This window comes from Myxococcus llanfairpwllgwyngyllgogerychwyrndrobwllllantysiliogogogochensis (assembly GCF_006636215.1).
Classification (GTDB): domain Bacteria; phylum Myxococcota; class Myxococcia; order Myxococcales; family Myxococcaceae; genus Myxococcus; species Myxococcus llanfairpwllgwyngyllgogerychwyrndrobwllllantysiliogogogochensis.
The window spans coordinates 1-52819 of sequence record NZ_VIFM01000052.1; the positions used below are offsets into that span (position 1 = coordinate 1).

The following is a 52819-nucleotide window of genomic DNA, read 5'->3' on the forward strand; positions in this document are numbered from 1 at the left end:
AGCCCTCCAGAGCCGATGGTACTCCGCGGGAAACCGCGTGGGAGAGTAGGTCGCTGCCGGATTCTTTTTGAGAGAAGCCCTCGTCGCCTCGTGCGACGGGGGCTTTTCGCTTTTGTGCGTCTGGAGTTTCCGACGCCGCGAGGAGGCCCCGTGCCCGCTTCGGCCGCCAGGGCGTCCGCGGGCTTGGGCTTGAAGCCACCCTCGAGCGCTGACGGCCTTGCGGGGCCTCAGGGCACTCGCAGCACCACCTTGCCCACCGTCGCGCGCGACTCCAGTCGCTGGTGGGCTTGCGCGGCTTCCTCCAACCCCACCACCAGCCCCAGCTTCACGCGCAGCTGCCCTCCCGCCAGTGCGCTTCCCAGCGCCTCGCGTGCCCGCCGCTGCAGCGCGGCCGGGTGTGGCGTGCGCAGCCAGTACGCGCTGACTTTCAACGACTTCGCGTACAGCGTCTCCACTTCCACCGCCGCCGGGGGCCCGCTCGCGCTTCCGTACGCCACCAGGTGCCCGAAGGCCGCCAGCGACTCCAGGCTGCTTGCCCACGTGCTGGCACCCACGGAGTCCAGCACCGCCTCCACTCCAGCTCTACCGGAGCTGGGGGCGGCTGGGATTGCGGTACGCGGCTATATCCACTGGCGTTGGGGCTTGGCGGCGCTTCCGTACGCAACGCCAGGTGCCTGGGAGGGCGCCAGTGGCTGGCTCGATGATGCCTGCCGCACGCGTGCGCGGGCTCGACTCTCACTGGCGCGGTCTCAAATCCGGCGCGTGGCTTCAAACCGCTGCCCACATGCTGGCTCCGCACGGGCCGGTACGAACTCTCCTGTTCCAACTGCGCCGGAGTGCGTCGCTGGGTTCTACCCACGGATCCCAGGTGGCCTCGCGGGATGGTGGTCTGCTTCAGCGGCGCCGCAGGCGCTCCGGTTGTCGCTGAACACCGTGAACGACAGGGGGCGATGTAGGGCTTCACCTCGCGGCTTGGGGCATGGGTCGTCCGACATGTGACGCGCCGCCTCCTTCCCGCTCCTGCTTCCATGGGGCTCAGAAGCGTTCAAGCTCCCGAATTCCTTGAGGTTTCAGGGGTGTATGCGTGTTTGACTCGCTATGAAGGCTGCGACTAGAGTCCAGTCCTCCGCCCGGTCTGCGCTCCGCCTGCCGCGGTGCTCCCCGGCCCCGGACCGCTCCACGAGATGAAGAAGCCGACCCTTTTTGGGAAGTACCTGCTCCTCGAGCGCATCAACGTCGGCGGAATGGCCGAGGTGTTCATCGCGAAGGCCTTCGGCGTCGAGGGCTTCGAGCGCATCCTCGCCATCAAGAAGATCCTCCCCACGATGGCGGAGGACGAGGAATTCATCACGATGTTCATCGATGAGGCGCGGATCAGCGTTCAGCTGAACCACGCCAACGTCGTGCACATCCACGAACTCGGGAAGCACGACGACACGTACTTCATCGCCATGGAGTACGTCGCGGGCCGCGACGTGCGGACCATGCTGGAGCGATACCGGCGGCGTAAGGAGATCATGCCCACCGCGCAGGCGGTGTTCATCGCCTCCAAGCTCTGTGACGGCCTGGACTACGCCCATCGGAAGAAGGACGCACGCGGGCAGGACCTGCACATCATCCACCGTGACGTGTCGCCTCAGAACGTCCTCATCTCCTATGAGGGCGAGGTCAAGGTCATCGACTTCGGCATCGCCAAGGCGGCCAACCGCTCGCAGAAGACGCAGGCCGGCATCCTCAAGGGCAAGTTCGGCTACATGAGCCCGGAGCAGGTCCGGGGCATGCCCATCGACCGGCGCAGCGACATCTTCGCCGTCGGCGTGCTGCTGTACGAGATGCTCACCGGTGAGAAGCTCTTCGTCGGCGAGTCGGACTTCTCCACGCTGGAGAAGGTGCGCAACGCGGACGTTCCGCTTCCTCGCGAGTTCAATCCGAACATCCCGCCGGGACTCGAGAAGGTCGTCCTCAAGGCGCTCGCGCGTGAGACCGAGGACCGCTACCAGTGGGGTTCGGATCTCGCCGAGGACCTGATGCGCTTCCTCCTCGCTGGGGATGCCATCTACTCGTCGAAGCACCTCTCCTCCTACATGAAGGAGGCCTTCGCCGAGGACATGCTCCGCGAGGCGGAGAAGATGGAGCGCTACGCGGGAATCGAGCGCCCGGATCAGATCGAAACCTCGGGCGTCACCGTTCCCCCCTCGCCGCCGCGCCAGAGCACGAGGCGCCCGCCGCCCGCGGTGGTGGTGACGGGTTCTCCCGCGGGCCGCGCGCCCACGGCACCGGCTCATCCCGCCCCGAATTACATTCCGCCCCCCACGGCCGAAGAGCTGGAGGAAATGGACGGCGGTGGCGCCGACAAGACGCAGATCGTCGACTCGACCCAGACCTTCATGTCCCCGGAGACGCGCGTCGCCGAGAGCAGCGTGCTGGTGGACGACAGCATCACGGGGCGTTCGGAGATTCCGACCCTCCAGGGCAGTGGCACCGCCTCGGCCTACCCGTCGCGGGAGCCGGAGCCCTCGGTGCGCAAGGGCAAGAGCGGACCCAAGTCCCAGGTCGTCATCACCAGCGAGGACGGTGAGGCCTACGCGGGTGCGACGATGATCGGCCCCGCGCCGACCGCGCCCCCCACGCGCTCGAAGGCCTCGGCGGAGCCGCCCGAAGAGACCACCGGCAACATCACCGTCTCGGCGAACGGGCGGAGCAATCGCGTTCCGCGGCGTGGCTCGTCACCCCAGCACCAGGATGCCGGGGGCTACGACGCACCCCAGGATGATGGGGGCTACGACACACACGACGGCTACGGCTCCGAGGACGGCGGGGGTTATCCCGACGACACCCAGGAGCGCGAGGAAGTCACCGGGACGCAGACGCCCGCGCCCGCGCCGAAGAAGGGCGCCAAGGCCACGGCCAAGCCCGTTCCTGTCGCGAAGCCCAAGACCAAGACCAAGTCCAGGCCCGCCGCGAAGGGCTCGCCCCTGCAGTCGCTGGCGAACCTTCCCAAGCCGGTGCTCTTTGGCTCCGCGGCCGGCATCGCCGTGGTGGTGCTGCTCCTGTTGGTCGTGTTGTTCGGCGGCCCTTCAGGGGAGCAGGTCACCTTCACCGTGCCGCAGGCCGGCGCCGTCGTCGAAGTGAATGGGCAGAAGGTCGAGCCCAACATGATGCTGGCCCTTCCGGCCGGCGACTACGAGGTCGTGGCCAGTGCTCCCGGGCACAAGCCCGAGAAGAAGTTCGTGACGGTGGTCGAAGGCCCACCCCTGGCCGTGTCCTTCAACCTGGTCCCGGAGGTCGTGGCGCAGGCTCCGCCGGAGGAGCCACCCGCGAGGCCCTCGGAGCCCGTGGCCAACCCGGGAGGCCAGGAGCGGCCTTCGGGCACCATCGTGGACCCGGGGCAGACGGGGACTCCAACGCCCCCCCAGAACCCGGATCCTCCGACCGCCGTCGTCGACGCTCAGCCTCCCGACACCGCTCCCGCCCCAGGCACGGAGACGCCCACTCCGCCTCCCACGCAGAAGCCTCCTCCCGCGAACCCTGTCGTGGAGAACAAGCCCGTGGAGCCTCCGCCGCCTGCGCTCAAGAAGCTCGCTGCTGTCTTCGAGGGCGAGAGCGGCGCGGAAATCTCCGTGAATGGAAAGAAGGTCGGACGCACCCCGGCCGCGCGGCTCGCCAACCTGGAAGTGGGGAAGACCTACCAGTTCACCGCGAAGCTGGCGGGCTACAAGACCTACTCCGGAGAGTTCCTGGCCGAGGGTGATGGCGGTGAGCTGACCATTTCCTTCGACCTCACCAAGGAGGAGAAGCGCGTCGAGACGGTGAAGCCTCCTCCCGCGCCTCCGACCCCGCCGAAGCCGAAGGCCACGGGAATGCTGGCTTGCAGCACGAAGCCCGCAGGCGCCGAAATCCTCGTCGATGGCAAGAAGACCGGCCGTCAGACGCCGGTGACGCTCGGAAGCCCCCTCGTGCTCCCAGTGGGCAAGAGGAAGATCTCCTTCAAGCTCAATGGCAAGACGACCAAGCCCGTCGTTGTCTCGATCTCCGAGAACAAGATCGAAAAGCTGGTCAACTTCGCCATTGAGTAGGGAGCGGGCATCGGGCGTCGTCGACGATTTGTTGAATGAAGTGGTGCTGGGCGCGGTATGACGCCCGGCCCGCGACGCTACATGCTGAGGTGATGCGCCATGCAATCGACGCCCATCCGGGGCAAGGCCGAGGCCGGTCCCGCGCAACAGCCGTTTTCTTATCCGCTCCGCCGTGAGTTCGTGGAACCCGACTGGCGGCGCATCCCCGGCTACAAGGACGTCACCCAAGCGGAGTGGGAAAGCTCCGTCTGGCAGCGCAAGCACACCGTCAAGAACCTGAAGGAGCTCAGGGCCACCCTGGGTGCGCTCCTTCCGGACGACCTGGCGGAGAGCCTCGAGCGGGATCAGCGCGAGCGCGCGACGATGTCCATCCTCGTCCCGCCGCAGATGCTCAACACGATGGACTACCAGGACCTGTGGAAGGATCCGGTGCGGCGCTACATGCTGCCCGCCTTCGCGGACCGCCTCACGGACTGGCCCAACCACCCGAAGGCCAGCCGTGACAGCCTTCACGAGCAGGACATGTGGGTCGTCGAAGGTCTGACGCACCGCTATCCGACGAAGGTGCTCGCGGAGATGCTGCCAACGTGTCCCCAGTACTGTGGGCACTGTACGCGCATGGACCTGGTGGGCAACGACGTCCCCCAGGTCAGCAAGCACAAGTTCTCCATTGGACCGAAGGACCGCTACGAGCAGATGCTCGAGTACCTGCGCCGCACGCCCACCGTGCGCGACGTGGTGGTCTCCGGCGGCGACATCGCGAACCTGCCCATCCAGCAGCTGGAGCCTTTCGTCAGCTCGCTGATGGACATTCCGAACATCCGAGACATCCGACTGGCCAGCAAGGGGTTGATGGCCATTCCCCAGCACTTCCTCCAGGACTCGGTCCTCCAGGGATTGGACCGGCTGGCGAAGAAGGCCGTGGAGCGGGGCGTGGACCTGGCGATGCACACGCACGTCAACAACGCCGCGCAGCTCACGCCGCTGGTGGGCAAGGCCGTGCGCAAGCTGCTGGACATGGGCTTCCGTGATGTCCGCAACCAGGGCGTGCTGCTGCGAGGCGTCAACGACAGCGCGCAATCGCTGCTCGAGCTGTGCTTCACGCTGCTCGACCACGCGAAGATCCTGCCGTACTACTTCTACATGTGCGACATGATCCCCAACAGCGAGCACTGGCGGCTCTCCGTGGATCAGGCGCAGCGGCTCCAGCACGACATCATGGGCTACATGCCCGGCTTCGCGACGCCGCGCATCGTCTGTGACGTGCCCTTCGTGGGCAAACGCTGGGTCCATCAAATCGCCGAGTATGACCGCACGCGCGGCATCTCCTTCTGGACCAAGAACTACCGGACGGGCATCGAGGCGAATGACCCCGAGGCGCTCGACCGGAAGTACGAGTACTTCGACCCCATCGACTCCCTGCCCGAAGAGGGCCAAGCGTGGTGGCGGGAGCAGACCCGGGCGGCGTGATGGACACCTCCGCGGTTGCGATGAATGGGGCGGCGGACTCCCTCACCGAGCGCTCCTCGCTCAGTGACGCGGGGCGCCGTCGCCTGTTTCCCCAGGCCACGGATGCGGAGTGGGGCGACTGGCGCTGGCATCAGCGCCACGCGGTGCGCGGGCTGGAGCAGCTCGAGCGCTTCATCCCATTGACCGCCGATGAACGCGCGGGCGTCCAGGAGACGTCCTCGCTGTTCCGCATTGGCATCAGCCCGTACTACCTGTCGCTCATCGACCCGGAGCATCCGTTCTGCCCGGTCCGCATGCAGTCCATTCCCGTGCGGGCCGAGGCTCGCGTACGCCCCGGCGAGCTGGAGGATCCGCTCGGTGAGGACAAGACGCGGCCAGAGGAGTGCATCGTCCACAAGTATCCAGACCGGGTGCTGTTCCTGGCGCTGGATACGTGCTCGGTCTACTGCCGGCACTGCACGCGAAGGCGCATCACCCAGGGCGGCGTGGCGGAGCTGTCCAAGGACCAGATGCGCCGTGGCATCGACTACATCCGGCGCCACCCCGAGGTGCGTGACGTCCTCATCTCCGGCGGGGATCCATTCCTGCTCAGCGAGCAGCGCCTGGAAGAGCTGCTCGCGCCGTTGAGCGAGATTCCCCACGTGGAGATGATTCGCATTGGCACGCGCGTGCCAGTGGTTCTGCCCATGCGCGTCACCGATGCGCTGGCGAGCACGCTGCGACGCCATGCGCCCGTCTTCGTCGTCACGCACTTCAATCACCCGAAGGAAGTGACTCCCGAGGCGCGCGAGGCGTGCGAGCGACTGGTGGACCACGGCGTGCCCGTGGAGAACCAGGCTGTGCTGATGCGGCAGCTCAACTCGGACGCTCGCATCATCAAGGAGCTGTCCCACCTGCTGCTGCGCAGCCGAGTGCGGCCGTACTACCTGCACCAGATGGACGTGGCCGAAGGCTGTGAGCACCTGCGCACGCCCATCGCCAAGGGCCTGGAGATCATCCAGCAGCTTCGTGGCCACACCACCGGACTCGCCGTGCCGCACCTCGCGGTGGATTTGCCCGGCGGCGGCGGCAAGGTGACGCTCCAGCCGGACTACGTCGTCGAGCGGGGCGAGCGAGAGACCGTGTTCCGCAACTACAAGGGCGAGCGCTACGCCTACCCGGAGCCGGAAGAGACCGACTGCTCGTGCCCGTATGACGAGACCTGGCGTGCCCGCGCCCAGGAGTACGGCTACCTGCGGAAGGGCTGAGCGTCAGCGGCTCCCGGCAAGCGTGCTTCCGGGAGCGGACGACTTCGTCAGTCGTCGTTCGAGCTCCTTCTCTTCTTCGCCGCCTTCTTCTTCACCTTGGGCGTCTGTGAGCTGGCGCGGCGCGCGGCCTTCTTCGAAGGCTTGTCGTCCCCACCGCCCATGATCTCCACGGGCACCTGATCCTCATTCGCGGCAGCGGCCTGGGCTGCCACCGCGCCCTCCGCGTTCGCGCCCTCGCCACCCTCGGCCCCCGCGCCACCTTCGGCTCCCTCTTCGTCCTCGACGGGAATGCCAATCTCGACGACGGGATTGTCGCCCTCGGTGGACTCCAGCTCGACGGGGTTGTCGTTGCTGAAGCCTTGCTGAATGGTGACTTCCTTCTCCTCGGCGGGCTTCGCCGCGGCCTGCTTCGCCGACTTGGCTTGCTCTTCCAGCCGCTGCCCCTCGGCCTTCGCCCGCTCGTTGCCCTCGGGGCCCATCTTCGCGGTGAAGCGGTCGTACTCCTTCGCGGTGACGCCGTGCTTCTCCAACACCGACGAGGTGGCCGCGGACTGCTTCTGGATGGCTTGTCCGCGCTCCTCGTTGCTCATCTCCGAGGACTTGCGATTGCCGAACTCGTCGTCGACCTTCTTCATCGCCGCCGCTTCGTCTCGGCGGATGTGAGCCACCTTCTCGGGGGTCAGCTCGCCCCCTTCGTCCGCTCCGGCGATGCCCGGAAGGACCAACAGGGCTGCCATGAGCATGGAAATGGGACGGGACATGACGCGGCTCCTCGACAGTGGAAACCCGCGTATCTAAGCACGGTCCGCCGTCGGTGCGCATCGGTCGCGTTCCGTCCACTTCCCCCGGCGAGGACTGTCGCTGAATCCGGTGATTCCCCCCGCGAGCCCGTCGTCGGCCCGGTCAGCCGTTCTGGCAACTCGCGCAGCTGTCCCTCGCGCTGGAGCACTGCTCGCGGCCCTGTGCGCAGCGCGGAGGGAGATCATCCCGGTCCGGGTTCCGGTCCACCAGGGAGCACTGCTCCTCGGCCACGCCGCAGGTCTGGTTGGCCACCTCACAGCGGTCCTGGCACGACAGGTCATCCTGGGCCGCGCGTGCCCTCAGTTCTTCGAGCCTCGCGGATGCACCATCGATGGCAGCGTCGTCATCACCGGCGACGCGTGTGTCCACGTTCTTCGAGCAACCCACGAGGAGGCAGGTGACCACGAGCAGCGGGAGGCCGACGAAGGGGACTCGCATGGGCCTCCCATATTCGCGCAGACAGCACTTCGTCCAGCAAGGGCATCCGCGAGTGTCGGACGTTCGTCGGGACACAGTGGACTCACCGTTGTGGGTGACGCGCGACACTTGCTCGACGCGGCCGCGCCCATCGCGCAACACCCCGGGGCTGGCGTGGCCTGTCACTGGTGACGCGCGACACTTGCTGGCCGCAGCCATCGCGGAACACCCCGCGTCCGGCGTGGATGGTCGCTGGTCATCCTCGGGACTTGCTGCACGCGGCGGCGCCCGTCGTCACCCGGCGTCAGGCGCCAACTGTTGTTGGGGCGGGGGGCGCGGGCGGCGGGGCGGCTCTTCCGGACGCGACAGGTACAGGTATGCAGTCAGGGCCAGGAGGGCCGCGACAGCCAGCCTCCGCATCCAGTCCTCGCGCTGCCGAACTGGCGAGGCCTGGTCTTCCCGCGTCGCGGCTTCGAGGCCCGCGGCCACCTCGGCACTCACGGCTCGCACCCGACGGCAGACCTCTACCACCGGCACCAGTCCCACGGGCACCGGTGCATCCTCCCGCTCCAACGCCGCCGCGAGCATCCGCGCCCAGGCCGCTTCCTCCTCGCCCTCCGTCGGATCCCTCGCTGCCGTGCCCAGCCTCATCGCCAGCAACACGGCGGCTCGCAGCAAGCGCACCGAGAGGGCCTGCTCCGACACCCCGTAGAAGCTCGCGCAGGCCTCCAGGGAGGCCCCTGAGACGAGCCGGCGACTCAGCAGGGCGGCGGGACGGGGCTCCAGCCCTCTGAGGGCCTGGACGAAGGACGAGGGGGGCAGACGGGAAATGGGCGGCTCGAAAGGTGTCACGGCCGCGCCATCCTCTCCCATCCCCTGGCCGTTTTCTTGAGGCACGTGGCCACGCTCCTACACTCCCAGGCCATGTTGCGACCTGTTGCACTGCTCCTGCTCCTGCTCGCTCCCCCGCGTTCACTCGCGGTGGAGACCCTGCGCATCGCCATCGAGGACACGGGAGTGGAGGTGCGCATCAGCGGGCGCGGACTTGGCTTCGGCGTGGACAGCGAGGAGGCCACCTTCGTGCCCATCCCCTCCGATGTCGCCACCGTCCGTCGGAAGGCAGGCCGGCTCGAGGTCAACGGGGCACCCGTCATCGGAGACTCCGTCCGCTTCCGCGCGGGTCTGAGCCCCTCTGACGACGCGGGGAGCGCTCCGGGTGAACAGCCGCTCAAGGCCGGCAGCGCCCAGGTGCGCGGTGATGTCGTCGTGCGTCCATTTCGCGACGGGCTCCAGCTCATCAACGTCATCTCCCTCGAGGACTACCTCGCGGCGGTGCTCGGCAGCGAGATGCCGGTCTCCTTCCCGCCCGAGGCCCTCAAGGCCCAGGCCATCGCCGCGCGCACCTATGCCCTCCAGAAGAAACTGGAGAGCTATAGCAACGCGTTTCATCTCGGCAGCAGCGTGCTCCATCAGGTGTATGGCGGCGTCAACCGCGAGGACCCCCGCACCCGCGCCGCCGTCGACGCCACCCGAGGGCAGGTGCTCACCTACGAGCTCGCCCCCATCGAGGCCTACTTCCACGCCTCCTGTGGCGGTCGCACCGAGTCCGGACAGGACGCCCTCCACCGTGACTTGCCCTACCTCCAGCCCGTCGACTGTCCGTGCGGACGCCTGCCCGCGAGCCGCTGGTCCGCCTCCATGTCGGACACCGAAATCAAGGCCGCCCTCAAGCGCCCCGCCCAGGGCATGAAGGTGTCCGCGCGCACGCCCACCCGCCGTGTCACCCGCATCACCATGGGCGATGGCAGCACGGTGGACGGCGTGGAGCTCCGCCGCAGGCTCGGCTACACGCGCCTCAAGAGTCTCGACTTCGAGGTGGAGCGAACCGACCACGGCTATGTGTTCTCCGGTCGCGGCTATGGCCACGGGGCCGGGCTCTGCCAGTGGGGCGCCAAGGCGCTCGCCGACAAGGGCAGGGGGTACCTGGAAATCCTCACCCACTACTACCCCGGGGCCGAGCTCCAACAGCTCTACTGACGTCCCCTTCGTCGGCGCGCTTTCCGCGGCGGCGCGGGGGCTGCTACAAGCGCCAACCCCGTGTCGTCCCGCCTCTCAGACTACGACTTCGAACTCCCCGAGTCCCAGATCGCCCAGGCGCCGCTCGCCCAGCGCGACGCCTCGCGACTGATGCTCGTCCGCCGCTCCACCGGCGACGTGAGCCACCGCCAGTTCTCCGACGTGCTGGAGCTCCTGCGCCCCGGTGACCTGCTCGTCCTCAACGACGCCCGCGTCATCCCCGCGCGCCTGCTGGGCCAGAAGGCAGGCACCGGCGGACGCGTGGAGCTGCTCGTGGTGCGGCCCGCCGCCTCCACGCTGACGTCGGCCGCGCTCGATGGCGCTCCCGAGTCGCTCGACTGGCTCTGTCTGGGCCAGGCCTCCAAGGGCCTCAAGCCCCCCCAGCGCCTCACGTTCGCCGGCGGCCTGGAGGCGGAGGTGCTGGAGGTGCTCGGAGGAGGGGAGTACCGCGTGCGCTTCCACGCGCGCCCGGGGGCCTCGCTGGCGTCGTTGCTCGACGCCGCCGGTCGCCTGCCGCTGCCGCCCTACATCACCCGCGAGCCCGATGCCGCGGACGCCGAGCGCTACCAGACGGTGTACGCGCGCGCCTCCGGCGCCGTGGCCGCGCCCACCGCCGGCCTGCACTTCACGCAGGACACCCTGGACGCGCTGGCGGCCAAGGGCGTGCGCCGCGCGCTGGTGACCCTGGACGTGGGGCCGGGGACCTTCTTGCCGGTGCGCGAAGAGGAACTCGACAAGCACCACATGCACCCGGAGCGCTTCACCGTCCCCGAGGCCACCGCGCGCGAGGTGAACGCGGCGCGAGCGGAGGGCCGGCGCGTCGTCGCCGTGGGCACCACCGTGGTGCGCACGCTGGAGTCCGCGACGGACCCGACCACGGGCCTGCTGCGCGAAGGGCCGGGCGAGACGACGCTCTTCATCCGCCCGGGCTTCACCTTCCGCCAGGTGGACGCGCTCCTCACGAATTTCCACCTGCCGCGCTCCACGCTGGTGGTGCTCGTCAGCGCGCTCTTGGGGCGCGAACGCACGCTGGCTGCATACGCGGAGGCGGTGCGCGAGGGTTATCGATTCTTCAGCTACGGCGACGCCATGCTGGTGTCGGAGTGAGTGCCATGAGTGAGCAGGACGCGGGAGTACGGGAGACGGCGCGCGAGAAGGGCGACACGCGGGTGGCACCGGGCCTGGTGCGCTTCGATTTGCTCCACGAGGACGCCTCTGGAACGAAGGCCCGCCGTGGGCGGCTGAACACCCCGCACGGCCCCATCGAGACGCCCATCTTCATGCCCGTGGGCACCGTGGGCAGCGTCAAGGGCGTGGGGCCGGATGACCTGCTCGCGCTCGACGCGCAAATCATCCTCGGCAACACCTACCACCTCATGCTGCGCCCCGGCGAAGCGCTGATGCGGGAGATGGGCGGCCTGCACCAGTTCGTCTCCTGGAACCGGCCCATGCTCACCGACAGCGGCGGCTTCCAGGTCTTCAGCCTGTCGGAGAAGCGCAAAATCACCGAGGAGGGCGCCGCCTTCCAGTCCCACCTCGACGGCGCGCGTCACTTCCTCACCCCCGAGCGCTCCATCGAAATCCAGGAGACGCTCGGCGCCGACGTCATCATGGCCTTCGACGAGTGCCCTCCCTCCACCGAGGACCGCCCGTACCTGGAAAATTCCCTCGCACGCACCACGCGGTGGCTGCACCGCTGCGTGAAGGCGTGGAACCGGGAAGGACGCTCGTCCCTCTTCGGCATCGTCCAGGGAGGACTCCACGAGGACCTGCGCAAGCGCCACGCGGAGGAGGTGTGCGCGGTGGACCTTCCTGGGTACGCGCTGGGGGGGTACTCCGTGGGCGAGGCCCCCGAGGCGATGCACGCGGGCGTGGCCTACGCGGCGCCGCTCCTGCCTCGCGACAAGCCGCGTTACCTCATGGGTGTGGGCACCCCCGTGGACCTGGTCACCTGCGTGGAGCACGGGGTGGACATGTTCGATTGCGTGCTGCCGACCCGTTGTGCGCGCAACGGCCTGCTCTTCACCTCGGAGGGCAAGCTCACCATCCGCAATGCGGCATTCGCCAGGGACCCCAGGCCGGTCGACCCGGCGTGCTCCTGCTACACCTGCCGCAACTTCAGCAGGGCGTACCTGCGGCACCTCTTCGCCGCGGGCGAAATCCTCGCGATGCGCCTCAACACCCTGCACAACCTCCACTACTTCCTCGGGCTGATGGCGGATGTGCGCAAGGCCATCGCCGAGGACCGATATGCCGCTTTCGCGCGGGAGTTCCGGGAGAGGGCTCGGGCCCAGGAGGCCGAACGGACCCGTGGTCGCTGAGCGACCGGATGGAATCCCGAGTTCCCGCGTTCACTTGCTCACATGGGGACCCCTTGCTAAGAGGGCCCCCTTTCAGGATGGGTCCTTCGGGTAGTGTGGGGGGTCCCCCATCCCAAGCCTTCCTCAACCGACGAGGCAGTCTGTGGCTGAGAGCTTTTTGATGCTGGCGCAGGCCGGGGGCGGGACCAACCCGCTGAACACCCTGGCTCTGCTCGTGGGACTGGTGGCGATCATGTACTTCGTCATGATCCGCCCTCAGCAAAAGCAGATGAAGGAGCACCGCACGCTGCTCACTTCGCTCAAGAAGGGCGATGAAGTGGTCACCTCGGGCGGCATGCTCGGGAAGATCCACCTCGTCGAAGAGCGGACCGTGACGGTGGAAGTCGCCAGTGGCGTGCGCATCCGCATCCTGAAGACGTCCATCAGTGCCAAGGGCACGGTGGCTGAGGGGCCCGCGCAGGCGGCGCCCGCCGAAGAGAAGAAGAAGGAGGAGAAGTAAATGGACCGCGGCTGGTGGTGGAAGTTTGGACTGATTGTCGCGGTGACGCTGGGGACCATCTGGTTCCTGATTCCGTCGTATTACTCGCTGGTGGTCATGGACCGTGCCCAGCGCAATGACCTGGCGGCGCTGCAAGCGCGGCTTCCCGCCTGGGCGCCTCCCGCGAAGTACCGGCTCAATCTGGGCCTGGACCTTCAGGGCGGCATCCACATGGTCATGCGCGTGGACACCAAGACGGCGCTCCAGAAGCGGACCGAGCGCCGGGGCCAGCAGATCGCCACGTACGTCGCCGACAAGAAGCTCGGCGAGGTCACGGCGGAGACGGATCCAGAGAAGCTCCAGCTCACCTTGACCGCGAAGGACCCGGCGACCATGGACGCCATCGAGAAGGACGTCCTGGCGACCTTCGGGGACTTCAAGCGGGTCAACCGCGATGGCGCGACGCTGGTGCTGTCGCCCGACGAATCCCAGGTGAATCGCTTCCGTGAGGAAGCGGTCGACCAGGCGATGCTCGTCATCCGCCGCCGCATCGACAAGTGGGGCGTCGCCGAAGTCGACGTGCGCAAGCTCGGCACCGACTCCATCCAGATTTCGCTGCCCGGCCGCAGCAACCCGGAGCAGGCCAAGGAGCTGGTCGGCACCACCGCGCAGCTCGAGTTCCGGATGGTGGACGACACCAACCCGCAGTTCTTCGCGCAGCTGTTCCAGTCCAACCCGCCTCCGGCCGGCAGCGACATCACCGTGTCGGAAGAGGGTGGCTTCCCGCAGCTGCAGAGCGCCTCGCGTGACGCGCTCCTGAAGTACACGGAGGGCAAGGTTCCGGAGAACCGCCAGGTCGTCACCGAGTGCATCGCGAACCCGCTGAGAAAGAACGAGTGCTCGTCCTACCGGACGTACCTGCTGGACAAGGTCGTGCCGCTGACGGGCGAGAGCCTGGCGGGCGCGGACGCGTCGGTGAACCAGATGAACGAGCCGGAGGTGAACATCGCCTTCGACCCGGCGGGCGCGCGCGAGTTCGAGAAGCTGACCGAGGCGGGCGTGGGCCGTCGCATGGCCATCGTGCTGGACGACAACGTCCACACGGCGCCGAACATCAACGAGAAGATCGGCGGAGGCCGTGCCCGCATCACCATGGGTCGCATGGGGGCTCGCTCCCACGACGAGTGGCTGGGCGAGGCGCAGACGCTGGCGCTGGTGCTCAAGGCGGGCGCGCTGCCCGCGCCGGTGACGGTGGGTGAGATTCGTCAGGTGGGCGCGAGCCTGGGTGACGAACTCATCAAGAAGGGCGGCCTCGCGGTGCTGGTCGGCCTGGGCCTCGTGCTCCTCTTCATGGGGCTGTACTACCGCAAGGCGGGGCTCATCGCGGACATTGCCCTGGTCCTGAATGGTCTGCTCATCCTGGCGGGCCTGGCGTTCTTCAACGCGACGCTGACATTGCCGGGCATCGCCGGGTTCGTGCTGACGTTGGGCGTCGCGGTGGATGCCAACGTGCTCATCAACGAGCGCATCCGTGAGGAGTTGAGCCACGGCAAGTCGGCCAAGGCGGCCGTGGACCAGGGCTATGACCGCGCCTTCTGGACCATCTTCGATGCACACGTGACGGCGCTCATCGCCGGCTTCATCCTGTTCTTCACGGGCACCGGACCGATTCGGGGCTTCGCCACCACGCTCATCGTGGGGCTGTTGGCCTCGCTGTTCACGTCCATCGTGGTGACTCGCGTCATCATGACCTACTTCGTCCACGGCCGTAACGCGCAGTCGGTGTCGGTCTGAGACCGGCGGGAGCCCGGTAAACTGCCATGCAGATCCTCAAGAACAAGACGAACATCGACTTCATCGGCAAGCGCAAGCCGGCCATCTTCATCTCCACCCTCGTCAACCTCGCCATCCTGGTGGGCATCGCCACGGTGGGGTTCAACTACGGCGTGGACTTCGCCGGCGGCACGGTGGTGGAGCTGAAGTTCGACCACTCCATCAGCGCGGCGGAAGTGCGTGAGCGCGCCCAGAAGGGCGGCCTGCACGACGTGAGCGTGCAGAACATCGGCGGAGCCTCGGAGAACGCCTTCCTGCTTCGCATGGGCGGCGTCACCCAGCTCAACGAAGAGAACGCCGCGAAGGCCAAGACGGCCATCGAGGCCCTGGGCACCGTCCGCAATGTCTACTCGGACCTCGCCAACGGCATCATCAACTTCCGCTCGGCCACCCCGCTGACTGCGGAGCTCATCAAGAGCGCGGTGGAGGGGTCTGGCACCGGCGTGCAGGAGGTCCGTGTCCTGGGCGAGTCCCAGGGCGGCACCGGCGTCGACTACCAGGTCGTCGCCAGCGGCATGGCGGACAAGGTGAACTCCGCGCTCAAGGCGGGCCTGGAGAAGCCGGACTTCGAGCAGCGCCGCGTGGACTACGTCGGTCCGCAGGTGGGCAAGCAGCTGCGCAACCGCGGCGTCATGGCGCTGCTGTACTCGATGGTGGCCATCCTCATCTACGTGGCGTTCCGGTTCGACTTCAAGTTCGGCCCGGGCGCGCTGCTCGCCATGCTCCACGACGTCATCATGGTGGCGGGCTACTACCTGGTGAGCCGCCGCGAGTTCAACCTCACGGCCATCGCCGCGCTGCTGACCATCGTCGGCTACTCGGTGAACGACACCATCGTCATCTACGACCGCATCCGCGAGGACATGGCCAAGTACAAGGGCAAGCCGCTGGCGGAGGTCATCAACATCGCCATCAACGACACGCTCGGCCGCACCATCCTCACGTCCGGCACGACGGCGTTGTCGCTCATCGGTCTGCTCATCTTCGGCGTGGGCGAAATCTTCGACTTCGCCATGGCGATGCTCGTGGGCATCCTCGTCGGCACCTACTCCTCCGTGTACATCGCCAGCCCGCTCACCATCTGGCTGGACGAGCGCGCGGCGGCGAAGGAAGGCCGTCACGGCGACGGCATGAAGCAGGAGCCGAAGGCGGCGTGACGTACCCCGCCTGACTCCCGCTCGCGGGAGCCGGACGCGATGAGGGCCCTGGTCTCCCACGTGGAGGCAGGGCCCTCGTTGTTTTTCAGGCGGGTGTGCGTGTCAGAAGCGCGCGCCCAGCGTCACCGAGGCGTCGAGCAGGCCACCGTCGGTGTCCTCGTCCAGCGCGTCATTCGCGAAGCCGTTGTCGAGCAGCACGCGCCAGGTGGCGCGGACGCCCGCGGTCAGCGCTCCGCTGTTGAACTCCACGCCCGCGGCCAGCGGCACTTCTTCCATGGTGTCGGAGTCGTAGAGGCCGCCGCCGATGCCGCGCACGTCCACATACGAGAGGCCGAAGCCCGCGCCTACGAAGGGCCGCACCGCCGTGAGGAAGGGCGGGGAGACCTTCACCAGCGCGCTGCCGCCCTGCCGGACGATGGAGGGGCCGTCATCCAGGAGTCGGATGTCGTCGATGCCGTTCTGCGAACCCTCGTAGCCGAGCTCGAACCCGATGAACGTGGTGGGCTGCACGTTGAGTGTGAGGCCCCATGCCGGACCGGTGTTCGTGAGATCTCCCAGGTTGCCCGTGTAATCGCCCAGGCCGCCCTTGAGGAACACGTTGACGTCGCCTCGCTTGCCCGGCTTGCGTTCTTGCGCCGAAGCCGTGCCTGTGGCGAGCAGCGCGAGCGCCAGCGCGCCGACCTGGATACCCTTTGCAGCCATGCGGTCCTCCCTGTCAGGTGGTGTGCAATCAAGCTGTGCACCGGGTGACCGACGCGCTCCCCACCGGCAGACGACAGGGCAAGCGCACGCCTGAACGCCTGAGCAGGAAGGGAAATGTCGTGCCCAAGGTTGGACTTTCCTCGTCAGACGTCTGAGGTACTGTCGGACTGTCAAGATTTCGTCCCGGCCACGGAGGAGTCCCGGTGGCCGAGGAGGGGAGCTGCGAGTGCGGTGGTTGCTTCCAGACGTGGTCGAGGAGGAGGTGGGGTCGCTCGCTGGGGAGCTGTCGCTCCATCCGCTCGCGGCGAGGGTGCTGCTGCACCGCGGTTACCGGACGCCTGAGTCCGCCTCCGCGTTCCTGTCGGACCGTCTGGCGGACCTGCCAGACCCCTTCCGGATGAAGGGCATGGTGGCGGGCGTGGAGCGGCTGGTGCGTGCACTGCACCGGCGCGAGAAGGTGACGCTGTACGGCGACTATGACGTGGATGGGGTGTGCTCCACGTCGCTGATGTTCCTGTTCCTGAAGGAGCTGGGCGTGCCGCCGGCCACGTACATCCCCCACCGGCTGGACGAGGGCTACGGCCTCAACATGTCCGCGGTGGAGCGCATCGCCGCGGATGGCACGCGGGTGCTGGTGACACTGGATTGCGGCATCACCTCCGTGGCGGAAATCACCCGCGCGAAGGAGCTGGGGCTGGACGTCATCGTGGTGGACCACCACACGGTTCCTCCCACGCTGCCTCCCGCCGTCGCGGTGCTCAACCCGCATCAGCCCGGCTGCGAGTACCCCACCAAGGCCCTGTGCGCCGCGGGCGTGGCCTTCAACCTCTGCATGGGCCTGCGCAAGCGGCTTCGCGACGATGGCTACTTCGCCACCCGCAAGGAGCCCAACCTCCGCGCCATGATGGACCTGGTGGCGATGGCCACCGTCGCGGATGTGGTGCCGCTCACCGGCGCCAACCGCATCCTGGTGACGCACGGCCTCCAGGAGCTCACGGCCGCCCGCCGTCCGGGGGTGCGCGCGCTGAAGGAAGCCGCGGGCATGGACCCGGACACGACCATCACCGCGGGCCAGGTGGGCTTCCGCCTGGGGCCTCGCATCAACGCCGCGGGACGGCTGCATGACGCGTCCCTGGGACTCCAGCTGCTCTGTTCGGAGTCCTTGGAGTCGGCGCGCTCACTGGCCTCGGTGTTGGACCGGGCCAACGCGGAGCGGCAGGGAATCGAGAGCGGCATCCTCACGCAGGCGCTGGCCCAGGCCGAGGAGCGCAAGGATGCGCGCGGCTTCGTGCTCTACGACGAGGGCTGGCACCCGGGCGTCATCGGCATCGTCGCCTCGCGCGTGGTGGAGCGCTACCACCGGCCCACCGTCATGGTGGGCGTGAAGGACGGGGTGGGGAAGGGCTCGGCGCGCAGCATCGAGGCCTTCCACCTCTACGACGCGCTCAGCGGGTGCTCGGAACTGCTCACGAAGTTCGGCGGTCACAAGCACGCCGCCGGCCTCACCATCGACGCGGACAAGCTGCCCGCGCTGCGCGAGGCGTTCGAGAAGATCGCCTGGCAGCGCCTCACCCCCGAGGACCTCATTCCCCGCTGCCGCGTGGACGCGGTGGTGAGCGCCCGGGAGCTGGATGCGACGGCCGTGGAGGCCCTCCAGCGCCTCGGCCCCTTCGGCCAGGGCAATCCCGAGCCGGTGCTGGTGCTTCGCCACCAGGTGGCCCGCTCACGCGTGCTGCCGGCCAAGGCGGCGGGTGGCAGCGGTCACCTCAAGCTGGCGCTGGCGGACGCACCGGAGCTGGACGCCATCGGCTTCGGCATGGCGGACCGCGTGAGGATGGTGGATGGGCCGGTGGACCTGGCCTTCCAGGCGGGCTTCGACACCTTCCGAGGTCAGCGAAAGCTGTCGCTGCGCCTCAAGGACGTGCGCGTCGCCGCGTAATCTGTTCGTCAGTGAGTGAGGGCCCGCGGTGTTTCACCCGCGGGCCCCGGAAGTCCTACGCCAGTCCCCAGCGCACCCGGCCCGGCGTCATCAGCGCGCCGACGCGGGCCAGCTCGTTGAGACGGAAGCGCTCGGCTTGTCGCTCGAAGGCATGGCGGCACCGTTCCGAGCAGAAGAAGTAACGGCGCTTCTTGTACTCCGAGGATGGCTGGCCATCCGGTGTCTCCAGCTGCTTGCCGCACACCGGGTCCCAATGCTTCCCCTGGCCTTGGCCCTGTCCCTGCCCCTGCACGCCCTTCATGCCTCGCCTCCCCGCCCTGGGGCCCCACGCCCATTCCCGACGGTGGCTACAAGCAGGGCATATGCCAACCCCCAACTCCCCGGAATGCCGAGGAGCGGGGGGCCGCACGAAGGGCCGGAGGCGGAAAAACTTCCACCCGTTCACGCTCCTTGCGGGGAAGGAGCGGTCGGGAAGTGTTCTTCAGAAGGTGGCGCCGACGCTGCCACCCAGGAAGAAGTCATTCATGTAGCCCCGGCGGTAGCCCATGGCCTCCAGGCGGAAGGACAGCCGGAAGTTGCTGCTGCTGGACAGTCGGGGACGGCCCCGGAGGCCCACGCCGTACTGGAGGAGGGGCTTGAGGCCATTCACCTTCGTCTCGTTGGCGTCCACGGTGATGGAGGTCGTCTGGTAGGCGACGCCGCCACCCACCTGGCCGAAGAAGCCGAAGTCGGACTTGCCGAACTTGAACTCGTAGGCCGGGGCGATGGTGAAGTAGTGCTGGCTGGTGCTGCCGCGAATGAAGTCGGTGCCGTCGCTGCTGTTGCCGTACGTCCAGCGCAGGTCCGCCCAGAGGTTCTCGCGAAAGGGCTCGAGGTCGAACGTGCGGCCGAACTCCCACGTGGTGCGCACGCCCAGGCCCAGCACGGTGTCGGCGAAGCGGCCCCGGGGGCTCTCCAGGAGGAGCGCGCCGGCGAGGAGCTCCACGCCCACGCCCAGGTTGGGGTCGTCCAGGCCGGCGAGCTCCTTGAAGTCGCCTTCCTCGCCCTCCTGCTCTGACGCGTTCCGGAACTCGTCTGCCTGGTCCACGTTGCGACGGCGGCGCTCGGCGGCCTCCTCCTCTTCAATCTGCTCCTGGCTGGGGCCCGGCTCGTCCTCGGGATAGGCGTACGGGTCGTCGTCATCCTGCGCGAAGGCGGGGGGCGCTACGAGCAGGCCGCCGACGAGGCAGCGGGTGAGCCAGTTCTTCACGGTGGCGGTCCTCATCAGTCGGCGCTCAGTCGGGGGCAGGTGGTACCGCCAGCGGCGCTGGCCGGGCAGAGGTTGGGATTCGTGGTGCCCACGAGCAGATCGCGGGGAATCTGCAGGTGGTCCATCAGCTCGTTGCAGACGGCTTCCTTCAGCCGCAGGTCCGTGATGTGGCTGATGATGGCGCTCGACGCCACGGCCAGCGTGAAGTTCGTCTGGTCGGAGGTGTACTGCTGGGTGAGCTGGAGCAGGCCGGGCGTCGCCGTCGAGGTGTCGCTGTAGCCGGTGACGATGGAGCGCAGCAGGATGTCGCGCTGCCCGGTGGCCTCGCCGGCCTGGTACAGCGCGCTGGCGAGCAGCGTGCCCACCCGGTACTCCTTGCCGCTGAACTCGCTCAGGCTGTTGTTCCGGATGCTGTCGCGCAGGGACGCGTCCATGCAGCGGTCCGTCTTCGCCAGGTCCCGGTCGGCTGGGATGGAGCCGTACTCGGGGCCCTCGAAGGACGAGGAGAGGAAGCGGGTGTCGCAGCCGTTCTTGGAGCGGCAGGTGGCGCCGTACGCGTGCAGGTCCGCGAGCCCCTCGTCGAACGCCTTGAGGATGTTGGCGCCAGGGCTGGGACCGCCGGTGCTGGCCCACGCGGTGAGGGCCGCGGGGAAGGCCTGCCCGGCGTACACCTTCAGGTTGAAGATGCGGTGCGAGTACTCGTGGGTGATGACGCCCGCGTTGATGGCCAGGGGCGCGCGCTGGAGCTCATCGAAGGGCAGCACGAGGAAGGACTCCATCGCCGAGAAATACAGGGCGTTGTCCTTCAGCGAGTCGCGGCTGACGTCGGTGATGGTGAAGTCGGGGAAGTAGTACGTCTTGACGGGCTTCTTGAAGTCGGCCGTCGGGATGTTGGTGACGTCGTGGAAGTAATCGAAGGCGCGCTCGAGGTTGTAATACGTCGTCACCATGTTCCAGGTGTGGAAGTCCGCCGGCCAGAGGACGTCATCCTGGGAGATGTAGCTGGCGGTGACGTCTCGGCCTTCGCCCTTGAGCAGGGCGTTGGCGAAGGCCTCGGGCGTGGTGGCGGTGGCGAGGTCCTGGTCGTTGGAGTCGTAGACGATGCGCGCGCCGCCGTGCAGGTCGGCGACGCTGCCGCTGAGACCGACGACGTCGGCGACCGTCTTGAGTTCGACCTCCTCGGGGACGTACTGCCCATTGCTGGAGAGCACCAGGGCGCGAATCTTGACCGGGGCGCTCGTGTCGGGCGCACAGCCGGCGGCCAGGCCCAGCACGGCGGTGGTGGCGATGACTGTTCGGAGCATGGGGGCCGTTTTACTCCGGTCCGCTCAGAACGTGTATTCCCCCCCGAGCGTCACCAGGCCGGAATGGACCGGGGAGGGGGGGGCCGGGTCCGCCGCCGCCTCCAGGTGGTCCTGCTGGAGCGCCACGCTGGCCCACACCCTCAGTGGCGTCCCCAGTCGCACCGTCCACCGGGTGGCCAGCAGGTGGGACCACCCCTCGCCCGAGACGTAGCGGGTGAAGGCGTAGGAGAGCTGCCCCCGCACGTCCCGTCCGGGCTTCCAGGTGACGGAGGGCCTGACGTCGAAGCGCGCGGGCGCGGTGGGGATGCCCGCGGTGGCGTTGACGTCCGCCATGCGTCGGGCCAGGACGGTGCCCAGGTCCCTGTTGACGCGGGCCTGGTAGCGGCGCAGGGCCCGGCGCGTCTCGACGGCGTTCTCCACGCGGCGCGCCATCGCCGCCTGTTCCTCCTCGGTGAACTGGCCGGCGGAGAGCGGGTCCTCGCTGTAGAGGGAGAGGCTGCCGCGCGCGCCCAGCTCCCAGCGCGTTCCCAGGAGAAGCCGGAGGCCCAGCCCCGGCCGCGCGGCCCACAGGGTGTCCTCGCGGGTGTAGCGCGTGGTGTTGCCCTGGACGTGGGTGACGAGCAGCGCCCGGCTCAGCGGGTGGCGGGTGAGGGCGAGGCTCGCGTCGGCGCCCGACTCCACGTCGGAGAGGCCCGCCGAGTCGTAGGCCACCGACAGGAGCGCGCCCTGGCTGGCGTAGCCGGTGCTGGCGTCGACGGCGGGAAGGCGGCGCGCGGGTCGCTCGGGGATGAGCTCGACGCGGGTGGACTTGGGCAGGCCCGTGCTGACGATGGCGGACAGGAGCCAGTGCTCGCCCAGCACCTGGTCGGCGCCCAGGCTGAGCTGGTGGGTGAGGGCGGTGCCCGCTTCCGGGCGGGCGCCCGTGTAGCCGAGCGTGAGGAACGTGGCCCCGTCGCGCAGCTCCACGTCGCCCAGGAGGCTCCAGGCGCGGAAGTCCCTGCCGACGGTGGTCTCCACGCTGACGGTGGTGTCACCGGACTCCGCGCGGGCGGTGAGCAGGGGGGCGAGCAGTCCGAGCAGGACGCAGGCGTGGCGAAGAGGGCCCGAGGGCCTGGGCTTGCGCGTGCTGGGCTCCCCCTTCATGAGAAGGCCAACACGGAAGGCGGCGGGAAGTTGCACTCGGGTGGGGCGGACGTCAGGAAGCCCTCCAGGAGTCGACCGTTTGAGAGCAGTCAGCACGGCGCGGACTCCTTGACGCACCGTTTCCACGGTCCTTATGGTGCCGCGCCTTTTCCTTCTACGAACCACGCAGGCGGTCTCCATGGCGGTCCCGTTCATCTCCGAGGTCAAGCGTACCCACACGTGCGGTCAGCTCACCGCGACCAATGTTGGCGAGGAGGTCGTCCTCTTCGGCTGGGTGCACAATCGTCGAGACCACGGCGGCGCGGTCTTCATCGACTTGCGGGACAGGGACGGGTTGACGCAGGTGGTGTTCGAGCCGGACCACGCCGAAGCGCATGGGCTGGCGGGCAGCCTTCGGTTGGAGTTCTGCATCGGCGTGCGCGGCAAGGTCGTGTCGCGTGGCAAGAACGTGAACCCGAAGATGAAGACCGGGGAGATCGAAATCAAGGCGACCGATCTCACCATCTTCAATCGCTCCGAGCCAACCCCGTTCCCCATCGAGGACTCGATTGACACCTCGGAGGAGAAGCGGCTGGCGCATCGCTATCTGGACCTGCGCCGGGCGCCGCTCCAGAAGTCGCTGATGACGCGCTCGAAGATGCACTCGCTGACGCGCGCGTACATGGTGGACCACGGCTTCCTGGATCTGGAGACGCCGTTCATGGGCAAGTACACGCCCGGTGGCGCGCGCAACTTCCTGGTCCCCAGCCGGATGAACGCGGGCAAGTTCTACGCGCTGGCGGAGAGCCCTCAGCTCTACAAGCAGCTCTTCATGGTCGCGGGCTTCGACCGGTACTTCCAGATCGTGAAGTGCTTCCGTGACGAGGACCTGCGCGTGGACCGGCAGCCTGAGTTCACGCAGATCGACGTGGAGATGAGCTTCGTCAGCCAGGACGACATCTTCACCATCATCGAGGGGCTCATCAAGAAGCTGTGGGGCGAGGTGCTCGGCATCGACGTGCCCACGCCCTTCGCGCGGATGGACTTCTACGAGTCCATGGCGAAGTACGGCAACGACAAGCCGGACCTGCGCTTCGGGTTGGAGCACACGGTGCTCACGGACCTGATTCGCGAGCACGGTGACGCGGGCGGCGTGCCGATGATGTTCGAGGCGGTGCAGAACAAGGGCATCGTCAAGGCGATGGTCGTCCCCGCGGAGAAGGCGATGAGCCGCGCGGAGAGCGACAAGCTGGAGGAGTTCGCCAAGCAGGCCGGTGCGAAGGGCCTGGCGCGCGCGAAGGTGGCCGAGGGCGGCGAGTGGACGCAGTCCCCGCTGTCCAAGACGATTACCCCGGCGCTGCGCGCGGCCATCAACCAGGCCGTGGGCGCGAAGACGGGCGACCTCATCCTGTTCCAGTTCGGCAAGGAGTCGCTGGTCCACACGGTGATGGCGAACCTGCGCGTGCACGTCGCCAAGAAGCTCGGGCTGATTCCGGAGTACGGCAGCGGCGGCCAGTGGAAGTTCCTGTGGGTGGTGAACCCGCCGCTGTTCGAGCACGACGAGGACTCCAACACCTGGGTGGCGGCGCACCACGCCTTCACGCGTCCGCATGACGAGGACGTGCCGTTCCTGCTCAGCGACCCGGGCCGGGTGAAGTGCCACCGCTACGACGTGGTGCTCAACGGCTTCGAGATTGGTGGCGGCTCCATCCGTCTGCATGACCCGAAGGTCCAGGCGGAGGTCTTCAAGGCGCTGGGCATCGGCGAGGAGGAGGCGCAGACGAAGTTCGGCTTCCTGCTGGACGCGCTCAAGTTCGGCGCGCCTCCGCACGGTGGCATCGCCCTGGGCATGGACCGGCTCGCCTTCCTGCTGACGGGCGCCGAGTCCCTGCGCGACGTGATTCCGTTCCCCAAGACGAAGACGGGCACGGACCTGATGACGGGCGCCCCCGGCGATGTGGACGACAAGCAGCTGCGCGAGCTGCATGTCCGTCCGGTGCCGCCTCCGCAGAAGTAGTCAGACGATGGAGGCGAGGGGCTCCGGCCCCCCCTCCAGTGTCTCTCGCAGTCGATGCAGGCCCTTCTCCAGCGAGGCGCGGGTGCGCGGGGTTCCCAGGCACACGCGCACCGCCGCTGGAGCGGTGGCCGGGCCCACGGTGAACAGCTCGGCGGGCATGACGAGCACGCCGCGCCGCCGGGCCTGGGAGGTGAACGCCTCCGCGCGCCAGGTCGAGGGAAGCTTCAGCCACAGGTGGTACGTGGTGGCCTTGCCTGGACGTGGCATCAGGTCCCCGAGCACGTCCTTCGCCAGCTCCAGTCGCTCGTGTGCTTCTCGGCGTCGGCGCACCACCAGCTCGTCGGCGGTGCCATCACGCACCCATCGCGCGGTGATGTCGGCCGTGAGCGCGGGAGTCATCCGCGCGGCGAGGGCTGCTTCCTCCGCCAGTCGCTCGGTGCTCGGTCCCGCTGGCGCCGCGAGGTAGCCGATGCGCAGCCCCGGGGCGAGCAGCTTGGAGACGCCGGCGATGAACCAGCCGGACTCCGGTAGGAGCGTGCAGAGCGGTGGGGGACGCTTGTCGAGCAGCAGGCCGTAGGCGTCGTCTTCCACCACCGTGAGACCGTGTCGTCGGGCCACCGTGGCGATGCGGCGACGGCGCTCCTCGGGCATGACGGCGCCGGTGGGGTTCTGGAGATTGGGCAGACAGAAGAGGACCTTCGCTCCGGTGCGGCATGCGGTCTCCAGCGCGTCGGGGAGCAGGCCGTGTTCATCCATGGCCACGCCGTGCAGTCGCAGGTGGAGCCGGTTCGCGAGCACCTTGAGGCCGGGGTAGGTGAGGGCCTCGCAGAGCACCGTGTCACCGGGGCGCGTGAGGGTGCTGAGGGCCACTTCCATCGCGTGCTGCCCGCCGGAGCACACCATGACTCGCGAGGGTTCGACTTCCAGGCCGAAGCGGGACATCCACTCGGCGCCGGCCTCGCGGTGCGCCGGGTTTCCCGCGGGGGGTTGGTAGTCGAGCAGCTCCGCGAGGCGAGGCGAGCGTTGCACGGCGTCCAGCGACTTCTTCAGCGCGGAGCCGGCCGGGTCTCCGGGGGGCGTGGCTGGCCAGTTGAGGCCCAGGTCCACGAGCGAGTCGTCGCCCGAGTCCTGGGCGGGGGGCGGGAGCTGTCGAGGGGCATCCCGGTGGCGCACGAAGGTGCCTCGACCGACTTCGCCGCCGATGAGGCCCCGACGCTCGGCCTCCGCGTAGGCACGCGTCACCGTGCCCACCGTGACACCCACCTTCTCCGCCAGCTCACGGTGCGTGGGCAGGCGGGTTCCGGCGGCGAGGCGCCCTTCCTCGATGTCCGCTCCGAGCGCATCCGCGAGGATTCGATACAGCGGCCCCTCTCGGCCCCGGAGGTTGGGCGTCCAGATTGTCATGGTGACAATGCATACAGTTGACGGGCGCCTCCGCGCAATGCATCGATTGTGTCGATTCTTGAGCTGGATTGTATCGGTACACTCGAAAGACGGTTCGGGCCCTGGCCCGGTTCCGTGGATGGGAGACGCACGCCATGCAGGTGACCATCGTCGATGCCTTCACGCAGACCGCTGGGGCTGGCAATCGCGCGGGAGTGGTGCTGGACGCCGCGGGACTGAGTGTGGAGGCCATGCAGCGCATCGCGACCGCGGTGGGAGCATCGGAGACGGCGTTCGTCGTCTCCGGCCCCACGGCGCAGGGCGTGCGGCTGCGCTACTTCACTCCCACGGTTGAGATTGATTTCTGCGGCCACGCCACGGTGGCGTCGTTCCACCTGATGGCGGAGCGGGGGCTCGTGCCTCGCTCGGGAGCGCTCAAGTTGGAGTGCGCGGCGGGCGTCCTCGACGTGGAGCTGGAGGCAACGGGCACGCGAGGGAGTCGGGCGTGGATTGTCACCCCTCGGCATCCGTGGCTGGAGACGCCGGTTCCGCTGGAGCAGGTGCTCGAGCTCGTGGGCGGGACGGTGGACATGGTGGATGGCTCGTTGCCCGTGCGGCGCAATGCGCACCGGGTGATGGTGCCGTTCCGACGAAGAGAGGACGTGTGGGAGCTGGCGCCTCGCTCGGGCGCGTTGGACACACTGCTGCGGCCCCATGGCGTGAGCGGCGTGTACTTCTTCACGCGCGAGACGCTGGAGGCAGGCAGCGTGGCACACTCGCGATACTTCGTGCCCGGCATGGGCGTGGCGGAAGACCCCGTGACGGGCTCGGCGGCCGGGCCGCTCGGCATGTACCTGGCGATGCACGGCGTGCTGCCGCTGCCGGCGGAGGGGGGCATGGTGCGCGCTCGCATCGAGCAGGGGGATGCCATTGGCAAGCCTGGGCGCATCGAGGTGGAGGTCACCGGCCGTGCCGGGCAGCCCGAGCGGGCGCGCATCGGCGGAGTGGCGGTGACGGTCCTCGACGGCACGCTGCACGTGTAGACCGGCCTACGGTCCCCGGGTGGCGCCTTCCATGGGCCCGCCACCCGGAAGGGGGCCCCACTGTGCGGTGCGTCAGCGGTGCGCGGGGTGGCGAGAGACCTGGACGACCCGGGAGGTGCGTCGCGGAGTGGAGTACCGAGCCACAACCGCGTAAACAGGGGCGTTACAGGGAGGGGTAGGTGCCGATGAAGACGTTCCTCGTGGTCAATCCGCGCAGCGCCAATGGCCAGACCGGGAAGCGCTGGGTGGAGATTGCCGCGCAGGTGGGAAAGGTGCTTGGCGAGTTCGGGCACGGTTTCACCCAGGGCGGGATGGATGCCGCGCGCATCGCCCGCGAGGCGATTGACCAGGGCTACGAGTGCATCGTCGCGGTCGGCGGCGACGGCACGCTGAACGAGGTCACCAACGGCTTCTTTCGCGACGGCAAGGCCATCAACCCCAACGCCGCCCTCGGCCTCATCCCGCGAGGCACCGGTGGCGACTTCCGCCGCACCTTCGGCTGGGGGCTGGACCTGGAGTCCTCCCTGGAGCGGCTCCGCTCGGACACGACCGAGCCCTTCGACGTGGGCCGCCTCGACTTCATCGACAACGACGGCAACCCCGCGACGCGCTACTTCGCCAACATCGCCTCGCTCGGCGTGAGCGCGGTGGTGGCTCGCGAGGTGAATAGCGGCAGCAAGGCGCTCGGCGGCAACTTCAGCTTCGTCTGGGGCACGCTGAAGGGCCTCGTGAAGTACACCGAGCGCAAGGTCCAGCTTTCGACCGATGGTGGGCCCCCGGAGACGCTCGACGTCACCGCCGTGGCGGTGGCCAACGGCCGCTACTTCGGCAGCGGCATGTTCGTCGCCCCCGAAGCCGTTACGCACGATGGGCTGTTCGACATCACCATCTGGTCCGGTTACGGCCTGAGCGACTTCCTCCTCAAGTCCAAGGGCGTCTACAACGGCTCGCACGTCACCTGGAAAGGCACGCGTCGCCTGCGCTGCCAGACGGTTCACGCGGAGTCCGTGGATGGCCAGGAAGTCTACCTGGACGTCGATGGAGAAACGCCGGGTCGACTGCCCGCGACCTTCACGCTCCTGCCCGCCGCCATCCGCATCAAGGTGTAGCGGGTCCGCGGCTCCAGCGGTCCTGCTGCTTTTCAGGCCCGTGAAAGTCGCGTCCAAACCGTGCCGGTGAAGTGGAAGTTTGTGCGGGCGCTGTGTCTCGCGACGGTGATGCGTGTCGATTCTCGCGCGCATCCCTCGACTGGAGCGTGCGCCGCCGCGTGGCTGGGTTTATCCGGCGAGCATGCACAAACCCACCCTGTCCACACCCCTGGCTCGTGGTTCCCTGTCGTCGCGGCTGTTGCCCTCGCTCGCGGCGCTCCTGCTGCTCCCGCTCCCCGCACTCGCGGCGCAAGTGCCTGTCGCCTGCAACAACACCGTCACCGATGACGAGACGCTGAACGCCGCCGTCGCCGCCAGCGCGGTGGGGGACGAGTTGGTCATCTCCGGACCCTGCCTCATCAACTCGACGGTGCGTCTGCGCGGCCAGCGCGCGTATCGGGGAGGCGAGCCCTCGGGCACCGTCATCCGTCAGGCGAACGGCGCCAACCTCGCGGCGCTGCTGGCCAGCGACACATGGCTGGATGTGGCGACCTTCACGGGCGACCCGGTCAGCGTGAAGAACCTCACGCTGGAGGGGAACCCGACCAACAACACCGGCCGTGCCACGGACGGCATCGTGCTGATGTCGTGGAACTCCACCGTGGAGAACACCCGCATCAACAACATGCGCGGCTCGGGCATCCGCCTCACGAACACCAACAGCGCGGGGACGCCCATCGTCAACACGCAAGTGAACGGGCGCATCGTCCACAACTTCATCAGCGACTCGGGTGTCCACGGCGTGCACGTCCAGGACTCGGGCAACTCCGTGACGGACTGGGACCTCATCGACAACTGGATCGCCGACTCGGGTGTCAGCGCCATCCGCCTGGAGAACTCGGCGGGCTGGAAGGTGCGCGGCAATCACCTCTACGGCGTGGGCCAGACGGCCATCGTCGCGCAGCGGCTGTTCGGCACCACCATCTCCGACAACTACATCGAGGGCTTCGGAGAGGGCACCACGGCTGGCACCTGGGCGGGCATCGGCGCCACCGTGCAGGGTGACGCGGCGTCGGTCATCTCCGACAACAAGATCTTCAACTTCGGAGGCGAGCCCAACACCGCCTCGCGCTACCACTACCTTTCCATCAGCCAGGTCAACTACGGCACGGGCTTCGTCTCCGTGACGGGCAACGCCATCCGGGGCATCGGCAGCACGCGCAGCACCGGACTGAACTACGAGAAGGGCGGAGGCACCGCGCTGACCATCACGTCCACGGGGAACCTGGTGACGGGCGTCACCACGGCGCGGAACGTGGGCACAGGCGTCACCGTCACCGCGGGACAGTAGTCGCCCCTGGGGCCCGCCTCGGTCCTGGTGGCCGAGGCGGCCTCACCGTTGTCGCGGCGCAAGTCTCGAACGAGCGGTCTCAGGGGCCACTGTCAGGATGCCACGCGCGAGTGCGCTCCATCGGCCGACGCCGGGGCGCGTTCGGGACGCGGGCTCCTGGCCTTGGCCGCGAACTTCCCCTGGTAGTAGCGCTCCCACAGCTTGAGTCCCGGAACGCCCACCAGCGTGGGGCCGAGGAACACGGCGAGCTGCATGCCCTCGATACCCAGGTGCCTCGCATTGACGACCAGCACGGCCGTCAACGTGGCGATGCCCGAGCCCACCATGGCGCCCATGTGCTGGAACCACCAGTGCATCCGCTCCTGGGGCGGGCGGAGCCAGTACCGCAGCGATGCCGCGCCCTGGAGGATTCCCACGGGCGCGAAGCCCCACAGGAGTGGAACGTCATTCACGAGGCCCCACGCTCCGGTGAACAGGCCCAGGCCCAGCGTCAGCGCGGAGAGGCCCAGGTCGAAGGGGTGACGATGCGCCGTCGTGCGAGACTTCGTGCGCAGCACGCGTACGCCCATGGATGCGGAGCTTCCGCTCATCACGCTCAGGAACATGAAGAACAACGCATGGGCCTGATGCTCCGGCCCCTGCAGGAATCTCCAACTGGAGATGATCAATCCGGTGATGGCCACGACGCCCATCGCAACCACGTAGACCCAGCCCACGCGCCGGTGGAGCGAGCTTCCCTTTCGCGCCACCAGGGGCAGCCACAGCGAGGTGAAGCCGACGACACCCGCCATGATGTGAATCGCGCGAGCGAGATAATAGAAAGACATGCAGGCCTCCGACGTGCTGCGAGACGGAGGCCAAGGTACGCAAGCGCTCCACGGCCCACATCGGCTGGAAGTCACACGGGGGCACCATGACTTCCGGCATATGTCCCGCCGCCGAGGCGGGTCCTATGCTCTGCGCCCATGTCCTTGAAGCACGCCGCACGAAAGCCCGCATCCATCCGAAGACTGCTGCGCGTGGCGGGGTTGCTCACGTGGGCCGTCGTCGGCTCCCCTCATGTGGAGGACGTGCTGCGCGAGCCCTCGCTGCTCTCCACTCCGCGCGAGCTGGCGTGGTTGGTGGCCTTTCTCGCGTTCGGCCTGGCCTATTGGTGGAATGCGCGGGCCGAGGTCGAGGACCGGCGCGGGATTCCGCTGATGGGAGTGCAGGCCGTCAGCGCGCTCGTCATCGTGGCCACCAGTCGCACGGGTGTGGACGGTGCGCTGCTCGCCATCGTCGCGGCCCAGGCGCCCGAGTTGCTGTCGCAACGACGCGCGATGCTCTGGGTCCTCGCGCAGTCGGTGGCCCTGCTGCTCGTCTTCGTCTCCATCTACCCGCTGTCGCGCGCGCTGCTTCAGGCGCTCATCTTCATCGGCTTCCAGGGCTTCACGCTGGGCTCGGCCGTCGTCATGGTTCGCGAGGCCGAAGCGCGAGGCGAGCTGGCCCGCCTCCACGCGGAGCTCCAGTCCACCCAGGTGCTGCTCGCCGCCAGCGAGCGGGAAGGGGAGCGGCTGCGCATCGCCCGTGAGCTGCACGACTCCCTGGGCCATCACCTCACCGCCCTGTCCCTCAACCTGGAAGCCGCCGCGCACACCGCGAAGGACACGCCCTCCGCCGAGCACCTGCGTCGCGCACGCGAGGCCGCCCGCATGCTGCTGTCCGAGGTGCGCGAGACGGTGTCGGCGTTGCGTGACACCCCCGCGCCGTTGCTTGCGACGCTGCGTCAGCTCGCGCACGACATGCCCGGGCTCGCGGTCCACCTCGAGGTCCCCGAGACGCTGGCCCTCGATTCGGCCGAGGCGACGCACTCGCTCATCCGCTGCGTCCAGGAGGTCCTCACGAACACGCTGCGCCACGCCCACGCGACGCAGCTCTGGATTCGCATCGTCCCGACCAAGGAAGGCGGCGTGCGGGTCATGACCCGAGATGACGGCCGGGGCGCGCGGTCGCCGATGCCTGGCGCGGGCCTCACCGGCATGTGCGAGCGCTTCACCCGCCTGGGAGGCCGCGTGGACTGGCGCGCGGAAGAAGGGAAGGGCTGGGAGTTGGATGCGTGGCTTCCGGCCGAGCGGAGGGCCGACGCGTGATTCGACTCGTCCTGGTGGATGACCATGCGCTGGTGCGACAGGGGCTTCGCGGCCTGCTGGACCTCACGCCCGACCTGCGCGTGGTGGGCGAGGCGGTGGATGGCGAGGAGGCGCTGCGCAAGGTGGCGGAGCTGAATCCCGATGTCGTCCTCATGGACGTGCGCATGCCGCGCATGACGGGCCTGGAAGCACTGCGGGAGCTGCGGCGCGGGCCCGTGCATCGGCGCGTGGTGCTGCTCACCACCTTCGACGAGGACGCCGCCATCGTCGAGGCGTTGCGCGCGGGCGTGCAGGGCTTCCTCCTCAAGGACGTGTCGCTGGAGGAACTCTCCGACGCCATCCGTCGCGTCCACGCGGGCGAGACGCTGCTGCCCCCCGGTGTCGCCGAGCGCGTGACCCGGGGGCTCCTGGAGCTGTCCCGGGACTTCGCGCACGCGGAGCTTCCCGAAGGGCTCACGCGGCGGGAAGTCGAGGTGCTGCGGCTCATCGCCCGGGGACTGAGCAACCGGGAGATTGCCCAGGCGCTCGGGACGGCGGAGGGCACGGTGAAGAACCAGACCTCCAGCATCCTGTCGAAGCTCGGTGTCCGGGACAGGACTCGAGCGGTGCTCCGGGGCATGGAGCTTGGCTGCCTGTAGTTCGGACATCCCTCTTGGGTAGGCCCCGGGTTCTGAGGCAACCTCCTGAATCATGTGGCGCCCGGCGTTATCCCTGCCGGACGCGCGGCACCGTGCTTCGGTGTCCGCAGGACGCAGGAGATGCCCGATGGCCCAGCAGCGTGGACCCTCCCAGCTCGACCTCTTCACGGGCGCGCCCGTGGAGGCGCCCACCCGGAGCCGGAGCAGGACCCAGCCGGTAGCGCCCGCGCCCGTGGAGGAGTCCCTCGCGTCCCTCGGCCGCGAACTGCCCACGGGCATCTACCTGGGCACCTCGTCGTGGACGTTCCCCGGCTGGTCCGGCCTCGTCTATGACCACGAGGCCGCCGCGTCGCAGCTCGCGCGCGAGGGACTGTCCGCGTACTCGCGCCACCCCGTGCTGCGCACCGTGGGCATCGACCGGACGTTCTACGGCCCCATCAACGCCGAGGCCTTCGCCGAGTACGCGGAGCAGGTGCCCGCGGACTTCCGCTTCCTGGTGAAGGCACACGAGGTCTGCACGCTGGCGCGCTTTCCCATGCACGAGCGCTACGGCGCGCATCGAGGCCAGCTCAACGAGCGCTTCCTTCACGCCGCCTACGCGGAGGAGGCCGTGGTGCGGCCCTTCGTGGAGGGCCTGGGCGACAAGGGCGGCCCGCTCGTCTTCCAATTCCCTCCGCAGGACCCACAGGTGCTGGGCGGCCCCGCGCGCTTCGTGGAGCGACTGCACGCGTTTCTCTCCGCGCTCCCCAAGGGCCCGCTGTACGCGGTGGAGGTGCGCAACGAGGAGCTGCTGACGGAGGGGTTCGCGCAGGCGCTGGCGGACGTGGGCGCCTGTCCCGTCCTCGCGGTGTGGGCACACATGCCCTCCATGGGCATTCAGGCCAGGCGCACCCGGGCGCTGGAGGCGCGCGCCCTCGTGGTGCGGTGGATGCTGCCGCCGAACCTCGGCTACGAGGAGGCACGTGCTCGCTATGCGCCGTTCAATCGGTTGGTGGACGAGGACGTGCCCACCCGGGACTTGCTGGCGCGAGCGTGCCTGGCCGCCCAGCGCCGCGAGCGCCCCGTCTTCGTCACCATCAACAACAAAGCCGAGGGAAGCGCGCCTCTGTCCGCCATCAAACTGGCGGAACGTATCGTCACGAGCAGGACGACGGAGGGGAGCCAGCGGAGCGTCGCGTCATGAACGAGACTTGCCACCGTGCACAACACTTGCTTACTTGAGGGGGCATGAAGTCCGTCCTGGTCGCCGCACTGGTGGTTCAAATGACGACAGCCGGAGGCGCGGGTGCGCGCGAGGAGCGTGCGAACGCGCGCGACACGGCGGCGGCGGACGATGTGGGCAAGCACCTCTCCGCGCTGAAGCAGGAGCTGGACTCGGTGTCGGAGCAGTACCGGCAGGCCCGAGAGCGGCGGCGTCAGGAGTCAGAGCGCAAGAAGCGCGAGTCGGGGGAATGGACGAATGAGCCCGCGACGTCTCCCCCCTCTCCCAGCAGGCGAGCCATCGCTCCCGCCGGAGGGGCCGGAACCCCCGCCCGCTGACGATGAGGTCTTCGAGTTGCCCATCGACGGCAACCTCGACCTGCACTTCTTCCAGCCTCGTGAGGTGAAGCCCCTCGTCATCGAGTACCTCTGGGCGTGTCGCCAGAAGGGGTTGCTCGATGTGCGCGTCATCCACGGCAAGGGCACGGGCGCGCTGCGGCGCACGGTGCACGCGCTGCTGCCCAAGCTGGAGGAGGTGGAGTCCTTCCGCCCCGCCTCCGAGTTCGACGGAGGCTGGGGTGCGACGTGGGTGCGGCTCAGGCCGCTCCCGCCTCAGGACAGCCAGAAGTAGGCGGAGGCGATGAGCGAGCGCTTCTCGTTCACCTTGGCCTTGTTGGCGAGCTCCGCGAGCTGCCGGTCCTTGGCGGCGTAGCGCTTCTCCTCCTCGTTGCGCAGCGAGGACAGCTTGCGGCGGTACTCGCGCTCCATCCGGTCCGAGTTCGCCCGCGCCTTCGCGCGCTCCGCGATGTCTTCCACGGACGCCACCTGCTTGCGCGCGTCGATCCACTGCTGCCGGGCCGCCTCGACGCCCTCACGGGACTCCATCAGGCAGTCCTCGACGTAGCGGTCCGCGCGCTCCTTGGCCTTGTCCAGCTCCAGGGCATTGCGGCGCTCGGCGGCGCGGACGATTTCGTCCTTCGCCGTCACCAGCGACTGCTCCTGCATGAGCTGCACGGACACGGGCGCGGGCTGCCGACGCTTCTCTTCCTTCGCGGCCAGCTTCACGAAGTGCGCGCCGTCCTGGAGGGGCAGGGCGCGGAAGTTGCCCTCGCGGTCCTTCACCAGCACCAGGTGGACGAGCTTCTCCTCGGGCTTCAAGCCCGTCGTCTCGAACTTGTAGGCGAACCACCAGCCCTCGCTGCCAGCCAGTCGCGCCAGGCGTGAGGGCAGGCCCGCGGCGTCGAGCTGGAGGTAGCTGACGGCGTCCTGCTTGCGCTCCTTGACGGCATAGGCGGCCTTGGCGATCTCCAGCCGTCCGGAGGTGCGGCTGCCGAGCACCGAGCTGGTGAGGGCGCGCGCCTCCTGCTGTCGCTTCGCGAGGGCTTCCTTTGTCTGCTCACCCTGGCCGCGCAGGCGTCGGCGGACATCGCCGTCGAAGCGCTCCAGCACCACCGAGCGCATCTCCGTCATGCGCTGGCTGATGCGCCCCTCCATCTCCGAGCGCAGCTTGTCGAAGGCCGCGTTGATGTCCTCCACCTTGCGGCAGCCCTGGTAGATGTCGAGCACGCGGCGCTCGAAGTCCACGCCGCTCTCCAGCGCGCCCAGGATTTCGTCCGACGCGCCGAAGACGCCGTCGAAGAGGTTGAGCTTCTTCTCCAGCAACTCGAACAGTCGAGCGTCCGCCGCGTTCATCCGGTTGAGGAAGTTGATGACCAGCACGTCGCGCTGCTGGCCATACCGGTGGCAGCGGCCGATTCGCTGCTCCACGCGCTGCGGGTTCCAGGGCAAATCGTAGTTCACCACCAGGTTGCAGAACTGGAGGTTGAGGCCCTCGGCGCCGGCCTCGGTGCAGATGAGGATCTGCGTCTTGTTGCGGAAGTCGTCCACCAGCGCGCGCCGGTCCTCCGGCGTGCCGGCGTCACCGGACAGCAGCGAAATCTTCCCCCGGTACCCGTGCTCCGACAGGAGGTTGAAGAGGTACTGCTGCGTGCGCTTGGACTCGGTGAAGATGAGCGCCTTCTCCGGCCAGCCGTGCGCGCGCATCACCGTGAAGGTGCGGTCCAGGCCCCGCTTGAGGGCCTCGCCCTTGGCGTTGACCTTGATGGAGTCCGCCAGGTCCGCGTACTGCCGAAGCTCCCAGACCTCCTGCTCCAGGGCGCGCACGTTGGGCGCCTTGGCCGGGTCGTCGGACCACTCCTCGCCCTCCTCGACGAACTGCTTGGCCTCCTCGGGCTCGAACATCGCGAGCGCCTGCTGGCCCAGCTTCGCCGCCGCGAGTCGCTTCTCCAGGTTGTCCGACAGCCGCCGCAGCGTCGGGGCGATGGCGTACGTGGAGGACGCCAGGAGCTTGCGGTAGCACAGCGTCAGCAGCGTCTTCTTGCCGGGCTCAATCGCCGCGGCCTCCGAGCGCTGGAGGTACTCGCTGACCTTCTCGTAGAGGTCATGCTCCTCGGGCGAGGGAGTGAAGTCCTCCACGATGGAGCGGCGGTTGGTGTAGCGCACGTACTCGCGCACCTGCCGGCGCAGCGTGCGTTGCACCACGGGGGCGAGCCGCTCCTTCAGCTCGCCCGCGGCGGCCTCGGACATGCCGCCGCCCTCGTCCACGCGGTAGCGGCTGCGGAAGGCGTGCTCGGGGCCCAGAATCTGCTCGTCCAGCAGCGACATCAGGCCGAACAGCTCCATCAAGTCGTTCTGGAGCGGGGTGGCGGTGAGCAGCAGCTTGGGCTTGCCGCCCAGGGACGCCTTGAGCGCCTGGCCCATCTTGTTGTTGGCGCGGTGCGCGTTGCGCAGGCGGTGGGCTTCGTCGATGACGACGAGGTCCCACGCGATTTCCGACGTCAGGTGCGCCTTGTTGGCCGCGAACGGGTGCGAGCAGATGACGGGGAAGGGCTGGTCGAAGCAGTTGCCGGTGGCGCGCACGGTGCGGCCGTCCACGAGCACGCTGTCCAGGTCGAACTTCTCTCGCAGCTCGCTGTTCCACTGCGCGCGCAGCGTGGCCGGCGCGAGGATGAGGATGCGCGTCTTCCCCTCGGCCATGAGCTGGGCGATGACGAGCCCGGCCTCAATGGTCTTCCCCAGGCCCACCTCGTCGCCCAGCATGCAGCCGCCGCGCGAAAGCGAGTCGAGCGCGAACATGGCGCCTTCGACCTGATGCGGGTTGAGGTCGACCTTCGCCTCGGACAGGGCTCCCGCCAACCGTTGTTGCGTATCACCACTGCGCGCCAGCAACTCTTCCGCCAGCAGGCGCTCGTGGAAGGGGGTCAGCGTCGTCCGGGCGGGCGGCTCCGTGGCCTCCGCGCGGGCGGCGATGGCCGCCGCGTCTGCCTCCACCTCCAACCTCAAACCCCTTGCGACCTCCGCCAAGACTGTCTCCATCCGTGTTGTTTCGGGGCGCCCACCGACACAGCGGGCGAGAGAGACGGGCCATTTTGTTGACGGAGGCTCCGCTGTAAAGGGGGTCGTCTCCGAGGCCGAATTCTAGGCCTCCGCGCGATTGGCATGCTTCTTCGCGAGCGACGCGCGCGTACTCGATAAATGAGTGTCGCGCGAACTTTCCGCTGGACATCTTCGCGAGGCCTACAACAGGCCGCGAGACTTGACGTCCAGGTACACGTTGAGCGCGGCCGCGCCGAAACCCTGGGCCGGTGCGCGGACCACGAGGGCCCCCGCGTCGCGCAGGGTGCTGGCGGTGCGGCGGAACTCCGACTCCAGCCGCGTGGCGGCCTGTCGCGAGTACGCGTCCTGGGCTTCCACGGGCACGTCGGTGGCCGCGTCGCGCACGTCCTCGTCCAGCAGGGAGGCGACGACGGGGAGGTGTCGGGGGCGCAAGGCCAGCGTGCGGGTGAGCAGCCCCGCGGACGCGTCCGGGTCCACCAGGTCCGTGAAGAGGACGACGAGGGTGCGCCGCGTCTGCCGGGCGAACGCGAAGTCGTACGCGCGCCCGTAGTCGCTCTCTTCCAGCGCGGCCTCGGCGCGGTAGAGCGACTCGGTGATGAGGCGCAGGTGTTCGTGGCCCTTGCGCGGTGGGAGGAAGGTGAGCACGTCGCTGGCGAAGGCCATGACGCCCACCACGTCGCCCGCGTCCAGGCCCACCCGCGCCAGTCGGAGCGCCGCGTCCACCGCGTGGTCCAGCTTGCGACGGCCGTGCACCTTGCCCGCCATGTGCCGCCCGCAGTCGAGCAAGAGCAGCATGGGCTGGTGCCGCTCCGGCTGCCACGTGCGCACCAGGGTGTTGGCGTGGCGCGCGGACGCCTTCCAGTCGATGTGCCGGTAGTCGTCGCCGGGGCGGTACTCGCGCAGGGATTCGAACTCGCGCCCCTCGGCCGAGCGGCGGCGCAGGGTCCGTTCCGAGGGCGCGTCCGAGGAGCGGGCCAGGGCGAGGGCCTCGCTCGAGAGCGCGGTGAGGTCCGGATAGATTTTCACCGTCCGCGTCGCGGGCAGCCGCACCTGTCGGGCGCACAGCCCCAGCGGGCCGAGCAGCCGCAGGTGGAGGTCTCCGAAGCGCGCATCCCCTCGGGAAGGAGGGGTGACGAAGTACGTCAGCCGTGAGCGCGCGTGTGGCGTGGCGCTCCGGGCTGGCACCTGGAGGGACTGGCGGTGGCCGGTGCTGGCGACGACGTCGGGAGGCTCATCGCGGACCTCCAGGCGCAGCGGTGTAGTGCCCGCGTCGAGTCGCTCGAAGTCGAGGTGCACGGCGTTGCGAGTGCCCGAGGAGAGGATGGGCTCCACCTCGCGTGACACCTTCACGTCGTCGCCGCGGGGCGCGCGGAGGAAGTCCACGGTGCACAGCGCGAGCACTGCCACGTCCAGGGCCAGTGCCAGCCAGCCGAACACGGGGCTGGCCACCGTCAGCGCGGCCGGGACGAGCCCCACCGCGAGCAGTGCGACAGCGAGGCCGGTGGGGACGGGACGGCCCAGGCTCACCGAGGGACCCGGACCCGCTCGAGTGTCTGCTTCAACACGTCGTCCGCGGTGACGCCTTCCACCTCGGCCTCGGCCTTGAGGAGCAGGCGGTGGTTGAGCACGCTGCCCGCCGCGCCCTTCACGTCGTCGGGGGTGACGAAGTCATTGCCCATCAGCGCCGCGCGGGCCTTGGACGCGGCGAGGAGCGCCTGTGCGGCTCGGGGGCTCGCGCCCAGGCGCACGCGGGGATTCGCACGCGTGTCCCGCACCACGGCGACCACGTATTGGAGGATGGACTCGTCGCAGGTGACGCGGGCCGCGCGGGCCTGCAGTTCCGCGAGCGTGGGCGCGTCCAGCACGCGGTCCACGGAGGGCGGCCGTCCCTCGCGCTGGTGGAAGGCGCGCAGCATGGTCGTCTCGGAGTCGGAGTCCGGATAGCCCACGCGAATGCGCATCAGGAAGCGGTCGAGCTGGGCCTCGGGCAATGGATAGGTGCCCTCCAGTTCCAGCGGGTTCTGCGTGGCGACGACGAAGAAGTGGGGCGGCAGTGGGTGGGTGACGCCGTCGATGGTGACCTGGCGTTCCTCCATGGCCTCCAGCAGCGCGGCCTGGGCCTTGGGCGGGGTGCGGTTGATTTCGTCCGCGACGAGCACCTCCGTGAAGATGGGGCCCTTCACCAAGCGGAAGGCGTTGTCCTGCGGCTGGAAGATGTTGGTGCCGAGGATGTCCGCCGGCATCAGGTCGGGCGTGAACTGGATGCGGGTGAAGAGCAGCCCCAGCGCTCCGGCCATGCTGCGCGCGGTGAGCGTCTTCGCCACGCCGGGCACGCCCTCCAGCAGGACGTGGCCTCGCGCCAGGAAGGCGGTCACCAGGTCGGCGAGCACGCGGGGCTGGCCGAAGATGGTGCCGGCGAGCGCGGCGGTGAGTCGGGCGAGGGGAGTGGCGTCGGACATGGTGGCGGGGAACGGTAGACCGCCGTCGAGTCGCGCGGCACCACTTTCGTGGCGCGCGCGCCGTGTCGTCAGTCGTTCTTGCTCTTGAGTCCGAGGAACGCGCCGATGAGCGCGGCCACCGAGCCCAAGAGGCCAATGAAGACGCCGAAGCTGGGCGACGAGTTCATCATCTCCGCGTTGCCGATGGGCGTGGGCACGAGCGTCGTGTCCGAGGACACCTTGATGAAGACGATGCACCAGATGAGGCACAGGAACGTGGTGAACAGCTGCGCCATCCACGGCACCACGGGGTTGAGGTTGGGGAACGCACTGCGCACCCGGACGCCGATGGCCACCATCACCATCAGCGCGAGCAGGAACGCGCCGAAGCCCGTGCTCATCAGCCCCAGGGCGTCACCGTCCGCCGCCGTCTCCTTCCACGGCGTGAAGCACGAGAGGACGACCAGTCCGGCGCCATAGAAGGCGATCTTGTCGCCGGCGCCCATCGCGCCCATCAAATCCCTGGCGTCCTGCATCAGTTCGTCGGGGTCGACGATGGCGCTGCCGTTGTTCTCGTCGTCGTCCCGGCCCCCTCTCGCCCACGGGTCCGCTCCAGACGAGGCCGGCGCGGGTGCAGGGGCGGCGCGGCGCGGAGCCGTGTTCGGCGCGGCGCTCTTCGCGGGCGCGGGACGGCTGGGTCGCTGAGGTGCACCGCGAGCGATGTCCTGCACGCTCTTGACGTTGGTGGCGTCCCCGCTGGCCGGCGCCGGGGGCCTGGCGCCGGACTTGGCCGGTCGGGGCCTGGCGGGCGCGGGCTTCGGGGCGGGGCGAGGGTCTTCACTCGCGCCCGTGGATTCCTCGTCGTTGTCGGAAGGTGGCTCCGCGGAGAGGAACGAGGTGTCGATGATGTAATCGCAAACAGAACAGATGGATGCGTTCGCGGCTACCTTCGAGCCGCAGCCAGGGCAGTTCAGGACCAGCGCTCCTGCTGAGAGATGCGAACACCCATCTTCGGAGCCCGGGGCCGGGTGTGTCAAACGGCATGCGGCCTAACCCCTGGATTTTCGCGGGGAATTGGCCTAGGCCCCAGCGCATGAGCCGCCCGAGCCCCGTCCGACTCCCAAGCGTCTGTCTGGCCCTCCTCGTCCTCGTCTCCGGGTGTGTCCGCTCCGTGCCGGGCCCTGATGTGGACCCGCCCGACGCGGAGGTGATGGCTCGAATCCGGGACTGGGAAGACCGGCGCTCACTGGGCGACGGACAGCTGGTGGCGCTCGTCACGGGCGCTCCGGATCCTCGCGTGCGGGCACGGGCCCTGCGCGCGTTGGCCCGCATCCAGGACGTGGCCACGCTGGGCGCGGTCGTCGCCGGACTGAAGGACTCCGAAGCCCTGGTGCGAGGTGAGGCTGCCTTCGCGGTGGGCGAGCTGGCGCTCTCCTGGGAGCCGCTTACGGAGGCCGAGCGGGCGAGCCTGGCGACGCCGTTGCTGGTGGCCGAGGCGGAGGAGCGCGACGCGGCGGTGCGTGCCGCCCAGCTCGACTCGCTGGGGCGTCTGGCGACGACGGACACGCTGGCGCGCCTCGTCCAGCGGCTCCAGGGCGACGACGTCGAGACGGCCGGGCGGGCGGCGCTGTCGCTGGGCGTGGCGGCGCGACGTGGAGGTGCCGTGGTGGTGAAGGACGTGCCCCTGGCTTCCGCGCAGGCGTTGATGGCGGCAGGGCGGCCGGTGGCGGCCCGGTATGGCGGCGCGTATCTCCTGGCCACGGCGAAGCGCGCGGAGAGCCTGCCGACGCTGCGCGCGTGTCTGTCGGATGAGGACGCGGACGTGCGTGGCCTGTGTGTGAAGGCCTTCGGCGATGTGGGCGGCCCGGAGGACGCGGTGGTGCTGGGCCGGTTGCTGGACGACACAGTGCCTCGCGTGGCCTCGGAGGCGGCGCGTTCGCTCGCGAAGCTCGCGGCCACGTGTGGTGGGCCGTGCGCGCCGCTGGAGGCACTGGAGGCCCTGACGCCCCGGGCGAAGCGCGTGGCGCGGGGCATGGAGACGCCGATGCCCACGGGCGCGGCGCCGCGCGTGGAGACGCTGGCGCGTTCCGCGGATGGACATCCGCTGCTGGCCCTGGCGCAGCAGGGGCTGCCGGAGTTCGGCGCGCCGTTGCTCGTGTCGCTCCGGCTGGCGCTGGCGGACGCGGAGCGAGGCGCGGCGTCGGAGGTGGCTCGCGCGGACCTGGGCTGGCTCGACTGCCGGCTGGCGGCGGCGTTGGACCGTCAGCGCGGCATGGTGGCGGACACGATGAACTGTGGCTTCGGCCGGGTGTCCGACGAGCGCCGACTGGCCCTGGGCCTGCGTGAGGCCGCGCTCTCCCCGAAGAAGACGCCCGCCGACTTCGCGGTGGGCTACCTGCGCCACCCGTTGGCGCGCGTGCGGCTCACGGCGATGGAGGTCCTCGCGGAGCGCCCGGTGCTCCGGACGGCGACGGCGGTGGGCTCGCTTCTGCGGAGCGAGGACCTGGTGGTGGCCGGCGCGGCGGCCGCGACGCTGGGCAAGCTGAAGGCTCCAGGGGCCCATCCGGACCTGGAAGCGCTGGCCGACCGCGTGCCCTCCGAGCCGGACCTCGCGGACCCCGTGGGCGGTGCGCTCGTCGCGCTCCAGATTCCGGGCACCGAGGCGCGCATGAAGCAGTGGTTGACGCTGCCGCACGCCAACGTGCGCCGCGTGGCCGCTGAGGCCCTCACCCAGCTCACCGGCCAGCCCGTGCGCTCCGAGCGCGCGGAGCTTCCTCCCTACGCCTTCCGCCCGGAGCCCGCGCCCAGGGACGCCGCGCTCGTGTTGCGCACGGACAAGGGCGACATCACCGTGCGGCTCGACGCCGACGAGGCGCCGCTCACGTCCGGCAACCTGTTTGCCCTGGCGCGCAAGGGCTACTTCAACGGCATCACCTTCCACCGCGTGGTGCCGGACTTCGTCGCGCAGGGCGGAGACCCGCGTGGGGACGGGGAGGGCGGCCCGGGCCACTCCATCCGCTGCGAGATGACCCGGCGGCCGTATCTGCGCGGGGTGCTCGGCATGGCGCTGTCAGGCAAGGACACCGGAGGCAGCCAGTTCTTCTTCACGCACGCGCCGCAGCCGCACCTGGATGGCCGCTACACGGCCTTCGGTGAGGTGGTGTCGGGTCTGGACGTGGTGGATGCGCTGCTGGAAGGCGACCTCATCCGCGAGGTCAGCGCGGTGACGCTCACCCCGTGAAGTGACTTCAGGCGCCGCTGGCGCGCGTCAGCGGTGCCTGGGGGCCCAGCGGGTGGCTTCGCCAGCGCTGGCTCTCTTCTTCCTCCAGCGCCTCCACCTGGTTGCGGATGCGCTGCCACTCCGTCTCCGGAATGCGCAGGAAGGCGTCCGCGAGGTTCGGGTCGAACTGCGTGCCCGAGCAGCGGCGAATCTCGTCCCGGGCCACGCTCATGGGCCGGCCCTTGCGATAGGGGCGGTCCGACGTAATCGCGTCCACGGTGTCGGCGATGCAGAAGATGCGCGCGCCGATGCAGATGTCCTCGCCGGCGAGCTGCTGCGGGTAGCCCTTGCCGTCCCAGCGCTCCTGGTGCTGGAGGACGATGAGCGCCGCCTCGTGCAGGTAGGGCATCTTGCCCATCATCCGGTAGCCGAACTCCGGGTGCTTGCGCATCTCCACCCATTCGTCCGGCGTCAGGGGCCCGGGCTTGAGCAGGATGGAGTCGCGCACGCCAATCTTGCCGATGTCGTGCAGCAGCGCTCCCTGCTCCACCACGTCCAGCGCGGCCCCCGCCAGCCCCACCTCCTCCGCCAGCCGGCGCGAGTAGAGCGCCACGCGACGCGAGTGCCACTGCGTCTCCGTGTCGCGGTAGTCCAGCGCGCTGATGAGACCATCCAGGAGGCCCGTGGTGCGCTCCACCACCCGACGCTCCAGGTCCTGGTTGATGGCGACCAGCTCCGCGTTCTTGTCCGCCACCTCGCGCGTCAGCCGCTCGTTGGCCTCCACCAGCCGGTAGTGCTCCACGGCCTGCCGCACGCTGCTCGTCAGCTCGCTGAGCGACCAGGGCTTGCCGAGCAGCCGGAACACCTCGCCCCGATTGACGGCCTCGGACGCGGTGCGGAAGTCCGCCGCCGCCGTCAGCATCAGGCGCACGGCCTTCGGGTTCTTCTCCCGGAGCACGCCCAGCAGCTCGATGCCGTTGAGGTACGGCATCATGAAGTCCGTCAGCACGACGCTGAAGCCCACCTCGCGAGCGGCCAGGGCCGGGTCGCTGTAGGTGACGACGTCATAGCCTTCCGTCTGGAGGATCCGGGAGAGCGCGGCGAGGATGAGCACGTCGTCATCCACCACGAGGATGCGGTCCATGTTGGAGGTCTCCGGGAGGTCGCGGGCCTGTCTTTCGTTATACACGCCTTGCCTTGCACCCAAACAGGGCCCCCCCGCAGGTTTTGCGCCTGCAAGCCCCGGAAATCCTTGGAGGTTCTTCCTTTGTGCAAGAGTGGTAGAACCAAGTCATGCTTGCCTGCTCGCCAAGGTGTGATTTATGGTGCGCGGCAAGGCTGCGTTTCAACGCTAACCCCTTGGAATCCTGGAGCAATCTCCGATGGCTAGAGCCCCAGCAGGGCCGGTGCCGGTGGTGGTGATGGGGCTGGGATTCATCGGGCAGGAGATTGCCAGAGCTGCCCTGTCCTGCCCGGAAGTGGAATTGATTGGGGCCGTGGATACCCACTCCTCCCTGGTCGGTCGTCCGTTGGGAGACGTGCTGGGAGGGCCCGCGCCGCGCGTCAAGGTGATGGACTCGCTGGAGAAGGCCGTGGGCCGGCGCAAGGGCGCGGTGCTGCTGCACGCCACGGGTTCTCGACTGCCGGCGGTGATGGACCAATTGCTGGCGGCGCTGAAGCTGGGCCTGCCCATCGCGAGCACCTGTGAGGAGCTCGCCTTCCCGTACCTGAAGTACCCGGAGCTGGCGGACAAGCTGGACCGCGCCGCTCAGCGCGCCGAGGTCTCCATCGTCGGCGCGGGGGTCAACCCGGGTTTCGTTCTGGACAGACTGGTGGCCACGGCGGGGCAGGTGTGCGGCCCGGTGCGGCGCGCGACGGTGACGCGGGTGGTGGACGCGCGCACCCGCCGGGAGGCCCTGCAGCGCAAGGTCGGCGCGGGTCTGACCGAGGAAGAGTTCTTCGAGTTGGTGGATGGTGAGCAGCTCGGCCACGTGGGGCTGGTGGAGTCGGCGGCACTCGCGGCACTGGGCCTGGGGTTGGATTGTGATGACTACGAAGAAGAGGTAGCCCCCGTGTTCGCCGAGGAAGACATCTCGGGCGGTGCGTTCGCCGTGAAGAAGGGACGGGTGGCGGGCATGTTCCAGTCGGTGGTCGGGTTGGAGGACGGGCAGGAGCGGGTTCGACTGGAACTGACCATCGCCGTGGGGGCTGACGACCCGAAGGACCGCATTGAAATCGATGCGGATCCTCGTTTGGTGTTGGAAATCCCGGGGGGAGTGGCAGGCGACCGGGCCACCGCGAATGCGCTGGTGAATGCCGCGCCACGCTTGACGGCCGCCGAAGCAGGGCTCCTCACGGTGCTCGAGCTTCCGGCCGGACGTTAGAGTCAGGAGAGGGATAATGCTGGACAAGAATGCGATCGGCCGTGCCTCGCCGCCGACGCTCAACGAAGTGGAGAAGGGTGCCATCCGCCGCTTCGCGGAGGCCATCGGAGACTACAACCCGATCTACTACGACGAGGAGTACGCTCGGGCCTCCGGATATCCCACCATCATCGCGCCTCCCACGTTTCCCGCGTCCTTCCATTCGGCCGCGGACTTGAGGGAGCTACTCGGCGTGGGCATCAAGAGCCTGCTGCACGCCGAACAGGGCTTTGACTACGAGCGGCCCATCTTCGCCGGGGACCGCATCTACGTCTCCACCCGCGTCGCGGACGTCTCCGAACGACAGGGCATGTCCGGCAAGATGGACATCGCGGTCATCGAGGATGAAGGCCGCGACGAGGAAGGCAACCTGGTGTTCCGAGCCCGCCGGACGTTGGTGGTCCGCGCCTCCAAGGAGACCCCGTGATGCCCGCGCGCAAGCTCTACTTCGAGTCCATCCGCGTCGGAGACGAGCTGCCGGCGCTGGCCAAGGCCCCGGTGGACCGTGTCCAGTTGTCCCGGTACGCCGGCGCCTCTGGCGACTACAACCCCGTGCACGTCGACGAGCTCTACGCCAAGAGCGTGGGCATGCCGAGCGTGTATGCCCCCGGCATGCTGGTGATGGGCATGCTCGGCCAGCTCATCAGCGACTGGGCCCGGGGCGGGCAGATGCGGCGCTACAACGTGCGCTTCATCAAGATGGTGTGGCCGGGTGACACCGTCGTCTGCAAGGGCCGGGTGAGCAACCGCCACGGCACCGCGGGCCGTTACTTCGTGGACATCGACCTGTGGGCGGAGAACCAGCGCGGTGAGCTGGTGATGAAGGGCGGCGCGCAGATTCAGCTCTTCTACTCCCTGGAGGACGAGAACCGGCAGCGCTCCGGCCAGTCCCCCATCGTCATCGAAGTGCCCCGGGAGAGCCTGGCCGCCACCCCCACCACGTCCACGGGCGGAGGATCGAGCGAGGCCTCGGCCGTCGACGAGGAGGCAGACGAGTCGGACGAGCGCCGCACCGGCGCCTCGTCCAAGAAGACCGTCCCCCGGGAGAAGCCCGCTGCCAAGACGGCGACGCTTCCCTCGCCCAAGAAGGCGAAGAAGTAGCGGTTTCATGGCCTGCGGTGAGGGGCGGCCTGGGCTGCCCCTCAACGCAGGGTGTCATTCAGGGTTGACTCAAAAATCAGTCGCCGCCACACTTCCTGTGTCTCATTCGCGCCGCTGACCCGAGGCCTTCCCATCCGAAGGCGGGCAGCGAGCCGTCACGCAGGAGTGGCCATGTCCGCCGGCATCAACACCTACAAGACCGACCTTCGAGAGATTTTCTTCGCTTTGTTCGAGCAGTTCGGCTTCGGCCAGGTGGCCGGTCAGGCCCCGTACGACGCCTGGGGTCCGGATGAGGCCAAGGCGGTGTTGTCCGAGACGTACCGCTTCGCGCGCGAGGTGCTCGGGCCCCTCAACTCCGTGGGAGACCGTGAGGGCTGTCGGGTGGAGAACGGCTCGGTGCTCACGCCCACGGGCTTCAAGGACGCGTGGAAGAAACTCTACGAGCAGGGCTTCAAGACGGTGGCGGTGAGCCCGGAGCACGGTGGCCAGGGCGCGCCGATGATGCTGCAGGTGACGGTGGAGGAGCTGCTATCGGGCGCCAACACGGCCTTCAACATGTACCCGGGCCTGTCGTTCGGCGCGGCGGAAGTCATCGCCGAGTGCGGGACGAAGGAGCAGCAGCACCTGTTCGTGGAGCGCATGCTCAACGGCACGTGGGGTGGCACCATGTGCCTCACCGAGCCGCACGCCGGCTCCGACGTGGGCGCGGCGAAGTCCACCGCCCGGCGCAACGCCGACGGCACGTACAACATCCGCGGGACGAAGATCTTCATCTCCGGCGGCGACCACGACATGGCCCAGAACGTCATCCACCTGGTGCTGGCGCGCATCGACGGCGCGTCGCCCGGCACCAAGGGCCTGTCGCTGTTCATCGTCCCCAAGCTGCGCATCAACAAGGACGGCAGCTCTGGCCAGGCCAACGACGTGTCCGTGGGCTCCATCGAGCACAAGATGGGCATCAACGGCTCGGCGACCTGTGTGCTGAACTTCGGTGAGAGCGACGGCTGTCTGGGCGAGCTCGTCGGCACCGTCGAGCACGTCGGCATGAGCCAGATGTTCAAGATGATGAACGGCGCGCGCATCGCCGTCGGCATCCAGGGCGTCGCGCTGGCGTCGGCCGCCTACTACAACGCGGTGGACTACGCGAAGGACCGCAAGCAGGGCTCCCACTTCACCAAGTGGAAGGACCCCACCGCGCCGCGCGCCGCCATCATCGAGCACCCGGACGTCCGCCGCATGCTGCTGGACATCAAGTCCCACGTGGAGGGCATCCGCGCGCTCATCATCAAGCTGGCCATGCACCTGGACAAGGCGCGGCAGCTGGCCGGCAAGGACGACGAGGCGGCCACCTACCACAAGGGCCAGGTGGAGCTGCTCACCCCGCTGGTGAAGTCCTACGGCTCCGACCAGTCCTTCCGTCTCTGCGCGCAGGCCATCCAGGTGTACGGCGGCGCCGGCTACATCCAGGACTACCCGGTGGAGCAGTACACGCGTGACTCGAAGATCTTCTCCATCTACGAGGGCACCAACCACATCCAGGCCATGGACCTGGTGGGCCGCAAGCTGGGGCAGGCCGGTGGCATGCACTTCCAGCAGTTCATGGGTGACGTGGGCGCCTTCGTGGAAGCGCACCGCGAGCACGCCGTCTACGGCGAGGCCGTGAAGCTGCTGGCGAGCGCCCAGGAGGCCCTCATGTCCAGCGCGATGACGGTGTTCAGCTGGTCGCAGGACGGCGGCAAGTTCCCGCTGATTCCGCTGTCCGCCAACCGCTTCCTCAACATGATGTCCGAGGTCGCCGTGGGCTGGCTGCTCCTGGACGCGGCGCTCATCGCGGACAAGGCGCAGGGCGCGCTGTCGGCGGACCACCCGGACCGCGCGTTCTACGAGGGCAAGAAGTACAGCGCCCTGTACTACGCGCGCAATGTGCTGCCCAACGTGGAGCAGGCCGCGCGCCTCATCGCCCTCGAGGACACCTCTCCGATGGAGATCACCGACGCCGCGTTCGCGTCCGTCTGAGTCGCGACATCGTCTGAAGGGGCGCCCTGACAGAGGGGCGCCCTCCAGAAACACCGAGGCCACCTGGGGATTCGCTCCCGAGGTGGCCTTCGTGTTTCAGCGGCGGCCGTGTGACGGGAAGGGCGCTACTCGCCCTCGCGCACGCCGATGGCGAGCTGGCCCAGGCCCGCCTTCTTCGCCAGCTCCATCACCTGGACGACGGTGCCGTGCGGAACGCCCTCATCGGCCTGGACGATGACGACGGTGTCCGGGTCCTTCACCTTGGCGGCGTCGAAGGCCTTCTGGAGTTCGTCCTGGCTGACGACGTTTCCGGCGAGCACGAAGCGGCCGTCGGCGAGCACCGCGACGGACATGTCCGTGGTGCGCGCGGTGACGTCCGCGGCGCCGCCCTTGGGCAGGTTCACCTTGAGGCCCGACTTGGCGCCTCCTCCGGGCCCCTGCTGGACGATGACGGAGCTGGTCACCATGAAGATGATGAGCAGCACGAGGAAGATGTCGGTGAGCGGGGTGATGTTGATTTCGGCGAAGACACCTTCTTCGCCTTCGTCACCGGACCCCGGTGTCTTGCCCATGGCCATGGCGCTCGGTTCCCTGGGACTAGGCGGGCTGCGTGTCGACGCGCGCCGGAGAGGTGGGGGGCTGCTGTGAATCGACGCGGGGCGCGGGCTCGGGAGGAAGGCCCGAGGCGCGCTCCTTGAGCAGCTCCGCGAACTCGTCGCCCATCAGCCGCAGCTCCACCAGCACGCGCGACAGGCGGGCCTGGAAGTAGTTGTAGAAGACCATGGCCTGCACGGCGACGAGGATGCCCACCGCCGTGGCGACCAGGGCCTCGGAGATGCCCGTCATCACCGCGCCAGTGCCGCCGGTGCCGCCGGCCTCCACGTCCAGGCCCAGGTCCTTGAACGAGCGCATGATGCCGGCCACGGTGCCGAACAGGCCCACGAAGGGCGTAATCGAGCCGATGGTGGCCAGAATCCAGAGGTTGCGGCGCAGCTTGAGGCCCACCTGGGCGCGCTCGCGCTCCACGGCGGCCTCCACGCCCGCACCGCCTGAACCGCGGGTGCGCTCCCAGCGGTCGAACCCCGCGAGGAAGATGTCGGCGGCGACGGAGTCGGAGCGCTCGGCGGCGGTGCGGGCCGCTGGCACGTCGCCACGAAGCAGGTGCTTGCTGACCGCCTCGCCCAGGAGGCGGGAGCGCTCGCTCACCCCCCAGAGGGCGATGATGCGCTCGACGGCCACGACGAGCGCGCCGACGGAGGCCAGCAGCAGCAGGGCCAGGGTGACTCCGCCGAGGCGGAGGTAATGCAGGATGTCGTTCAGGCTCATTGGTGGGTGACCCGGCAGGGCGCCATGGCCCAGACTAGGAGATATGAACCGCGCAGCCGCCGCAATCTTCCTGGCAGTGCTCTGTTCGGCCTGCCCCAAGCGCATCGAGTTCGGGCCGGAGGGGCAACTCACCGACGCCGAGGTCGTCTATCAGCGTGTCCGGCGGAACCAGGACAACGTCGTCTCCCTCGAGGGAGACGCGAAGCTGCGTGTCGAGTCTCCCCAGCAGAGCGGCACCATCGGGATGTTCCTTTCCGTCACCCGCCCGGCCCTCCTGCACCTGGAGACGTTCGATTTCTTCAACCGGCCCCTCGCCTCCCTCGTCGCGGACGGGACGCGCTTCGGCCTGTACCAGACGGAGACGCACACGTACTACCAGGGGCCGGCGAGCCCGCAGAATGTGTCGCGCTTCCTGCCCGTGGTCCTGCCGGGCGAGGAACTGGTGGCCATCATGCTGGGCCAGGTGCCCCTCATCCCTCCGGAGCGCATGACGCTGGAGCTGGACACGAAGGAGGGCGTCTACGTGCTCACCCTCCACCGGGGGACGGCCCGCCAGGTGCTCCAGGTTCACCCAAAGTATCTGCGCGTGGTGAAGAGCCAGGTGCATGGCGTCCCCGGTTATGACCTGGCCTTCGACGACTTCCTCGAGCGGGGAAACCTCATCTTCCCGGGCAAGGTGGAGCTCATCGCGAAGCAGGCGGGGACGAAGCTCCAGCTTCGCTACCAGCAGATCAAACTCAACGGACGGCCGGACCTCACGCTCTACGAGCTGACACCCCCGGAGGGGGCCAAGGTCGTGGAGGTGGATGACTCGGGGCGGGAGCTTCCGGCTGGTGCCCCCGAGTCGCCGGCGCCCCCGGTGCCGGGTTCCTGACCGGGCAGGCACGGAAGAAGAAGCGCAGCGGCTGGAGTCGGGTAGAGTGGCGCCCACGACATGGCACAGATCAAGCTCGGAGAACTGCTGATCAAGGCGAATGTGCTCCAGGAGAGCCAGCTCAAGGCCGCGCTCGCCGAACAGGCGAAGTGGGGCGGCAAGCTCGGCGAAATCCTGGTCCGGATGAGCCTCGTCTCCGAGGACATCCTGGTGCGGGCGCTGTCCAAGCAGCTCGGCATGCCGGCGGTGAACCTGGACGCGGTCCAGATGGTTCCCCCGCATGTGAAGGCCAAGATTCCGCCGCAGACGGCCCGCGACTTTTCCGTGCTGCCGTTGCAGCTGCGGGACGAGGGCAAGACGCTCGTGGTGGCGATGTCGGATCCGCTCAACATGCGGATGCTGGACGAGCTTCGGGCCGTGACGAAGTGCCGCATCATCCCCAACGTGGCGGGGCGCACCTCCATCGCTCGGGCCTTCGCCCGCATGTACGAAGAGAACATGGAGCTGGAGGACGCGGACACCAACTTCAAGGTGGTGGACGCCCAGGGCCGCACGGTGGTGAAGAACCTGAAGGACCTGGATCCGGCCGCCGCCGCGGTCATCTCCGCGCCCAAGCCCGCGCCCCCAGTCGCGCGTCCCGCGCCGCCGGTGCCAGAGGCCCCTCGCAGCACGGCGGGCACTGGCAGCCCGGCCGACCTGTTGCGCAGCGTGGAAGAGGTGCAGCGCAAGGAAGTCGCGGCCCTCAAGGCCATGGTGGAGCTGCTCATCGAGAAGGGTGTGTTCTCCCGCGACGAGTACCTCGCGAAGGTCAAGCGGTAGCCCGGCCTTATGCGCAAGAAGATTGGTGAGCTGCTCGTCGAGGCGGGGGTGGTGACGGAGGAGCAGGTGCGGGTGGCGCTCGGGCGTCGAGGCGCTCCGGGGAACCTGCGGCTGGGCGAGACGCTGGTGGCGCAGGGGCTGTGCGCGCCGCTGCATGTGGCTCGGGCGCTGGCGGTGCAGCACGGGCTGCCCTTCGTGGAGCTGCCCGAGGAGATTCCCCCGGCGGTGGCCTCGCTGGTGTCCCTGGACTTCCAGGCGGAGCATCGCGTGCTGCTCTTCCGCATGGAAGTGGAGGGGCGCAGCGAGCGCATCCACGTCGCCGTGGAGGACCCGGGGGATTTGACGTTGGTGGACGAGCTGCGCTTCCAGCTCCGTAAGCAGGTGCGGGTCTTCGTCGTCGCGTCGGACGACCTGGACGCCGCGCTGGCCCGGGCGCGGGGAGAGCCGCTGGACATCGTCGAGGCGGAGCCGCTGTACGAAGAGGATGGCTCCGGCCCTCCTCCCGTCGCCGCGGGGACGCCACTGGAGTGGGAGATGCCGGAGACACCGAAGCCCCCCGCAGCGAGACCCCCTGCCGCCGCCGCGGCGCCCTCGGCCCGTCGGCCCGGGACGCCGCCCCCCCCGCCCGCGGAAGCCCTGCGGCCGGGGGCCGGAGGAGATGCGCTGGATGATCTGCTGGGCGTGAAGCCGGCCGCTCGGCCACCGCCGCCTCCTCCGCCCATCTTCGAGGCGGACGAAGAGGAGAAGCCCCGGGTGCCGGTGGTGATGTTCGGTGGGGCCGCGAAGGGTTCGCAGCCCGCGCTGGCGCTCACGCCGACGCCTGACTTCTCCGACGATGATCTGGCCATCCTCGACGACCTGGAGCGCATGTCCCGGGGAGACGAGGCGGTGCTGGATACGGAGAAGGTGAAGCCCGCGCGCATGGTGGCCAGCCTCATCCGCCTGCTCATCCGCAAGGAGATCATCCAGGAGGTGGAGTTCCTGGAGGAGCTGGCGAAGAAGTGACGCCCGGCGCGTCGCCCTCGGGGGACGGGCCCCTCCTGGACGTCCGAGGGCTCGCCGTGGAGCTGTCGAGGGACGAGGGGACGGTGCGCGCGGTGGACGGTGTGTCCTTCGCGGTGCCTCCCGGCGGAACCCTGGGCGTGGTGGGGGAGAGCGGCTGTGGCAAGAGCCTCACCGCGCTGTCCCTGTTGCGGCTGGCGCCCCGACCTCCCGTGCGAGTGGCGGCGGGCGAGGTGTTCTTCCAGGGCAGGGATTTGCTGAAGCTCTCCGACGAGGAGCTGCGGCGCGTGCGCGGACGCCATGCGGCCATGGTGTTCCAGGAGCCGATGACCTCGCTCAACCCCGTCTTCACCGTGGGGGAGCAGATCTCCGAAGGCGTGCGGCTCCACCTGGGGGCCTCGCGCTCGCAGGCTCGGGAGCGCGCGGTGGAGATGCTGCGCCAGGTGGGCATCCCCGCGCCGGGTGAGCGCGTGGACGCCTGGCCTCATCAACTGTCGGGCGGGATGCGGCAGCGGGTGATGCTCGCCATGGCGCTGGCGTGTGACCCGTCGCTGCTCATCGCGGACGAGCCCACCACCGCGTTGGACGTCACCATCCAGGCGCAGATCCTCGACCTGCTCAAGCGCCTGCAGGCCGAGCGCGGCATGGCGGTGATGCTCATCACCCATGATTTGGGCGTGGTCGCGGAGAGCTGCGACACGGTGGTGGTGATGTACGCGGGGAAGGTGGTGGAGCACGCTCCGGTGCGCGAGCTGTTCGCCCGGCCCGCCCATCCCTACACGGCGGGCCTGTTGCGCTCGCTTCCGGCGCTGGGGGGCGAGGTGGAGGAGGGACGATCCGGGCCTCGGCGTCGCCTGCGCGCCATCCCCGGCATGGTGCCCGCCCTGGGGCGGTTGCCGTCGGGCTGTGCGTTCCGCGAGCGGTGCGAGCGGGCCCAGGAGGCATGCGCTCGCGTGACGCCCGTACTCGAACTCAAGCGGGGCGGGCAGCTCGCGGCCTGCCATCATCCGGTGCCCGCGCCATGAGCACCGAGCCGCTCCTTCAGGCGAAGGACGTCGAGGTCCACTTCCCCGTACGCGGGGGCTGGCTGGGTCGCTCGCGCGGCGCGGTGAAGGCGGTGGACGGCGTGACGTTCGACGTCTTCCGGGGGGAGACGTTGGGGT

47 protein-coding genes and 1 pseudogene are annotated in these 52819 nt (G+C 68.9%); 30 read left to right on the forward strand and 18 right to left on the reverse strand.

Annotated features, from left to right (window positions below; translation table 11 throughout):
• Nucleotides 1–227 precede the first annotated feature (227 nt).
• Nucleotides 228–575 carry a zinc-binding dehydrogenase gene (locus FJV41_RS15335; RefSeq protein ID WP_281291421.1) on the reverse strand — a complete coding sequence of 116 codons (348 nt, stop codon included), beginning with the start codon at nt 573–575 and terminating at the stop codon, nt 228–230.
• A 609-nt stretch (nt 576–1184) separates the two neighbouring features.
• Between FJV41_RS15335 and FJV41_RS15340 the strand changes: the two genes are divergently transcribed.
• From FJV41_RS15340 to FJV41_RS15350, 3 genes are all read left to right on the forward strand, one after another.
• Complete coding sequence (locus FJV41_RS15340) at nt 1185–4076, forward strand: serine/threonine-protein kinase (protein WP_141643227.1); 2892 nt, start codon at nt 1185–1187, stop codon at nt 4074–4076.
• A 99-nt stretch (nt 4077–4175) separates the two neighbouring features.
• Nucleotides 4176–5546 carry a KamA family radical SAM protein gene (locus FJV41_RS15345; protein ID WP_141643228.1) on the forward strand — a complete coding sequence of 457 codons (1371 nt, stop codon included), beginning with the start codon at nt 4176–4178 and terminating at the stop codon, nt 5544–5546.
• Between the two features lie 20 nt (nt 5547–5566).
• A complete protein-coding gene (locus FJV41_RS15350; protein ID WP_246137223.1) occupies nt 5567–6793 on the forward strand; it encodes a KamA family radical SAM protein in 1227 nt (408 codons plus the stop codon).
• A 47-nt stretch (nt 6794–6840) separates the two neighbouring features.
• On the opposite strand, the gene FJV41_RS15355 is transcribed toward FJV41_RS15350, so the two are convergent.
• From FJV41_RS15355 to FJV41_RS15365, 3 genes are all read right to left on the reverse strand, one after another.
• A complete protein-coding gene (locus FJV41_RS15355) occupies nt 6841–7554 on the reverse strand; it encodes a hypothetical protein (RefSeq protein WP_174485936.1) in 714 nt (237 codons plus the stop codon).
• 142 nt (nt 7555–7696) lie between these two features.
• Entirely contained in the window at nt 7697–8032 is a 336-nt protein-coding gene (locus FJV41_RS15360) for a hypothetical protein (protein ID WP_174465797.1), read from the reverse strand.
• A gap of 273 nt (nt 8033–8305) precedes the next feature.
• A complete protein-coding gene (locus FJV41_RS15365; protein ID WP_246137218.1) occupies nt 8306–8908 on the reverse strand; it encodes a hypothetical protein in 603 nt (200 codons plus the stop codon).
• 27 nt (nt 8909–8935) lie between these two features.
• Here FJV41_RS15365 and FJV41_RS15370 point away from each other — a divergent pair, with 27 nt between their 5' ends.
• The 6 genes from FJV41_RS15370 (at nt 8936) to secF (ending at nt 15876) form a co-directional block, all read left to right on the forward strand.
• Nucleotides 8936–10048: a SpoIID/LytB domain-containing protein gene (locus FJV41_RS15370; RefSeq protein WP_141643229.1), complete on the forward strand. Its 1113-nt coding sequence runs from the start codon at nt 8936–8938 to the stop codon at nt 10046–10048.
• Nucleotides 10049–10108: 60 nt separating this feature from the next.
• Nucleotides 10109–11194 (forward strand): tRNA preQ1(34) S-adenosylmethionine ribosyltransferase-isomerase QueA, encoded by a 1086-nt coding sequence (gene queA, locus FJV41_RS15375; protein WP_141643230.1) that lies wholly within the window; start codon nt 10109–10111, stop codon nt 11192–11194.
• 5 nt (nt 11195–11199) lie between these two features.
• Nucleotides 11200–12408, forward strand: a complete 1209-nt coding sequence (tgt, locus tag FJV41_RS15380) for a tRNA guanosine(34) transglycosylase Tgt (protein ID WP_141643231.1) — start codon at nt 11200–11202, stop codon at nt 12406–12408.
• Nucleotides 12409–12550: 142 nt separating this feature from the next.
• The gene (gene yajC, locus FJV41_RS15385) at nt 12551–12907 is read left to right on the forward strand and encodes a preprotein translocase subunit YajC (RefSeq protein ID WP_141643232.1); all 357 of its coding nucleotides are present in this window, start codon (nt 12551–12553) and stop codon (nt 12905–12907) included.
• Nucleotides 12908–14680, forward strand: coding sequence for a protein translocase subunit SecD (gene secD / locus FJV41_RS15390; protein WP_141643233.1), 1773 nt, complete (start codon nt 12908–12910; stop codon nt 14678–14680). It abuts the gene before it with no gap.
• Between the two features lie 26 nt (nt 14681–14706).
• The gene (gene secF, locus FJV41_RS15395) at nt 14707–15876 is read left to right on the forward strand and encodes a protein translocase subunit SecF (protein WP_141643234.1); all 1170 of its coding nucleotides are present in this window, start codon (nt 14707–14709) and stop codon (nt 15874–15876) included.
• Nucleotides 15877–15978: 102 nt separating this feature from the next.
• Here secF and FJV41_RS15400 read toward each other — a convergent pair whose 3' ends face one another.
• Nucleotides 15979–16578 carry an outer membrane beta-barrel protein gene (locus tag FJV41_RS15400; RefSeq protein WP_141643235.1) on the reverse strand — a complete coding sequence of 200 codons (600 nt, stop codon included), beginning with the start codon at nt 16576–16578 and terminating at the stop codon, nt 15979–15981.
• A gap of 226 nt (nt 16579–16804) precedes the next feature.
• Here FJV41_RS15400 and recJ point away from each other — a divergent pair, with 226 nt between their 5' ends.
• Nucleotides 16805–18517, forward strand: a complete 1713-nt coding sequence (gene recJ, locus FJV41_RS15405) for a single-stranded-DNA-specific exonuclease RecJ (RefSeq protein WP_141643236.1) — start codon at nt 16805–16807, stop codon at nt 18515–18517.
• 55 nt (nt 18518–18572) lie between these two features.
• Here recJ and FJV41_RS15410 read toward each other — a convergent pair whose 3' ends face one another.
• From FJV41_RS15410 to FJV41_RS15425, 4 genes are all read right to left on the reverse strand, one after another.
• The gene (locus FJV41_RS15410; protein WP_141643237.1) at nt 18573–18818 is read right to left on the reverse strand and encodes a YHS domain-containing protein; all 246 of its coding nucleotides are present in this window, start codon (nt 18816–18818) and stop codon (nt 18573–18575) included.
• A 180-nt stretch (nt 18819–18998) separates the two neighbouring features.
• Complete coding sequence (locus FJV41_RS15415; RefSeq protein WP_141643238.1) at nt 18999–19781, reverse strand: hypothetical protein; 783 nt, start codon at nt 19779–19781, stop codon at nt 18999–19001.
• Complete coding sequence (locus FJV41_RS15420) at nt 19781–21070, reverse strand: hypothetical protein (protein ID WP_141643239.1); 1290 nt, start codon at nt 21068–21070, stop codon at nt 19781–19783. Before FJV41_RS15420 ends, FJV41_RS15415 begins: the two co-directional genes overlap by 1 nt.
• Before the next feature lie 24 nt (nt 21071–21094).
• On the reverse strand, nt 21095–22213 hold the full coding sequence (locus FJV41_RS15425; protein ID WP_141643240.1) for a hypothetical protein: 1119 nt from the start codon (nt 22211–22213) through the stop codon (nt 21095–21097).
• Between the two features lie 178 nt (nt 22214–22391).
• On the opposite strand from FJV41_RS15425, the gene aspS reads away from it, so the two are divergent.
• On the forward strand, nt 22392–24209 hold the full coding sequence (gene aspS / locus FJV41_RS15430; protein ID WP_141643241.1) for an aspartate--tRNA ligase: 1818 nt from the start codon (nt 22392–22394) through the stop codon (nt 24207–24209).
• Here the strand turns inward: aspS and FJV41_RS15435 are convergent, their stop codons facing one another.
• Nucleotides 24210–25613, reverse strand: coding sequence for an aminotransferase-like domain-containing protein (locus tag FJV41_RS15435; RefSeq protein ID WP_141643242.1), 1404 nt, complete (start codon nt 25611–25613; stop codon nt 24210–24212).
• A gap of 134 nt (nt 25614–25747) precedes the next feature.
• Between FJV41_RS15435 and FJV41_RS15440 the strand changes: the two genes are divergently transcribed.
• The 3 genes from FJV41_RS15440 (at nt 25748) to FJV41_RS15450 (ending at nt 29074) form a co-directional block, all read left to right on the forward strand.
• Nucleotides 25748–26635, forward strand: a complete 888-nt coding sequence (locus tag FJV41_RS15440; RefSeq protein ID WP_141643243.1) for a PhzF family phenazine biosynthesis protein — start codon at nt 25748–25750, stop codon at nt 26633–26635.
• Nucleotides 26636–26820: 185 nt separating this feature from the next.
• On the forward strand, nt 26821–27744 hold the full coding sequence (locus FJV41_RS15445; RefSeq protein ID WP_141643244.1) for a diacylglycerol/lipid kinase family protein: 924 nt from the start codon (nt 26821–26823) through the stop codon (nt 27742–27744).
• 181 nt (nt 27745–27925) lie between these two features.
• Nucleotides 27926–29074: a right-handed parallel beta-helix repeat-containing protein gene (locus tag FJV41_RS15450; protein ID WP_246137219.1), complete on the forward strand. Its 1149-nt coding sequence runs from the start codon at nt 27926–27928 to the stop codon at nt 29072–29074.
• Between the two features lie 92 nt (nt 29075–29166).
• Here FJV41_RS15450 and FJV41_RS15455 read toward each other — a convergent pair whose 3' ends face one another.
• Nucleotides 29167–29901, reverse strand: a complete 735-nt coding sequence (locus FJV41_RS15455) for a DUF2306 domain-containing protein (protein WP_141643245.1) — start codon at nt 29899–29901, stop codon at nt 29167–29169.
• A 138-nt stretch (nt 29902–30039) separates the two neighbouring features.
• Here FJV41_RS15455 and FJV41_RS15460 point away from each other — a divergent pair, with 138 nt between their 5' ends.
• From FJV41_RS15460 to FJV41_RS15480, 5 genes are all read left to right on the forward strand, one after another.
• Nucleotides 30040–31203, forward strand: a complete 1164-nt coding sequence (locus tag FJV41_RS15460) for a sensor histidine kinase (RefSeq protein WP_141643246.1) — start codon at nt 30040–30042, stop codon at nt 31201–31203.
• The gene (locus FJV41_RS15465; RefSeq protein WP_141643247.1) at nt 31200–31841 is read left to right on the forward strand and encodes a response regulator; all 642 of its coding nucleotides are present in this window, start codon (nt 31200–31202) and stop codon (nt 31839–31841) included. The genes FJV41_RS15460 and FJV41_RS15465 overlap by 4 nt, the downstream gene beginning before the upstream one ends.
• A gap of 127 nt (nt 31842–31968) precedes the next feature.
• Complete coding sequence (locus FJV41_RS15470) at nt 31969–33024, forward strand: DUF72 domain-containing protein (RefSeq protein WP_141643248.1); 1056 nt, start codon at nt 31969–31971, stop codon at nt 33022–33024.
• Between the two features lie 44 nt (nt 33025–33068).
• The gene (locus FJV41_RS15475; RefSeq protein WP_141643249.1) at nt 33069–33380 is read left to right on the forward strand and encodes a hypothetical protein; all 312 of its coding nucleotides are present in this window, start codon (nt 33069–33071) and stop codon (nt 33378–33380) included.
• Nucleotides 33301–33672 carry a Smr/MutS family protein gene (locus FJV41_RS15480; RefSeq protein ID WP_141643250.1) on the forward strand — a complete coding sequence of 124 codons (372 nt, stop codon included), beginning with the start codon at nt 33301–33303 and terminating at the stop codon, nt 33670–33672. Before FJV41_RS15475 ends, FJV41_RS15480 begins: the two co-directional genes overlap by 80 nt.
• Here the strand turns inward: FJV41_RS15480 and FJV41_RS15485 are convergent.
• The 4 genes from FJV41_RS15485 to FJV41_RS15500 form a co-directional block, all read right to left on the reverse strand.
• Nucleotides 33654–36416 carry an SNF2-related protein gene (locus FJV41_RS15485; protein WP_141643251.1) on the reverse strand — a complete coding sequence of 921 codons (2763 nt, stop codon included), beginning with the start codon at nt 36414–36416 and terminating at the stop codon, nt 33654–33656. The two genes, FJV41_RS15480 and FJV41_RS15485, sit on opposite strands and share 19 nt — an antisense overlap.
• Before the next feature lie 201 nt (nt 36417–36617).
• The gene (locus FJV41_RS15490) at nt 36618–37964 is read right to left on the reverse strand and encodes a DUF58 domain-containing protein (RefSeq protein ID WP_141643252.1); all 1347 of its coding nucleotides are present in this window, start codon (nt 37962–37964) and stop codon (nt 36618–36620) included.
• Nucleotides 37961–38896 carry an AAA family ATPase gene (locus tag FJV41_RS15495; protein ID WP_141643253.1) on the reverse strand — a complete coding sequence of 312 codons (936 nt, stop codon included), beginning with the start codon at nt 38894–38896 and terminating at the stop codon, nt 37961–37963. Before FJV41_RS15495 ends, FJV41_RS15490 begins: the two co-directional genes overlap by 4 nt.
• A 68-nt stretch (nt 38897–38964) precedes the next feature.
• On the reverse strand, nt 38965–39606 hold the full coding sequence (locus tag FJV41_RS15500) for a hypothetical protein (RefSeq protein WP_246137221.1): 642 nt from the start codon (nt 39604–39606) through the stop codon (nt 38965–38967).
• Between FJV41_RS15500 and FJV41_RS53665 the strand changes: the two genes are divergently transcribed.
• Together FJV41_RS53665 and FJV41_RS15505 are read left to right on the forward strand one after the other, a co-directional pair.
• Entirely contained in the window at nt 39596–39787 is a 192-nt protein-coding gene (locus FJV41_RS53665; protein ID WP_246137222.1) for a hypothetical protein, read from the forward strand. The genes FJV41_RS15500 and FJV41_RS53665 overlap by 11 nt on opposite strands.
• Nucleotides 39788–39968: 181 nt before the next feature.
• Nucleotides 39969–42116, forward strand: coding sequence for a peptidylprolyl isomerase (locus tag FJV41_RS15505; RefSeq protein WP_141643255.1), 2148 nt, complete (start codon nt 39969–39971; stop codon nt 42114–42116).
• A gap of 7 nt (nt 42117–42123) precedes the next feature.
• Here FJV41_RS15505 and FJV41_RS15510 read toward each other — a convergent pair whose 3' ends face one another.
• Nucleotides 42124–43239, reverse strand: a complete 1116-nt coding sequence (locus FJV41_RS15510; RefSeq protein ID WP_141643256.1) for an HD domain-containing phosphohydrolase — start codon at nt 43237–43239, stop codon at nt 42124–42126.
• A 238-nt stretch (nt 43240–43477) separates the two neighbouring features.
• On the opposite strand from FJV41_RS15510, the gene FJV41_RS15515 reads away from it, so the two are divergent.
• The 4 genes from FJV41_RS15515 (at nt 43478) to FJV41_RS15530 (ending at nt 47635) form a co-directional block, all read left to right on the forward strand.
• Nucleotides 43478–44479, forward strand: a complete 1002-nt coding sequence (locus FJV41_RS15515; RefSeq protein WP_141643257.1) for an NAD(P)H-dependent amine dehydrogenase family protein — start codon at nt 43478–43480, stop codon at nt 44477–44479.
• Between the two features lie 16 nt (nt 44480–44495).
• Nucleotides 44496–44945, forward strand: a complete 450-nt coding sequence (locus FJV41_RS15520; RefSeq protein ID WP_141643258.1) for a MaoC family dehydratase N-terminal domain-containing protein — start codon at nt 44496–44498, stop codon at nt 44943–44945.
• Entirely contained in the window at nt 44945–45619 is a 675-nt protein-coding gene (locus tag FJV41_RS15525; protein ID WP_141643259.1) for a MaoC family dehydratase, read from the forward strand. The genes FJV41_RS15520 and FJV41_RS15525 overlap by 1 nt, the downstream gene beginning before the upstream one ends.
• A 171-nt stretch (nt 45620–45790) precedes the next feature.
• Nucleotides 45791–47635 (forward strand): acyl-CoA dehydrogenase family protein, encoded by a 1845-nt coding sequence (locus FJV41_RS15530; RefSeq protein ID WP_141643260.1) that lies wholly within the window; start codon nt 45791–45793, stop codon nt 47633–47635.
• Between the two features lie 125 nt (nt 47636–47760).
• On the opposite strand, the gene FJV41_RS15535 is transcribed toward FJV41_RS15530, so the two are convergent.
• Both FJV41_RS15535 and FJV41_RS15540 read right to left on the reverse strand, forming a co-directional pair.
• Entirely contained in the window at nt 47761–48213 is a 453-nt protein-coding gene (locus tag FJV41_RS15535) for an ExbD/TolR family protein (protein WP_141643261.1), read from the reverse strand.
• Nucleotides 48214–48232: 19 nt separating this feature from the next.
• Nucleotides 48233–48961, reverse strand: a complete 729-nt coding sequence (locus FJV41_RS15540) for a MotA/TolQ/ExbB proton channel family protein (protein WP_141643262.1) — start codon at nt 48959–48961, stop codon at nt 48233–48235.
• A gap of 43 nt (nt 48962–49004) precedes the next feature.
• On the opposite strand from FJV41_RS15540, the gene FJV41_RS15545 reads away from it, so the two are divergent.
• From FJV41_RS15545 to FJV41_RS53670, 5 genes and pseudogenes are all read left to right on the forward strand, one after another.
• Entirely contained in the window at nt 49005–49835 is an 831-nt protein-coding gene (locus FJV41_RS15545; protein ID WP_141643263.1) for a DUF4292 domain-containing protein, read from the forward strand.
• 60 nt (nt 49836–49895) lie between these two features.
• Complete coding sequence (locus FJV41_RS15550) at nt 49896–50654, forward strand: cyclic di-GMP-binding domain-containing protein, MshE-related (RefSeq protein WP_141643264.1); 759 nt, start codon at nt 49896–49898, stop codon at nt 50652–50654.
• A gap of 9 nt (nt 50655–50663) precedes the next feature.
• Complete coding sequence (locus FJV41_RS15555; protein WP_141643265.1) at nt 50664–51659, forward strand: GspE/PulE/PilB domain-containing protein; 996 nt, start codon at nt 50664–50666, stop codon at nt 51657–51659.
• Nucleotides 51656–52681 carry an ABC transporter ATP-binding protein gene (locus tag FJV41_RS15560; protein WP_141643266.1) on the forward strand — a complete coding sequence of 342 codons (1026 nt, stop codon included), beginning with the start codon at nt 51656–51658 and terminating at the stop codon, nt 52679–52681. Before FJV41_RS15555 ends, FJV41_RS15560 begins: the two co-directional genes overlap by 4 nt.
• Nucleotides 52678–52819: pseudogene (locus FJV41_RS53670) on the forward strand (peptide ABC transporter substrate-binding protein); the annotation flags it as partial. The gene FJV41_RS15560 and the pseudogene FJV41_RS53670, both read left to right, overlap by 4 nt.

What these genes read in the sequence shown, in the direction of transcription:
- FJV41_RS15445 (WP_141643244.1), top strand. Translation starts at nt 26,821, where the DNA reads ATGAAGACGTTCCTCGTGGTCAATCCGCGCAGCGCCAATGGCCAGACC.
- FJV41_RS15525 (WP_141643259.1), top strand. Translation starts at nt 44,945, where the DNA reads ATGCCCGCGCGCAAGCTCTACTTCGAGTCCATCCGCGTCGGAGACGAG.
- FJV41_RS15460 (WP_141643246.1), top strand. Translation starts at nt 30,040, where the DNA reads ATGTCCTTGAAGCACGCCGCACGAAAGCCCGCATCCATCCGAAGACTG.
- FJV41_RS15360 (WP_174465797.1), bottom strand. Translation starts at nt 8,032, where the DNA reads ATGCGAGTCCCCTTCGTCGGCCTCCCGCTGCTCGTGGTCACCTGCCTC.
- FJV41_RS15425 (WP_141643240.1), bottom strand. Translation starts at nt 22,213, where the DNA reads ATGAAGGGGGAGCCCAGCACGCGCAAGCCCAGGCCCTCGGGCCCTCTT.
- FJV41_RS15480 (WP_141643250.1), top strand. Translation starts at nt 33,301, where the DNA reads ATGAGCCCGCGACGTCTCCCCCCTCTCCCAGCAGGCGAGCCATCGCTC.
- FJV41_RS15510 (WP_141643256.1), bottom strand. Translation starts at nt 43,239, where the DNA reads ATGGACCGCATCCTCGTGGTGGATGACGACGTGCTCATCCTCGCCGCG.
- FJV41_RS15555 (WP_141643265.1), top strand. Translation starts at nt 50,664, where the DNA reads ATGCGCAAGAAGATTGGTGAGCTGCTCGTCGAGGCGGGGGTGGTGACG.
- FJV41_RS15420 (WP_141643239.1), bottom strand. Translation starts at nt 21,070, where the DNA reads ATGCTCCGAACAGTCATCGCCACCACCGCCGTGCTGGGCCTGGCCGCC.
- FJV41_RS15550 (WP_141643264.1), top strand. Translation starts at nt 49,896, where the DNA reads ATGGCACAGATCAAGCTCGGAGAACTGCTGATCAAGGCGAATGTGCTC.
- FJV41_RS15350 (WP_246137223.1), top strand. Translation starts at nt 5,567, where the DNA reads ATGAATGGGGCGGCGGACTCCCTCACCGAGCGCTCCTCGCTCAGTGAC.
- FJV41_RS15545 (WP_141643263.1), top strand. Translation starts at nt 49,005, where the DNA reads ATGAACCGCGCAGCCGCCGCAATCTTCCTGGCAGTGCTCTGTTCGGCC.
- FJV41_RS15535 (WP_141643261.1), bottom strand. Translation starts at nt 48,213, where the DNA reads ATGGCCATGGGCAAGACACCGGGGTCCGGTGACGAAGGCGAAGAAGGT.
- secF (WP_141643234.1), top strand. Translation starts at nt 14,707, where the DNA reads ATGCAGATCCTCAAGAACAAGACGAACATCGACTTCATCGGCAAGCGC.
- FJV41_RS15450 (WP_246137219.1), top strand. Translation starts at nt 27,926, where the DNA reads ATGCACAAACCCACCCTGTCCACACCCCTGGCTCGTGGTTCCCTGTCG.
- FJV41_RS15505 (WP_141643255.1), top strand. Translation starts at nt 39,969, where the DNA reads ATGAGCCGCCCGAGCCCCGTCCGACTCCCAAGCGTCTGTCTGGCCCTC.
- FJV41_RS15440 (WP_141643243.1), top strand. Translation starts at nt 25,748, where the DNA reads ATGCAGGTGACCATCGTCGATGCCTTCACGCAGACCGCTGGGGCTGGC.
- FJV41_RS15520 (WP_141643258.1), top strand. Translation starts at nt 44,496, where the DNA reads ATGCTGGACAAGAATGCGATCGGCCGTGCCTCGCCGCCGACGCTCAAC.
- FJV41_RS15530 (WP_141643260.1), top strand. Translation starts at nt 45,791, where the DNA reads ATGTCCGCCGGCATCAACACCTACAAGACCGACCTTCGAGAGATTTTC.
- aspS (WP_141643241.1), top strand. Translation starts at nt 22,392, where the DNA reads ATGGCGGTCCCGTTCATCTCCGAGGTCAAGCGTACCCACACGTGCGGT.
- FJV41_RS15515 (WP_141643257.1), top strand. Translation starts at nt 43,478, where the DNA reads ATGGCTAGAGCCCCAGCAGGGCCGGTGCCGGTGGTGGTGATGGGGCTG.
- FJV41_RS53665 (WP_246137222.1), top strand. Translation starts at nt 39,596, where the DNA reads ATGTCCTGCACGCTCTTGACGTTGGTGGCGTCCCCGCTGGCCGGCGCC.
- FJV41_RS15485 (WP_141643251.1), bottom strand. Translation starts at nt 36,416, where the DNA reads ATGGAGACAGTCTTGGCGGAGGTCGCAAGGGGTTTGAGGTTGGAGGTG.
- FJV41_RS15345 (WP_141643228.1), top strand. Translation starts at nt 4,176, where the DNA reads ATGCAATCGACGCCCATCCGGGGCAAGGCCGAGGCCGGTCCCGCGCAA.
- FJV41_RS15355 (WP_174485936.1), bottom strand. Translation starts at nt 7,554, where the DNA reads ATGTCCCGTCCCATTTCCATGCTCATGGCAGCCCTGTTGGTCCTTCCG.
- secD (WP_141643233.1), top strand. Translation starts at nt 12,908, where the DNA reads ATGGACCGCGGCTGGTGGTGGAAGTTTGGACTGATTGTCGCGGTGACG.
- FJV41_RS15470 (WP_141643248.1), top strand. Translation starts at nt 31,969, where the DNA reads ATGGCCCAGCAGCGTGGACCCTCCCAGCTCGACCTCTTCACGGGCGCG.
- FJV41_RS15415 (WP_141643238.1), bottom strand. Translation starts at nt 19,781, where the DNA reads ATGAGGACCGCCACCGTGAAGAACTGGCTCACCCGCTGCCTCGTCGGC.
- FJV41_RS15370 (WP_141643229.1), top strand. Translation starts at nt 8,936, where the DNA reads ATGTTGCGACCTGTTGCACTGCTCCTGCTCCTGCTCGCTCCCCCGCGT.
- FJV41_RS15435 (WP_141643242.1), bottom strand. Translation starts at nt 25,613, where the DNA reads ATGACAATCTGGACGCCCAACCTCCGGGGCCGAGAGGGGCCGCTGTAT.
- FJV41_RS15410 (WP_141643237.1), bottom strand. Translation starts at nt 18,818, where the DNA reads ATGAAGGGCGTGCAGGGGCAGGGACAGGGCCAAGGCCAGGGGAAGCAT.
- FJV41_RS15340 (WP_141643227.1), top strand. Translation starts at nt 1,185, where the DNA reads ATGAAGAAGCCGACCCTTTTTGGGAAGTACCTGCTCCTCGAGCGCATC.
- FJV41_RS15540 (WP_141643262.1), bottom strand. Translation starts at nt 48,961, where the DNA reads ATGAGCCTGAACGACATCCTGCATTACCTCCGCCTCGGCGGAGTCACC.
- FJV41_RS15400 (WP_141643235.1), bottom strand. Translation starts at nt 16,578, where the DNA reads ATGGCTGCAAAGGGTATCCAGGTCGGCGCGCTGGCGCTCGCGCTGCTC.
- FJV41_RS15495 (WP_141643253.1), bottom strand. Translation starts at nt 38,896, where the DNA reads ATGTCCGACGCCACTCCCCTCGCCCGACTCACCGCCGCGCTCGCCGGC.
- FJV41_RS15455 (WP_141643245.1), bottom strand. Translation starts at nt 29,901, where the DNA reads ATGTCTTTCTATTATCTCGCTCGCGCGATTCACATCATGGCGGGTGTC.
- tgt (WP_141643231.1), top strand. Translation starts at nt 11,200, where the DNA reads ATGAGTGAGCAGGACGCGGGAGTACGGGAGACGGCGCGCGAGAAGGGC.
- FJV41_RS15475 (WP_141643249.1), top strand. Translation starts at nt 33,069, where the DNA reads ATGAAGTCCGTCCTGGTCGCCGCACTGGTGGTTCAAATGACGACAGCC.